Annotated in this window: 50 protein-coding genes, 1 tRNA gene and 1 pseudogene (2 of these 52 only partly in view); 39 read left to right on the forward strand and 13 right to left on the reverse strand. The window is 36.4% G+C overall.

From position 1 onward, the window contains the following. From BUB91_RS05760 to BUB91_RS05855, 20 genes and pseudogenes are all read left to right on the forward strand, one after another. Positions 1 to 1,304, forward strand: partial view of an alpha-L-rhamnosidase gene (locus tag BUB91_RS05760; RefSeq protein ID WP_073098140.1) — the end only. 1,483 nt of this gene lie to the left of the window's left edge; only the last 1,304 of its 2,787 coding nucleotides appear in the window; the start codon falls outside the window, past its left edge; the stop codon is at positions 1,302 to 1,304. A 4-nt stretch (positions 1,305 to 1,308) separates the two neighbouring features. Further along, positions 1,309 to 2,748 (forward strand): alpha/beta hydrolase, encoded by a 1,440-nt coding sequence (locus tag BUB91_RS05765; RefSeq protein WP_073098143.1) that lies wholly within the window; start codon positions 1,309 to 1,311, stop codon positions 2,746 to 2,748. After that, positions 2,732 to 5,209, forward strand: coding sequence for a glycoside hydrolase family 95 protein (locus BUB91_RS05770; protein WP_083557849.1), 2,478 nt, complete (start codon positions 2,732 to 2,734; stop codon positions 5,207 to 5,209). Before BUB91_RS05765 ends, BUB91_RS05770 begins: the two co-directional genes overlap by 17 nt. A gap of 12 nt (positions 5,210 to 5,221) precedes the next feature. Beyond that, a complete protein-coding gene (locus BUB91_RS05775; protein WP_073098145.1) occupies positions 5,222 to 6,784 on the forward strand; it encodes an MGH1-like glycoside hydrolase domain-containing protein in 1,563 nt (520 codons plus the stop codon). Between the two features lie 6 nt (positions 6,785 to 6,790). Continuing rightward, positions 6,791 to 9,541 (forward strand): alpha-L-rhamnosidase, encoded by a 2,751-nt coding sequence (locus BUB91_RS05780; RefSeq protein WP_073098147.1) that lies wholly within the window; start codon positions 6,791 to 6,793, stop codon positions 9,539 to 9,541. A 21-nt stretch (positions 9,542 to 9,562) separates the two neighbouring features. Then, positions 9,563 to 11,497, forward strand: coding sequence for an exo-alpha-sialidase (locus BUB91_RS21250; RefSeq protein ID WP_073098149.1), 1,935 nt, complete (start codon positions 9,563 to 9,565; stop codon positions 11,495 to 11,497). Positions 11,498 to 11,514: 17 nt separating this feature from the next. Further along, on the forward strand, positions 11,515 to 14,187 hold the full coding sequence (locus tag BUB91_RS05790; protein WP_073098151.1) for an alpha-d-galacturonidase: 2,673 nt from the start codon (positions 11,515 to 11,517) through the stop codon (positions 14,185 to 14,187). A gap of 2 nt (positions 14,188 to 14,189) precedes the next feature. Further along, complete coding sequence (locus BUB91_RS05795; protein WP_073098153.1) at positions 14,190 to 17,723, forward strand: malectin domain-containing carbohydrate-binding protein; 3,534 nt, start codon at positions 14,190 to 14,192, stop codon at positions 17,721 to 17,723. A gap of 6 nt (positions 17,724 to 17,729) precedes the next feature. Then, a complete protein-coding gene (locus BUB91_RS05800) occupies positions 17,730 to 20,180 on the forward strand; it encodes a glycoside hydrolase family 2 TIM barrel-domain containing protein (protein WP_073098155.1) in 2,451 nt (816 codons plus the stop codon). A 2-nt stretch (positions 20,181 to 20,182) separates the two neighbouring features. Then, a complete protein-coding gene (locus BUB91_RS05805) occupies positions 20,183 to 21,196 on the forward strand; it encodes a zinc-binding alcohol dehydrogenase family protein (protein ID WP_073098157.1) in 1,014 nt (337 codons plus the stop codon). A gap of 76 nt (positions 21,197 to 21,272) precedes the next feature. Further along, positions 21,273 to 22,046, forward strand: a complete 774-nt coding sequence (locus tag BUB91_RS05810; protein ID WP_073098159.1) for an SDR family NAD(P)-dependent oxidoreductase — start codon at positions 21,273 to 21,275, stop codon at positions 22,044 to 22,046. Positions 22,047 to 22,065: 19 nt separating this feature from the next. Then, positions 22,066 to 22,926, forward strand: a complete 861-nt coding sequence (locus BUB91_RS05815; RefSeq protein WP_073098161.1) for a fumarylacetoacetate hydrolase family protein — start codon at positions 22,066 to 22,068, stop codon at positions 22,924 to 22,926. Continuing rightward, on the forward strand, positions 22,923 to 23,750 hold the full coding sequence (locus tag BUB91_RS05820) for an amidohydrolase family protein (RefSeq protein WP_073098163.1): 828 nt from the start codon (positions 22,923 to 22,925) through the stop codon (positions 23,748 to 23,750). The genes BUB91_RS05815 and BUB91_RS05820 overlap by 4 nt, the downstream gene beginning before the upstream one ends. A 3-nt stretch (positions 23,751 to 23,753) precedes the next feature. Further along, the gene (locus BUB91_RS05825) at positions 23,754 to 24,548 is read left to right on the forward strand and encodes an SDR family oxidoreductase (protein ID WP_073098165.1); all 795 of its coding nucleotides are present in this window, start codon (positions 23,754 to 23,756) and stop codon (positions 24,546 to 24,548) included. A 17-nt stretch (positions 24,549 to 24,565) separates the two neighbouring features. Continuing rightward, a complete protein-coding gene (fucP, locus tag BUB91_RS05830) occupies positions 24,566 to 25,891 on the forward strand; it encodes an L-fucose:H+ symporter permease (protein WP_073098167.1) in 1,326 nt (441 codons plus the stop codon). Continuing rightward, entirely contained in the window at positions 25,891 to 26,235 is a 345-nt protein-coding gene (locus tag BUB91_RS05835) for an L-rhamnose mutarotase (RefSeq protein ID WP_073098169.1), read from the forward strand. The genes fucP and BUB91_RS05835 overlap by 1 nt, the downstream gene beginning before the upstream one ends. A 97-nt stretch (positions 26,236 to 26,332) precedes the next feature. Beyond that, positions 26,333 to 26,464 (forward strand): annotated as a pseudogene (locus BUB91_RS21255) (transcriptional regulator); the annotation flags it as partial. Between the two features lie 382 nt (positions 26,465 to 26,846). Next, the gene (locus BUB91_RS05845; RefSeq protein WP_073098171.1) at positions 26,847 to 27,692 is read left to right on the forward strand and encodes an SDR family oxidoreductase; all 846 of its coding nucleotides are present in this window, start codon (positions 26,847 to 26,849) and stop codon (positions 27,690 to 27,692) included. A gap of 3 nt (positions 27,693 to 27,695) precedes the next feature. Further along, on the forward strand, positions 27,696 to 27,953 hold the full coding sequence (locus BUB91_RS05850; protein ID WP_073098173.1) for an Atu4866 domain-containing protein: 258 nt from the start codon (positions 27,696 to 27,698) through the stop codon (positions 27,951 to 27,953). A gap of 16 nt (positions 27,954 to 27,969) precedes the next feature. After that, positions 27,970 to 28,884, forward strand: a complete 915-nt coding sequence (locus BUB91_RS05855; protein ID WP_073098175.1) for a helix-turn-helix domain-containing protein — start codon at positions 27,970 to 27,972, stop codon at positions 28,882 to 28,884. Positions 28,885 to 29,118: 234 nt separating this feature from the next. On the opposite strand, the gene BUB91_RS05860 is transcribed toward BUB91_RS05855, so the two are convergent. After that, positions 29,119 to 29,193: transfer RNA gene (locus BUB91_RS05860), tRNA-Pro, on the reverse strand. 243 nt (positions 29,194 to 29,436) lie between these two features. Here BUB91_RS05860 and BUB91_RS05865 point away from each other — a divergent pair. Further along, positions 29,437 to 29,883 (forward strand): hypothetical protein, encoded by a 447-nt coding sequence (locus BUB91_RS05865; RefSeq protein ID WP_073098177.1) that lies wholly within the window; start codon positions 29,437 to 29,439, stop codon positions 29,881 to 29,883. On the opposite strand, the gene BUB91_RS21460 is transcribed toward BUB91_RS05865, so the two are convergent. The 3 genes from BUB91_RS21460 to BUB91_RS05875 are packed head-to-tail and all read right to left on the reverse strand — an operon-like array spanning position 29,884 to position 31,434. Continuing rightward, the gene (locus tag BUB91_RS21460; protein ID WP_262490530.1) at positions 29,884 to 30,006 is read right to left on the reverse strand and encodes a hypothetical protein; all 123 of its coding nucleotides are present in this window, start codon (positions 30,004 to 30,006) and stop codon (positions 29,884 to 29,886) included. It lies immediately after the preceding gene. A 47-nt stretch (positions 30,007 to 30,053) separates the two neighbouring features. Continuing rightward, positions 30,054 to 30,287, reverse strand: a complete 234-nt coding sequence (locus BUB91_RS21260) for a hypothetical protein (protein WP_241652567.1) — start codon at positions 30,285 to 30,287, stop codon at positions 30,054 to 30,056. A gap of 19 nt (positions 30,288 to 30,306) precedes the next feature. After that, positions 30,307 to 31,434 (reverse strand): PQQ-dependent sugar dehydrogenase, encoded by a 1,128-nt coding sequence (locus BUB91_RS05875; RefSeq protein WP_073098179.1) that lies wholly within the window; start codon positions 31,432 to 31,434, stop codon positions 30,307 to 30,309. Between the two features lie 235 nt (positions 31,435 to 31,669). Between BUB91_RS05875 and trxB the strand changes: the two genes are divergently transcribed. Then, positions 31,670 to 32,626, forward strand: a complete 957-nt coding sequence (trxB, locus tag BUB91_RS05880; RefSeq protein WP_073098181.1) for a thioredoxin-disulfide reductase — start codon at positions 31,670 to 31,672, stop codon at positions 32,624 to 32,626. Between the two features lie 83 nt (positions 32,627 to 32,709). On the opposite strand, the gene BUB91_RS05885 is transcribed toward trxB, so the two are convergent. Further along, the gene (locus BUB91_RS05885; RefSeq protein ID WP_073098183.1) at positions 32,710 to 33,033 is read right to left on the reverse strand and encodes a hypothetical protein; all 324 of its coding nucleotides are present in this window, start codon (positions 33,031 to 33,033) and stop codon (positions 32,710 to 32,712) included. 75 nt (positions 33,034 to 33,108) lie between these two features. Then, a complete protein-coding gene (gene aroB, locus BUB91_RS05890) occupies positions 33,109 to 34,188 on the reverse strand; it encodes a 3-dehydroquinate synthase (protein WP_073098185.1) in 1,080 nt (359 codons plus the stop codon). Between the two features lie 88 nt (positions 34,189 to 34,276). Here aroB and BUB91_RS05895 point away from each other — a divergent pair, with 88 nt between their 5' ends. Next, positions 34,277 to 35,452 carry a proline dehydrogenase family protein gene (locus tag BUB91_RS05895; protein ID WP_073098188.1) on the forward strand — a complete coding sequence of 392 codons (1,176 nt, stop codon included), beginning with the start codon at positions 34,277 to 34,279 and terminating at the stop codon, positions 35,450 to 35,452. 82 nt (positions 35,453 to 35,534) lie between these two features. Here the strand turns inward: BUB91_RS05895 and BUB91_RS05900 are convergent, their stop codons facing one another. The 5 genes from BUB91_RS05900 to porX all read right to left on the reverse strand — a co-directional run bounded on the left by BUB91_RS05900 (position 35,535) and on the right by porX (position 40,115). After that, complete coding sequence (locus BUB91_RS05900) at positions 35,535 to 35,921, reverse strand: hypothetical protein (protein WP_073098190.1); 387 nt, start codon at positions 35,919 to 35,921, stop codon at positions 35,535 to 35,537. 15 nt (positions 35,922 to 35,936) lie between these two features. Next, positions 35,937 to 37,133 (reverse strand): alanine dehydrogenase, encoded by a 1,197-nt coding sequence (locus tag BUB91_RS05905; RefSeq protein WP_073098192.1) that lies wholly within the window; start codon positions 37,131 to 37,133, stop codon positions 35,937 to 35,939. 86 nt (positions 37,134 to 37,219) lie between these two features. Continuing rightward, positions 37,220 to 37,774 (reverse strand): hypothetical protein, encoded by a 555-nt coding sequence (locus BUB91_RS05910; protein WP_073098194.1) that lies wholly within the window; start codon positions 37,772 to 37,774, stop codon positions 37,220 to 37,222. Positions 37,775 to 38,133: 359 nt separating this feature from the next. After that, on the reverse strand, positions 38,134 to 38,541 hold the full coding sequence (gene tsaE / locus BUB91_RS05920) for a tRNA (adenosine(37)-N6)-threonylcarbamoyltransferase complex ATPase subunit type 1 TsaE (protein ID WP_073098198.1): 408 nt from the start codon (positions 38,539 to 38,541) through the stop codon (positions 38,134 to 38,136). 23 nt (positions 38,542 to 38,564) lie between these two features. Beyond that, positions 38,565 to 40,115, reverse strand: coding sequence for a T9SS response regulator signal transducer PorX (gene porX / locus BUB91_RS05925; protein ID WP_073098300.1), 1,551 nt, complete (start codon positions 40,113 to 40,115; stop codon positions 38,565 to 38,567). Between the two features lie 77 nt (positions 40,116 to 40,192). Here porX and BUB91_RS05930 point away from each other — a divergent pair, with 77 nt between their 5' ends. The 11 genes from BUB91_RS05930 to BUB91_RS05980 all read left to right on the forward strand — a co-directional run bounded on the left by BUB91_RS05930 (position 40,193) and on the right by BUB91_RS05980 (position 51,315). Beyond that, on the forward strand, positions 40,193 to 41,422 hold the full coding sequence (locus tag BUB91_RS05930; protein ID WP_073098201.1) for an HD domain-containing protein: 1,230 nt from the start codon (positions 40,193 to 40,195) through the stop codon (positions 41,420 to 41,422). A gap of 24 nt (positions 41,423 to 41,446) precedes the next feature. Then, on the forward strand, positions 41,447 to 42,475 hold the full coding sequence (gene lpxD / locus BUB91_RS05935) for a UDP-3-O-(3-hydroxymyristoyl)glucosamine N-acyltransferase (RefSeq protein WP_073098203.1): 1,029 nt from the start codon (positions 41,447 to 41,449) through the stop codon (positions 42,473 to 42,475). Continuing rightward, positions 42,465 to 43,874 (forward strand): bifunctional UDP-3-O-[3-hydroxymyristoyl] N-acetylglucosamine deacetylase/3-hydroxyacyl-ACP dehydratase, encoded by a 1,410-nt coding sequence (locus tag BUB91_RS05940; RefSeq protein ID WP_073098205.1) that lies wholly within the window; start codon positions 42,465 to 42,467, stop codon positions 43,872 to 43,874. Before lpxD ends, BUB91_RS05940 begins: the two co-directional genes overlap by 11 nt. A gap of 4 nt (positions 43,875 to 43,878) precedes the next feature. Beyond that, positions 43,879 to 44,664: an acyl-ACP--UDP-N-acetylglucosamine O-acyltransferase gene (lpxA, locus tag BUB91_RS05945; RefSeq protein ID WP_073098207.1), complete on the forward strand. Its 786-nt coding sequence runs from the start codon at positions 43,879 to 43,881 to the stop codon at positions 44,662 to 44,664. Positions 44,665 to 44,707: 43 nt separating this feature from the next. Further along, positions 44,708 to 45,274, forward strand: coding sequence for an elongation factor P (gene efp / locus BUB91_RS05950; protein WP_073098209.1), 567 nt, complete (start codon positions 44,708 to 44,710; stop codon positions 45,272 to 45,274). Positions 45,275 to 45,277: 3 nt separating this feature from the next. Next, positions 45,278 to 46,210 carry a UDP-3-O-(3-hydroxymyristoyl)glucosamine N-acyltransferase gene (locus BUB91_RS05955; RefSeq protein WP_073098211.1) on the forward strand — a complete coding sequence of 311 codons (933 nt, stop codon included), beginning with the start codon at positions 45,278 to 45,280 and terminating at the stop codon, positions 46,208 to 46,210. A 1-nt stretch (position 46,211) separates the two neighbouring features. Further along, positions 46,212 to 46,625: a nuclear transport factor 2 family protein gene (locus BUB91_RS05960; RefSeq protein ID WP_073098213.1), complete on the forward strand. Its 414-nt coding sequence runs from the start codon at positions 46,212 to 46,214 to the stop codon at positions 46,623 to 46,625. Between the two features lie 60 nt (positions 46,626 to 46,685). Further along, the gene (sucD, locus tag BUB91_RS05965) at positions 46,686 to 47,558 is read left to right on the forward strand and encodes a succinate--CoA ligase subunit alpha (protein ID WP_073098216.1); all 873 of its coding nucleotides are present in this window, start codon (positions 46,686 to 46,688) and stop codon (positions 47,556 to 47,558) included. A gap of 119 nt (positions 47,559 to 47,677) precedes the next feature. Next, entirely contained in the window at positions 47,678 to 48,424 is a 747-nt protein-coding gene (gene fabG, locus BUB91_RS05970; RefSeq protein ID WP_073098218.1) for a 3-oxoacyl-[acyl-carrier-protein] reductase, read from the forward strand. Between the two features lie 19 nt (positions 48,425 to 48,443). Beyond that, entirely contained in the window at positions 48,444 to 50,483 is a 2,040-nt protein-coding gene (locus tag BUB91_RS05975; protein WP_073098220.1) for a hypothetical protein, read from the forward strand. Between the two features lie 16 nt (positions 50,484 to 50,499). Next, positions 50,500 to 51,315, forward strand: a complete 816-nt coding sequence (locus tag BUB91_RS05980) for a prohibitin family protein (protein ID WP_073098222.1) — start codon at positions 50,500 to 50,502, stop codon at positions 51,313 to 51,315. A gap of 63 nt (positions 51,316 to 51,378) precedes the next feature. On the opposite strand, the gene BUB91_RS05985 is transcribed toward BUB91_RS05980, so the two are convergent. Together BUB91_RS05985 and BUB91_RS05990 are read right to left on the reverse strand one after the other, a co-directional pair. Beyond that, positions 51,379 to 51,972 (reverse strand): hypothetical protein, encoded by a 594-nt coding sequence (locus BUB91_RS05985; RefSeq protein WP_073098224.1) that lies wholly within the window; start codon positions 51,970 to 51,972, stop codon positions 51,379 to 51,381. After that, the gene (locus tag BUB91_RS05990) at positions 51,972 to 52,550 is read right to left on the reverse strand and encodes an OmpA family protein (RefSeq protein WP_073098226.1); all 579 of its coding nucleotides are present in this window, start codon (positions 52,548 to 52,550) and stop codon (positions 51,972 to 51,974) included. Before BUB91_RS05990 ends, BUB91_RS05985 begins: the two co-directional genes overlap by 1 nt. Before the next feature lie 420 nt (positions 52,551 to 52,970). Between BUB91_RS05990 and hisG the strand changes: the two genes are divergently transcribed. The 5 genes in view from hisG to hisH are tightly spaced (at most 59 nt apart) and all read left to right on the forward strand, a layout consistent with a single transcriptional unit that may run on beyond the window. Beyond that, positions 52,971 to 53,828, forward strand: a complete 858-nt coding sequence (gene hisG / locus BUB91_RS05995) for an ATP phosphoribosyltransferase (protein ID WP_073098302.1) — start codon at positions 52,971 to 52,973, stop codon at positions 53,826 to 53,828. 20 nt (positions 53,829 to 53,848) lie between these two features. Then, a complete protein-coding gene (gene hisD, locus BUB91_RS06000; protein ID WP_073098228.1) occupies positions 53,849 to 55,138 on the forward strand; it encodes a histidinol dehydrogenase in 1,290 nt (429 codons plus the stop codon). A 2-nt stretch (positions 55,139 to 55,140) separates the two neighbouring features. Continuing rightward, positions 55,141 to 56,193 (forward strand): histidinol-phosphate transaminase, encoded by a 1,053-nt coding sequence (hisC, locus tag BUB91_RS06005; protein WP_073098230.1) that lies wholly within the window; start codon positions 55,141 to 55,143, stop codon positions 56,191 to 56,193. Between the two features lie 6 nt (positions 56,194 to 56,199). Next, positions 56,200 to 57,357, forward strand: a complete 1,158-nt coding sequence (hisB, locus tag BUB91_RS06010) for a bifunctional histidinol-phosphatase/imidazoleglycerol-phosphate dehydratase HisB (protein ID WP_073098232.1) — start codon at positions 56,200 to 56,202, stop codon at positions 57,355 to 57,357. 59 nt (positions 57,358 to 57,416) lie between these two features. Continuing rightward, positions 57,417 to 57,671, forward strand: the 5' portion of a protein-coding gene (hisH, locus tag BUB91_RS06015) for an imidazole glycerol phosphate synthase subunit HisH (RefSeq protein WP_083557852.1). The gene runs 384 nt beyond the window's last position; 255 of the gene's 639 nt are visible here — the first part of the coding sequence; the start codon lies at positions 57,417 to 57,419; its stop codon lies off the right edge, out of view.

The raw sequence follows: 57,671 nt of genomic DNA on the forward strand, positions 1-57,671 counted from the left end.
TTTTTAATAAAGCGCATGAACTGATCAATAATGCTATAAAAAGCAATTTTCAAGCAGTTTTAACCGATTGCCCACATCGGGAAAAATTAGGTTGGCTTGAAGAAGCGCATCTCAACGGACCGGGATTGATTTTCAATTACAATATGCAAAAGTACATTCCCGGTATTATGCAAAATATTAAAGATGCCCAGCGGGAAAATGGTTTGATCCCTAATATAGCTCCTGAATATGTGATTTTTGGCGGTGATTTTACAGATTCACCAGAATGGGGTGTTACAGGTATTGTATTGCCTTGGATGTATTATGAATATTATGGAGATTCTTCTCTTTTAGAAAAATACTATCCGGTGATGAAGAAGTATGTAGACTATCTTACTTCTAAGTCTGAAAATCACATACTTTCTTATGGTTTGGGGGATTGGTATGATTATGGAGATCACGCCGCAGGATATTCTAAAAACAGTCCGATAGCTCTGTCTGCTACTAGCCATTATTATTTTGGAGCGGATTTATTGGCTAAAGCTGCAAAACTTTTAAATAAAGAGGAAGATTCACAGACTTATGAAAAGTTGAGCAACACCATAAAAAAGGCATTCAATACTGAATTTTTTAATTCGGAAACAAAACAATATGGTACTTCAAGTCAATTCAGCAATGCGGTACCTGTTTTTATGGACATCGTTGAGCCGGAATACAAAGCTGAAGTGATGCAAAATCTAGTCGATGATATCAAGGCACGAGGTTATAGATTGACCACCGGAGACGTAGGAAACCGGTATCTGTTTCAAGCATTGGCACGTAATGGTGAAAATGAAACGATGTATAAAATGAACAATCATTATGATACGCCGGGTTATGGTTTTCAGATAAAATTTGGCTTGACTACGTTGACTGAACAATGGGATCCCAGGAAAGGAAATAGCTGGAATCATTTTATGATGGGTCAAATAGAAGAATGGTTTTACCGAAGTCTTGCAGGTATTGTACCTGATCCTGAGCATCCCGGGTTTAAGCACTTCTTCATACAACCGGAACTTGTAGGCGATTTGAATTTTGTAAAAGCCAGTTATAATTCTATTTATGGGACTATAATTTCAGAATGGGAAAAGAGTGAGAAAACCACAACATTTAAATTAGAAATCCCTGCAAATACGAGTGCTCGTATTAAGCTACCTATAGATTCAACTAACAAGATTCTTATAAACGGAAAACCATATAAAAGACAGAGCAGGATGGAAAGCAATTCTAAAAGTTTCAACTTTAAACTGGCATCTGGTAAATACATTATCACAACTTCTAATTGAGCATATGATAAACCTAAAATTTACAATACATCAATTCCTCCTAACGGTATCGATATCGTTAGGGTTGGGGTTTACTGTAATTGCTCAACAGACATCAGATACCAAGTTTAAAAAACCGGTTACAGAAACGATTCAGAAGATTGAAAGCCTTTTTGATATTGAAGTTATAGATGACAGAAAGTTGCTAGAAGATAAAGAACTTGATTATGCAGATTGGCGTATAGAACAGGGAAATCTAGAAGTTTCTTTGACAAACGTTTTGCTTCCATTTAATCTCACGTATTTTAAACAGGCAGATGGCACGTATCAAATCAGAAAATTTGAACACCATAAAATCTCAATAGATAAAGCTGAAAACAAGCTTGCTTTTTTAGCAAAAAACTATTCCACATTAGCAGAATGGAAAACCCGAAAAGCTTCGCTTAAAACATGTATGCGTGAAACTTTTGGTTTAAATAATGCTCCAAAAACTCCCGATTCAAAACCTATTCTCACAAAGAAACGAAACTACAAAGGATACAGCGTAGAAAATATAGGGATTGAAATTCTTCCCGGTGTTTACGCTACAGGATCTGTTTATAAACCATATCCATTAAAACAGAAAGCAGCGGTTATCATCACTCCAAATGGTCATTTTCTGGATGGTCGTTATCGCAAAGATGAACAGATACGCTGTGCTATGTTAGCTAAAATGGGAGCTGTCGTAATCAATTACGATTTGTTTGCCTGGGGAGAGTCTGAGTTACAATTTCCTGTGGAAAATCATCAAAACAGTATCGCATCTACTGTTCAGGTTTTAACCGGAATACGTCTTTTAGATTATGCACTGAAGTTAAAATACGCAGATCCAGAGCGAGTTGGTGTCACAGGCGGTTCTGGTGGCGGGTCTCATACGATGTTTTTGGCTGCTATTGATGACCGGGTAAAAGTATCAGTTCCTGTGGTTATGGTTTCTTCACACTTTTCAGGTGGTTGTCCCTGTGAAAGCGGGCGTGGAATTCATCTTTGTGGAAAAGGCACCAATAATGCCGAGATAGCTGCTTTGGCAGCGCCAAAACCCCAATTGATAATTTCTGATGGTGAAGATTGGACGTATACTGTCCCGGAACTGGAATTTCCTTTTATTCAAAATAGTTATGGTTTTTACGGTAAAAGGGAATTGGTAGAAAATGCTCATTTTCCGAAAGAAGGTCATGATTACGGATACTCAAAACGAATGGCGATGTACCCGTTTATGGCTAAATATTTAGATCTGGATTTAAAAGTGGTAAAGGATTTTAACGGAAAGATCGATGAGTCTGAGGTTATAATTGAAGACAAAGAAGCGTTTTTGGTTTTTGGTAAATCTGGAAAGAAATTACCTAACAATGCACTAAAAAATATTGATCGTTTATATGAGATGTTCGGAGAGAAAAACCAAAAAAATAATGATGTTGAAAATTAAGATTAACTACATATATCGAATTGCATTATGCTTTTTTGCGTTTCAAAATCTTTTGGCGCAAGAAAGTACAGGTCTTAAATTATGGTACAACGAGCCTGCTGAGATTTGGAATGAGGCTTTGCCATTGGGCAATGGTAGGTTAGGAGCGATGGTCTTTGGTGATCCTGCTGTAGAACGCTTGCAACTTAATGAAGAGACCATTTGGGCCGGCTCTCCTAACAGCAATTCGCATGATGAAGCGCTACCGGTGCTTCCTAAAGTGCGCCAACTCATTTTTGAAGGCAACTACGCAGAAGCTCAAGAGCTCGCGACAGAAAAAATCATGTCTCAGACTAATAACGGGATGCCGTATCAAACCTTTGGTAGTGTTTATATTTCTTTTCCTGGACATCAGGATTACACCAATTATTATCGTGATTTAGATATCAACGATGCAATAGCTAAAGTTCACTATGATGTAAATGGAATTACTTACACGCGAGAAATTCTTACAGCTTTTAAGGATCAGGTTATTGCCCTAAAACTTTCAGCAAGTCAGCCGGGAGCTATAACCTGTAATGTATTTATGAATAGTCCTTTTGACAAAACCCTTACAGCAACTGAAAAGAACGAGGTTTCCCTGTCAGGAACAACAAGCACCTGGGAAGATCAGAAAGGTCGCGTGAAGTTTATGGGAAGAATGGAAGCAAAGAACGAAGGTGGGAAACTAGCAGTCAAGAATGGAATTATAAGTATTGAAAATGCAGATTCGGCAACACTGTATATTTCAATAGCAACCAATTTTAAAAACTATCAGGAGTTAACCGAAGATCAAGAAGCAAAAAGCAAGTCGTATTTAAACAATGCAACTTTAAAAGATTTTGAAACTATAAAAGCTGATCATACTGCATATTACAAAAGCTTTTTTGACCGGGTATCTTTGGACTTAGGAATCACGGAAGCTGCCAAAGAAACAACAGATGAGCGTATTCAAAAATTTTCTGAACAATATGACCCACAATTGGCTGCTCTTTATTTTCAGTTCGGACGTTATTTATTAATCTCCAGTTCTCAACCCGGTGGGCAACCTGCAAACCTTCAGGGAATTTGGAATGATATGCTTTTTCCGCCTTGGGAGAGTAAATACACGATGAACATTAATGCAGAGATGAATTATTGGCCAGCAGAGCTTACCAACCTTTCTGAAATGCATGAACCATTCATTCAAATGGCAAAAGAATTAAGCATAACCGGCCACGAGACAGCCAAGCAAATGTATGATGCAGCTGGTTGGGTATTGCATCACAATACAGATATTTGGAGAATTACCGGTCCTGTAGATTATGCAGCTTCTGGGATGTGGCCTACAGGGAGTGCTTGGGTTTCTCAGGATTTATGGGAACGTTATTTGTATATTGGAGATCAGGAATATTTAAAAGAAATCTATCCGATTATTAAAGGAGCTGCGACCTTCTTTTTAGACTTTATGATAACCGACCCAGAATCTGGTTATTTAGTAGTTACACCTTCCAGTTCGCCTGAAAATACACATGCTGCAGAAGATGGGAAATCTACAATCGCCGCAGGTACAACAATGGATAATCAGTTGGTTTTTGATTTATTTACCAATACGATTCGTGCGACCCATATTTTAAATGAGGATAAGGCTTTCGCTGAAAAACTTCAAAATACACTGGCTAAAATGTCGCCTATGCGAATAGGAAAACACAGTCAGTTGCAAGAATGGATGCAGGATTGGGATGACCCTGAAGATCATCACAGGCACGTTTCTCATTTATACGGTTTGTTTCCAAGCAATCAGATTTCTCCTTCTAAGACCCCAAAATTATTTGAAGCTGCTAAAAACTCATTGAATTACAGAGGCGATGAATCTACCGGCTGGTCTATGGGCTGGAAGGTTAATCTTTGGGCGCGTTTACAGGATGGCAATCACGCATATAAATTATTACAAGATCAATTGAGTCTGGTTTTACCGGATCAGAGAAAAGGCGGAGGAACGTATCCCAATATGCTAGATGCACACCAACCGTTTCAGATTGATGGTAACTTTGGTTGTACTGCAGGGATCGCAGAAATGTTGATGCAAAGTCACGAAGGAGCCATTCAGCTATTACCCGCATTACCAGATGTATGGAGTGATGGTGCGATTACAGGTCTAATTGCCAGAGGAGGATATGAGATAGACCTAAGCTGGAAAAAGAACAAGATTTCAGAATTAAAGATAAAAGCGAGGTACGATGGTAATTGCAGAATACGATCAAAAACCAGTTTAAAGGCAAGCAATGGTAAAAGTCTGAAACGCGCAAAAGGGTCAAATCCCAATTCATTTTTTTACGACGTGAAGGTGAAAGCGCCTATTATTTCAGCAGAAGCGAATCTTGATAAAGTAAAAAAACCTCGTTATTACGAGTATGATGTACCTGTAAAAGCCGGAGAAACCTATACGTTTTATGGTAACTAAATTATAGTGGTGATGAAATTCAAAATACAATCAATATTAATTATTCTTTGCATCAGTACATTTTTGAGTAGTAGTAAAACAGTTGTTTTAGCTCAAAATCAAAAGAACTCCGCAGTACTGAATGCAACTGATTTTAAGCATTATGTGGACTATTTCAATACCATGGAGGATGAAAATATTGCTAAAGCGATTCCTAATGAAAAGTCCTGGGAATGGATGGAGCAAAATATTCCATTGTTTGAATGTCCACAGCAAAATTTTGAGGAGATCTATTACTACAGGTGGTGGACTGCCCGCAAACACATTACAAATACTCCACAGGGATTTGCGATAACCGAATTTCTGGTAGAGCGTTCGTATGCAGATGAATACAATATGATTAGTTGTGCGTTGGGTCATCATATTAATGAGTTTCGCTGGTTGCACAACCCTGAATATATAGAGCAGGATGTGCATTTATGGTACAGAGGAAATGAAGGCGGGCGTATGAAAAAACTGAGAACCTTTAGTAGCTGGACGGCAGATGCGTTATATAGCAGATATCTGGTGAATAAAGATGAAGACTTTTTATTGGATATGTATCCTGATCTGGTTGATGAATATGCAGCTTGGGAAGGCGACAGAAAGCGCCCCGATGGTCTATTCTGGCAAAACGATGTAAAAGACGGGATGGAAGAATCGTTAAGTGGTGGGAGGAGAGTTCGCAACGCACGCCCCACGATTAACAGCTATATGTACGGTAACGCCCAAGCATTGGCCAAAATGGCAAACCTTAAAAATGACCAGACAAAGGCTAAATATTTTAAAGCTAAAGCAGATACCCTGCAACAACTTGTAGAAGGTAAATTGTGGAATGCAAAAGATGCATTTTTTGAAACTTTTACCGAGAAAGATACTTCTGCACATGTGCGTGAAGCTGTTGGGTTTATCCCGTGGTATTTCAATTTACCGGAAGCGAATAAAGGATTTGAAAAAGCCTGGGAACAATTGAATGATGAAGAAGGATTTTGTGCTCCATTCGGAACAACAACGGCTGAGATGAGAAGTCCGCGATTTAGAAGTCATGGAACAGGAACCTGCGAATGGGACGGTGCAGTTTGGCCTTTTGCTACTTCGCAAACCTTGACAGCACTTGGTAATGTATTGAACAATTACACTCAAAACGTGGTAAATAATGCAGATTATTTTAGAGAACTCAACAAGTATGTAGAATCTCAATATTATAGAGGTAGACCCTATATCGGTGAATACCTTGATGAATCTACAGGTTATTGGTTAATGGGAGATCGCGAGCGTAGCCGGTATTATAACCATTCTACATTTAATGATTTGATCATTACCGGTCTCGTAGGTTTACGCCCTAGGGCTGATGATAAAATTGAAGTAAATCCGCTTATTCCGCAGGAAAAATGGGATTGGTTCTGTTTAGATAATGTCTTGTATCACGGCGATATACTTACGATTCTTTGGGATAAAACCGGTAAAAAGTACAATAGGGGCAAAGGATTTAAAGTTTTTAGAAATGGAAACGAGATTGCTTCCGCAGAACAATTAGAACGCATACTTACAAAGTAACAATCAATGATAAAGAGAACGATTATAAGAGTTATCGCACTGTTTTTTACAAGCTTGATTTTTGCACAAAGCGAAATTGAAGTTGTTGATCTGCAATGCGAAATGCTTAAAAACCCTCTAGGAATTGATGTATTAGATCCAAGATTAAGCTGGAGGTTTAAAACTTCAGCACCCAATATAGAGCAGCAGGCTTATCAGATTCTTGTTGCATCAAGTCCAGCTCAATTAGCTGCTAACGAAGCTGATTTGTGGGATAGTGGTAAAGTGCAAAGCGCTGAATCTTTAAATGTTTTTTACAGCGGAAAAGAGCTGGATAGCAAACAGGAAGCTTACTGGAAAGTAAAGACATGGACCAATGAAGGAGAAACTACCTGGAGTGAACCTGCGTATTGGAGTATGGGAATTCTAACCTATGCCGAATGGAAGTCTACGCGGTGGATTGGTTACAATCAATTGTTTCCGGGAGACAGCTTGAGTCAGTTTTCAAAACTTGCAGCACGGTATATCCGCAAAAATATTGCTTTAGAAAAGCCCATAAAAGACGCCAAAGTTTACATTATGGGAATGGGACTTTACGAGCTTTATATAAATGGTCAAAAGATAGGTGATCAGGTTTTAGCACCAGTTCCTACCGATTATACAAAGAATGTGAAGTACAATGTTTTTAATGTAACTGATGAATTAAGCGTGGGCAGAAATACAATCGGTTCCATTTTAGGAAACGGGAGATTTTTTGCCATGCGCCAGGAATATAAGCCGTATAAAATTAAAAGTTTTGGCTTTCCCAAGATGGCTCTACAATTAGTAATTAGATATACAGATGGAAGTTCAGAAACAATTAAAACAGACGAGAGTTGGAAATTTACAGCAGATGGCCCAATCAGAGCTAATAACGAATACGATGGTGAGATTTATGATGCTCGTAAAGAAATTCCCAATTGGAACGAGGTAGCTTTCGATGATTCTGCGTGGAAAAATCTAACCTGGGTCCAGGAACCCGGTGGTTTTTATGAAGGACAAATGACACCTAATATGAAAGTCAAAGATACAGTGACTCCTATTAGCATAAAAGCTACAAAGTCTGGTTCCTATATTTTAGATATGGGACAAAATATGGTGGGTTGGCTTCAGCTTAGAGTAAAGGGAACTAGAGGAGATGCGATAACAATGAAGTTTGCAGAGTCTCTAAAAGAAGATGGTACTTTATATACCGCAAATCTTAGAGATGCCCGTGCTACAGACACCTATATTTTAAGTGGAAATGGAACTGAAATCTGGGAGCCTAAGTTTGTGTATCACGGTTTCCGTTTTGTTGAAATTACTGGTTTGTCATCTAAACCTAAACTCACCGATTTTATAGGTAAAGTGGTTTATGATGACCTGGAAACTGTTGGTTCTTTTGAATCTTCAGACGAGACGATGAATCAAATATTTGAGAATGCGTATTGGGGAATTCGAGGAAATTATAAAGGCATGCCTATTGATTGTCCGCAGCGTAACGAGCGACAACCTTGGCTTGGAGATAGAACTACGGGTGCTTATGGAGAGAGTTTTTTGTTTGACAACCAGACTTTATACGCTAAATGGTTAGACGATATCAAATATTCACAAACCCAGGATGGTGGTATCCCAGATGTTGCACCTGCTTTTTGGAGGTATTATGGTGACGGCGTAACCTGGCAGGGAACCTACATAACTGTAGCAGATATGTTGTACCAGCAATATGGTGATGTCACTAGTATAAAAAAGCATTATCCCTATATGAAGAAGTGGATATTGTACATGGAATCTAATTACTTAAAGAATGATCTTATAGCAAAAGATAAATACGGAGACTGGTGTGTACCACCAGAGTCGCTTGAAATCATACGGTCACAAGATCCATCGCGCTTGACAGATGGTGAAGTGTTATCAAGCGCTTTCTATTACCATTTATTAAAATTAATGGAAAAATTTTCCGGAGTGATCGATGCGAATCCTGAGGATATCACGTATTATCAAAATCTTTCTGAGAGGGTTAAGGATGCATTTAACACTAAGTTTTTAGATAAAAACAAATTAGTTTATGCTAACAATACAGTAACCGCAAATGTACTTCCGCTTGCTTTTGGGATGGTTCCTAAAGAATTTGAGCAAGACGTTTTTAAGAATATGACTCACGAAATTGAGGTAACAAAAAACAGTCACATCAGTACAGGTGTTGTGGGAACTCAGTTTTTGATGCGCACACTTACCGAATTTGGAAGAGGGGACTTGGCGTATACACTGGCATCCAATAAAACCTATCCCAGTTGGGGATATATGGCAGAAAATGGTGCTACTACAATTTGGGAATTATGGAATGGAAACACAGCAGATCCTGAAATGAATTCTCAGAATCATGTGATGCTTCTAGGGGATTTGATGATTTGGTATTTTGAAAATATGGCAGGCATTAAATCTGATCCAGAGCACCCCGCTTTTAAGAAAGTAATCATGAAGCCTGATTTTAATACCGGATTAAAATTTGTAAATGCTTCTTACAAATCCGGCTACGGGGAGATAAAAAGTAATTGGAAGCGTGACAAGAAAAAGTTAAGCTGGGAAATAAGCATTCCGCCTAATTCTTCAGCTAAGATTTACGTGCCTGCTTCAAAAAATTCCGAAGTGAAAATCAATAAACAACCTCTAGATCATCTGGCAACAACTATTGTAAAGCAAGAAGATTCTCTTGTGTTTGAATTGCCATCAGGAGATTACAGCATCCTTGTAAATTAACGAACCTATTAAAAAATAGATATGAAAACAGTTTGTAAATTTTTGATTTTAGTGTTTGTAGTTGTGCTGAGCGGCTGCAAGAATGATCAAAAAGCACAAGTGCCAAAACCGGAAATCGCTTTAACAGATAAGACCTGGAAAGAGGGGATTGTTACTGAAGAATACATTTATAAAACAGCACCCTATCCTTCTGCTCACGCGGCAACTCTTGCAGAAACGACTTCTGGAGATTTAATAGCTGCTTGGTTTGGTGGCACGAATGAGCGAGATCCAGATGTGGGAATCTGGGTAAGTAAACGGAAAAATGGACAATGGACAGAAGGAGTTGAAGTCGCAAACGGAGTTGTAAATGACACGTTGCGATATCCTAGCTGGAATCCGGTTTTGTATCAAATACCTGACGGAGATTTGATGTTGTTTTATAAAGTTGGTCCGCATCCTTCAACCTGGTGGGGTATGTTGATACGTTCTTCAGATGGCGGGGAAACCTGGTCTGAATCCGAAGAACTTCCGGAAGGTTATCTGGGACCTATTAAAAACAAACCGGTTTTATTAGAAAACGGAAAGCTTGTATTACCCTCAAGCGTCGAAGGTAATGGATGGAATTTAAGAATGGAATCTACATCTGATTTTGGAGAAACTTGGAATACGACAGACACTATTCCGGAAGGAGATCAAGCAATTCAAGCGATTCAACCCAGTGTTTTGATTCATGAAAATGGAAAATTACAAGCCCTAGGTCGCACAAAAAACAGCGCACTATTTTCAACCTGGTCTGAAGATAATGGAGAAACCTGGTCAGAACTTGATTTACTGGATATACCGAATAACAATTCAGGTACAGATGCTGTAACCTTATCAGACGGCAGACATGCATTGATTTATAATCATGTTTTACCTGAAGATGGTGCGTATAAAAGCTATAGATCTCCACTCAATATCGCAATATCAGACGATGGGATCAATTGGGAAGCCGCTTTGGTTTTAGAAGATTCAAGAATAAGTCAGTATTCCTATCCTGCAATTATTCAAGGATCAGACGGAATGTTGCATTGTGTATATACGTGGAGACGGCAACGCATTAAATATGTAAAAATTGATCCTGATAAACTGGTCACATTTCCTATTGAAAACGGGGAATGGCCGGGTCCTACAAAAGAGCGTTACCAAGTGGGCGTTTGTGACTGGATGATTCTAAAAAGACAAAAACTAAGTGCTTTTAAAGTGGCATCAACTATTGATGCAGACGGTATTGAATTAGATATGGGAGGTCTGGGGAATCGCGAAACTTTTGACAGCAAATTAGGAGATCCTGAAGAACTTAAAAAGTTTTTAGACGCCTCAGATTCTACAGGAGTCGGTATAAGTTCCATAGCAATGTCTGGTTTTTATGCACAGTCTTTTGCAGAACGACCAACGTATCAGAAAATGGTGAATGACTGTATTGAGACTATGAAAAATATGAACGTCTCGATCGCGTATTTACCTTTAGGAACCGAAAGTGATTTAATCAAGCATCCTGAATTAAGACCTGCTGTTATAGAACGTTTAAGATGGGCAGGGGAACAAGTCAATAAAATTGATGGGGTCATTGCAATTGAAACTTCTTTGGATGCTTCGGAGGAAAAAAAGCTTCTTAAAGAAATAGGTAATCGAAATATCAAAATCTCTTTCAATTTTGCAAATGCGGTAGATAATGGTAGAGATATTTCGAAAGAATTGAAAATCTTAGGGAGAGATAATATCGCACAAATACACGCTTCTACTACAGATGGCGTATGGCTTGAGAATAATAAAGACCTTGATCTGCCTGAAATAAAACAGACTCTTGACAAGATGCACTGGAAGGGTTGGTTGCTCGTAGAACGTTCTCGAGACACCTCAATGGTGCGTGATGTAAAAGGTAATTATGGCGCTAATGTGGCGTATTTAAAGAACGTCTTTAAAGAAAACTAAATCGAAAAATTCATTTAATGAAATATTTGAGTTTACTACTTGTTGTATTTACACTGTCTTGCAGTTCAAAAAATGAGATTACTATTGTAAGTGATCAGGAATCACCAAGAATCAATTTTGGGATTCAAAAACTTACCGATGCTCTAAATGCTGAAGATTATGAAGTAAGTATTTCTGCGGAAAAACCCGATCAGGAAAACTTTATTTTAATTGCAGAAGAATCTGATTCACTGGAGAAGGAAGGTTTTGAAATTAAAACAGCGGATAAGAATATTACTATTTCGGGAGCAGATGCTTCAGGAACCTTATACGGTATTCTAGAACTAACAGATCAAATTGAAAAAACAGGAACAATCCCTGAATCACTCAATATAACAGACAGTCCGGAAATGGTTTTAAGAGGAACCTGCATCGGACTTCAAAAAACTACGTATTTAGAAGGTCGGGGTGTTTATGAATATCCCTATACACCAGAAAATTTTCCGTGGTTTTATGATAAGGAATTATGGATTGAGTATCTGGATATGATGGTTGATAACCGTTTGAATTCGCTTTATCTCTGGAACGGGCATCCTTTTGCTTCGCTGGTTAAATTAGATGATTATCCTTTTGCTGTCGAGGTGAGCGATGAAGATTTTAAAAAGAATGAAGAAATATTCAGGTTTGTAACTGAAGAAGCAGACAAGCGCGGAATCTGGGTTATACAGATGTTTTACAACATCATTGTTTCTAAACCTTTTGCAGAACATTACGGTATAGAAACTCAAGACAGATCCCGGCCGATCACTCCGGTTATTGCAGATTATACGCGTAAATCAATTGCTGCTTTTGTAGAGAAATATCCTAATGTGGGACTTTTGGTAGCATTAGGAGAAGCTATGAATACTATAGATGATGATGTAGCATGGTTTACCAAAACGATTATTCCGGGAGTTCAAGACGGGTTAAAAGCTATTGGCAGCACCGAAGAACCTCCCATTATTTTAAGGGCTCATGATACCGATGCGCCTTTGGTTATGGAGAAAGCACTTCCGCTTTATAAAAACCTCTATACCACTCATAAATACAATGGCGAGTCGCTTACGACATACCAACCCAGAGGTCCCTGGTCCGAAATTCATAAAAAGCTCAGTTCACTGGGATCAACTCATATTTCAAACGTACATATTCTGGCAAATCTTGAACCGTTTAGATACGGATCGCCAGATTTTATACAGAGGAGTGTACAGGCAATGCACGAGGTTCACGGTGCTAATGCGCTGCATTTATACCCGCAAACTTCGTATTGGGATTGGCCGTATGCACCAGACAAAACAGAACCGCGTTTGCTGGAAATGGATCGGGATTGGATCTGGTATAAGGCGTGGTCGCGTTATGCGTGGGAAAGCAACAGAGATCGAAAGGATGAAATTGATTTCTGGAGTACCCAACTCGCTGATAAATATGGAACAGATCAAGAGTCTGGTTCTCAGATATTGAAAGCCTATGAAGAAGCGGGAGAGATTGCTCCTAAAACCTTACGTCGCTTTGGTATTACTGAAGGGAACCGCCAGACCTTGCTTCTGGGAATGTTTGAAAGCCAGCTGGTAAATCCCTATAAATGGCGGGTATATCCCGGTTTTTATGAATCCTGTGGTCCGGTAGGTGAAATTTTAATTGATTATGCAAAAAAAGAATGGGAAAATCAGCCTCACGTGGGGGAAACTCCCGTTCAGATTATAGATGAAATTGTGGCTCACGGAAAAAAAGCTGTAGAAGCAATAGATAAAGCCCAAAGCGCGGTGTTTGAAGATCAGGAAGAATTTAAAAGGCTTCAGAATGATGTATATTGCTATAATGCCTTTGCTAATTTTTTCTCAGAAAAAGTAAAAGCGGCACTTTTAGTTTTGCGCTACAGTTATTCGAATGAAATTTCAGATTTAGATAACGCACTTCCGCATCTGGAACAAAGTTTAGCGTATTACGAGAAACTTGTAGATCTAACCAAAGATTCGTATTTGTATGCAAACAGTATGCAGACGGCACAACGCAGAATTCCGATAGGAGGCGATGATGGAAATAATAAAACCTGGCAAGAGTTATTGCCACATTACGAGCGGGAACTGGCGAATTTTAAACGAAATATTGAGCGTTTAAAAGCTTCTAAGAATGGAAAAATAGATCGAGTGGAAGGAAAACCATGGCAACCTGCTGAAGTTGAGCTGTTGTCTGATAATCAAGGTTCTTATAACTTAAATTCAGGTACTCAAATTTACAGTACTGAAGGTGCTGTTTTAGAAAAAATAGCTCCGGAATTACGACAATTAAAGGGACTAAAATTTAAAGCAAGTTCTCAGAATACTCAGGGGACTAAAATTCAGTTTAAAAACGATAGACCGGTAAAACTTGTGGTAGGTTATTTTAACACCGATCAGAAACGGTTTTTGTTTCCGCCCAGTTTAGAAACCAATGCAGCTGGAAATATACATGGAGAAGCAGAAGTGATTCTTGCTAATGCTATTACCTTAAAAGATTTACCACGGGTAAATATTCACACCTATCTCTATGAACCCGGGGAACATACACTTTCATTAGGAAAGGGTAGGGTATTGCTCTTAGGTTTTATCGATGCCAACGAGGCAGAAACGTCTCGCGATGTGGGCTATGTTGGTAAAGGTGATAAAGAAGCTGTGGACTGGTTATTTTATTAAAGATGAATAACGTTTGCTCCATTTTTTGTGTCTTGTCTTTAGTTCTATTTTCTTGTAAAAAAGAAAGTGAGGATACTAACGTGCGTAAGCAAATAACATTAGATTCCGGCTGGAATACGGTTATGTTAGATAGCCTTCCGAAAAGTGAAAATGAGTTTGTTAGGAATATTGAAACAGATTCCAGCTGGAAATCCGTTTCTGTGCCACACAATTGGGATCAGTATTACGGATACCGTAGAATGTCTCACGGTAATTTACACGGTACAGCCTGGTATCAGAAAACCCTTGAGTTAGACTCTGAAAATAAAGGGAAGCAGCATTTCCTATTTTTTGAAGGGGTAGGTTCTTATGCCACGGTTTGGGTTAATGGTATAGAAGTAGGTGGTCATAAAGGAGGAAGAACCACGTTCACAATAAATATAACAGATGCGATTGACTTTGATAAAACAAATTCAATTGTTGTAAAAGCAGCTCATCCTTCGTTTATAGCAGATCTGCCCTGGGTTTGCGGTGGCTGTTCCGGAGAATGGGGTTTTTCTGAAGGCTCACAACCCTTGGGTATTTTTAGACCGGTTTCTCTGGTTGTCACTCATGCTATTCGTATTGAACCTTTTGGAGTACATATTTGGAATGCTGCTGAAACAGCTAAAGAAAAAGCCGTATTAAATACAACTACTGAAATTCAGAATTATGGGAACTCTTCAAAAGCAATTACCGTAGTTAATATTCTGAGAGATCAAGAAGGAAAGCAGGTTGCGAAAATTGAGTCGGAACTAGTGTCTTTTACTGGTTCCAAAGAAATTGATCAACAATTTCCGGAATTTAAAAATCCAAAACTTTGGTCTCCTGAAAATCCATATCTGTACGAGTTGCAAACACAAGTTTTTCAAGATGGTAAACTCATAGACGAACTCAAAACACCTTATGGAATACGTTGGATAAGTTGGCCGTTAAACCGTGATAATGATGATAATCGGTTTTATTTGAATGACGCTCCTGTTTTCATTAATGGAACCTGTGAATATGAACATGAAATCGGAAAAAGTCATTCTTTTTCTGATGCTCAAATTAAAACCAGAATCTCTCAGATTAAAGCTGCGGGTTTTAATGCCTTTCGAGAAGCGCATCAACCGCATAATTTAAAATACCAGGAATTATTGGATGAAGAAGGAATTCTTTTTTGGAGTCAGTTTTCTGCGCATATCTGGTACGACACACCAGAGTTCAAAGAAAATTTTAAAACCCTTTTACGCGAATGGATTAAAGAACGCCGAAACAATCCTTCAGTTGTGATGTGGGGATTGCAAAATGAAAGCACCATTCCTAAAGAATTTGCGGAGGAGTGTACCCAAATTATTCGAGAGATGGATCCAACAACCTCCTCTCAACGTATTGTAACAACCTGTAACGGCGGTAAAGGTACAGATTGGAATGTAATCCAAAACTGGTCCGGGACCTATGGTGGTGATCCTTATAACTATTCCGAAGAATTATCAGAACAGCTTTTAAATGGGGAATATGGTGCCTGGAGAACAGCAGACTTACATACGGAAGGCGAATTTGACCAAGATGGAGCATTAAGTGAAGATCGTTTTGCTCAATTGATGGAAATCAAAGTGCGTGAGGCAGAAGCGGTGAATGACAAAGTCGCAGGGCAATTCAATTGGTTATTTGCTTCTCATGAAAATCCCGGAAGGACTCAAAACGGGGAAGGCTATCGAGAAATAGATAAAGTAGGACCCGTTAATTATAAAGGCTTATTTACCATCTGGGGCGAACCTTTAGACGCGTATTATATGTATCGCGCTAATTACGTCTCAAAAGGAACCAGTCCAATGGTCTATATCGTTTCGCATAGCTGGCCCAACAGGTGGGAAAAATCCGATATAAAAGATGGAATAACAGTTTATTCCAATTGTGATGAAGTCGAGTTATTTAATGATGTAAACGACCGTTCACTGGGTAAGCTTAAAAACCCCGGTCGCGGAAAACATTTTCAGTTTGATGACGTAGCTATTCAATACAATGTTTTGTATGCTGTAGGTTATGTAGATGGCAAGCCCGTAGCGAAAGATCATATCGTTTTAAACACGTTACCACAAGCTCCGGGATTACAATCTTTAAAAGAAAAGAATACTGATATCCTCAAAGGAGGTTCAGAATACCATTATGTATATCGGGTAAATAGTGGAGGAGCAGCCTATACCGATTCACATGGTAATATATGGTCTGCTGATATTCATAAAACGAATAAATCTAATTATGGCTCTTATTCGTGGACTGACGATTTTGAACAATTACCTGTATTTTATGCCAGTCAGCGCCGGACATTTGATCCGATAAAAGGGACAATAGACTGGGAGCTTTTTCAAAAATTCAGATATGGGGCTGATAAATTAGAATACGAATTTGAAGTAGAAGACGGCGAGTATCTTGTTGAGCTGTATTTCACCGAGCCCTGGTATGGTACCGGTGGTGGGATGGATTGTGAAGGCTGGCGGGTTTTTGATGTAGCTATAAATGATAAAAAGGTATTGAAAGATCTGGATATCTGGAAAGAAGTTGGTCATGATACAGCATTAAAAAAGACAGTTACTGCTATCAGTAAAAATGGAAAAATCAGCATTTCGTTTCCAAGAGCGACTTCAGGCCAGGCAATAATTTCTGCGATAGCCATTGCGAGTAAAAATAAAAATGTAGAAACAAAGCTTTCAGCAAAGCCAATGTTGCATGTTAAAGCCAACGATACTCTTACGACTTCGACCTGGTTAGATCAAAACAGCAAACAATACTTAGATACTGCTATTCGGTTTACAAAACTTCCTTCAGCTTTATATGGTGCAGATTACATACGTTTCCGGGAAGCTGTGAATACTGATTTTTCCGGAGAATTAATTTTAGATAATTCTGCTACCGTTTATGTTTTTTATGATGCTCAAAGTACTAAAAAACCAGTTTGGTTAAAGGGGTTTGAGAAGCTTGAAGAAGAGGTGAAAAATACTTCCGGAAAGGCTTTCGATGTGTATTCTAAAGAATTTAAAAAAGGTGATTCATTTCATTTTTCAGGAAAAGACATAGATCCGAATACCGCGATGTTTACGCTTGCACATGTTCCGTCTTATAATTTTGAAACTGAAGATAATTCCCGAACGATTATCAAATTAGAAGCAGAGGAGACAACTACAACGGGTGAAGGAATTGAAAAAGCTTTTTTCAAAAAAAGCGATTATATCCAATTTACCAAAGCGACCTCAAACAGCATCACGTTTGAAGTCAATCCCGGCGTTGCGAATAGCTATTTATTGCGCTATCGCTTTATGAATATGAATACAAATCCGGTTAACGCACAGTTGACGATTGAGGATGCAAACGGGATTAAAGTCACGAATCAAACAATCGCATTTCCGCCAGCAGGCGAAAAGTGGAAAATTTTAAATACTACTTCAGGAGGCTTTATTAACGCCGGAACTTACAAAATCACGCTTCAAGGATCTGATTTAAAAGGACTACGCATTGAATCTTTTGAATTTCAATAAAACATTATGATTAAGAGCATTTTTTATCGATTCATACTGAGTAGCTTTTGTTTGCTTTTGCTTGTTTCATGCAACACTTCCGAAGCGGAAAATCGTATTGTTGAAGATTTTAATTTTGAATGGCAATTTCATTTAGGAGATACTGCTAATGCTCAGAATATTGGTTTTAATACTCAAAGTTGGCGGAGTTTAAACCTGCCACACGATTGGAGTATTGAAGGATCTTTTAGCGAAGAACATCCAACAAAACCGGAAGGTGGAGCATTACCGGCAGGAATTGGTTGGTATCGTAAAACGTTTTCTTTACCAAAGGAATGGAAAGACAAGTCTGTCGCTATTGAGTTTGATGGTGTTTACAGAAATAGCGAAGTATGGATTAATGGGGAATACTTGGGTAAACGTCCTAATGGGTACATTTCATTCGCTTATGAATTAACCAAACATTTAAATTATGGAACTGAAACAAATATAATAGCTGTAAGAGTAGATAATTCTGCTCAGCCAAACTCCAGATGGTATACCGGTTCCGGGATCTATAGAAATGTGCGTCTTGTAGCTACCGAAAAATTACATGTTGCGCATTGGGGAACTTTTGTTAAAACACCACAGGTTTCAAAAGAGCAGGCCGAGGTGGAGTTAGCAGTGAAGCTTCAGAATGATTCAGAAGCTGAGAAAGTCTATCGCGTCATCTCCCGTATTTTAAATTCAGAACAACAAGAAGTTGCTACAATTACTTCCGAAGAAAGAAGCATTCAAGCTAAAAGTACAGACAGTATTGCTGGCGTTACCAGAGTTAACCAACCGCAATTATGGAGTATAGAAAATCCACATCTTTATAGCATTGTCACTACAATTTATGAGAATGACAAAGCTGTAGACCAGTATAAAACTCCTTTAGGAATTCGTTTTTTTGATTTTAAAGCAGAAACCGGGTTTACGCTTAACGGCGTTTCTACAAAAATTTTAGGGGTGTGTTTGCATCATGATAATGGTGCTTTAGGCGCGGTGGCTAATAGATACGCGATAAAACGCAAGCTTAGCATTCTAAAGGACATGGGTGTAAATGGAATCAGAACTGCTCACAATCCACCTTCTCTTGAGTTATTGCAATTATGTGATGAAATGGGTTTTATTGTTCAGGATGAAGCCTTTGATGTTTGGAAAAAGAAAAAAGTAGCAGCAGATTATCATACCGATTGGGCAGATTGGTATAAAAAAGATTTACAGGATTTAGTTAAGCGCGACCGCAACCATCCTTCGGTATTTATGTGGAGTATAGGTAATGAGATCAGAGAGCAGTTTGACAGTACCGGTATTGCTATAACAAAAGAGCTTGTGGGGCTTGTGAAAGAGCTTGATAAAACCAGACCGGTAACCTGTGCGTTGACTGAAAATATTCCTGAGAAAAATTTTATTTACCAGTCTGGCGCTTTAGACCTATTAGGTTTTAACTACAAACACGAAGATTATAAATCATTTCCCAATCGTTTTAAAGGTGAAAAAATCATCGCGTCAGAGACTATGTCTGCTCTAGCTACACGAGGTCATTATGATCTTCCGGCAGCTGAGGTAAAAAGATGGCCACCGGCACATCATGCTCCTTTTGACGGAAATGAAGATTATACCGTTTCTGCTTACGACATGGTTTCAGCCTATTGGGGTTCAACACATGAAGAAACCTGGAAAGAGGTTAAAAAGCTTGATTTTATTGCCGGTTTGTTTATCTGGACGGGCTTCGATTATTTGGGTGAACCTATCCCGTATCCCTATCCTGCGCGCAGTTCTTATTTCGGAATTGTAGATTTAGCTGGCTTTCCTAAAGATGTGTATTATATGTATCAAAGTGAATGGACAACTAAACCTGTTCTGCATCTATTTCCGCATTGGAATTGGGATGAGGGACAAGAAGTTGACGTTTGGGCATATTATAATAATGCGGATGAAGTTGAACTTTTTTTAAATGGAAAATCATTAGGCAGCAAATCTAAAAACGGAGATGATTTACATATTTCCTGGAAAGTAGATTATGTCCCCGGAATTCTAAAAGCAGTTTCCAGTAAAAATGGAAAAGTCGTTTTGGAAAAAGAAATAAAAACAGCCGGAGCACCTGCACAAATTAAGTTAACCCCAGATAAAAAAGCAATCTCAGATGATGGCTATGATCTAATTTATGTTACGGTTGAGGTTTTAGATGAAAACGGAAATTTGACACCCAAGTCAAATAATCAAATCAATTTTAGTATCGAAGGAGGTGGAAGTATTGTAGGAGTTGATAATGGATATCAAGCCAACTTAAACTCCTTTAAAGACAAGAGCTGTCAAGTATACAATGGGAAGTGTATTGTAATTATACAATCTAATCGTTTTGAGAATCTAATCACTCTTAAAGCATCCTCTCCAAAGCTTCAAAGTGAATTACTTAATATTGCAGTAGAACCAATAGAAAAAAAGGAATAATCATGAAATATATTGTTTGTGAAGAACCGGGAATTTTTTTGCTTAATGATAAGCAAAAACCAGAGCGAGCGGCTGATGAAGCATTAATTAAAATTCACCGTGTAGGTATATGCGGTACAGATTTGCACGCATATGCCGGCAATCAGGCATTTTTTAAGTATCCTCGTATTTTGGGGCATGAACTTTCAGGAGAAATCATAGATGTTGGTGATAATCCGCAGAATTTAAAGAATGGGGATCGGGTTTTAGTTATGCCTTATGTAAGTTGTGGTGATTGCGTTGCTTGCCGCCAGGCTAAGACCAATTGCTGTACAAACATTGAGGTTTTAGGAGTGCATACAGATGGTGGGATGCAAGAAGTTCTAGCAATACGCACTGAATTGTTAATCTCTTCAGAGAACCTCTCTTATGATGAAATGGCGTTGGTAGAACCTCTTGCTATAGGAGCCCATGCATTACGAAGAGCTGCATTAAAGGCTGGAGAAACAATTGTTGTTGTTGGCTGTGGCCCTATAGGAATAGGTATATTAAAGCTTGCTCAACTTCAAGGAGCTCATACGATTGCTCTTGATGTAGCTGAATCAAGATTAGAATTTGTAAAAGAAAAAATAGGAGTTGATCATATCGTTAACGTGTCTCAAAATGCCGTAGCCGAAGTTGCAAAAATCACAAATGGAGAGCTGGCAACAGCTGTATTTGATGCTACCGGAAATAAAAGAGCTTTAGAAAGTGGCGTAGATTATATGGCACATGGAGGTCGTTATATATTGGTGGGCTTATCTAAAGACGACTTACTATTTAATCACCCGGCAATACATGCAAAAGAGTCAAGCATCTTGTGTAGCAGAAACGCTACTCTTGAAGATTTTCAACTGGTATTAAATAATTTGAAGCACTTTCCTTCAGATGTTTTTATAACGCATAAGGTGAATTTTACCGAAATGATTACACATTTTGATTCGTGGTTATCACCTGAAAACAAAGTAATTAAAGCAATGGTTAGCTTTACAGATTAATTATTAAATTCATTTATGATCAATACTATAACGATTTCATAAAAAGAAAAATTAAATTAATGCATTAATTCAAACTATGAAGTTTAATTTAAAAAACAAAACCGCAATAGTAACTGGAGCGGGTAGTGGTATAGGTAAAGCTATAGCTACAACACTTGGAAGCCATAATGCTCACGTACATATTTTTGAGCTGAATGAAGAATTAGCTACTAACACAGCCCAAGAAATTGAACGTTTTGGAGGTAAAGCTACGGCGCATCTTTGTGATGTCACCAACCAAAAAGAAGTTTTAGAGCTCCTAGAAAGTATTTCAAAAACTTCGACGATAGATATTCTGATTAATAATGCAGGTATCGCTCATATAGGTTCTTTAGAAAAAACTTCTGTAGAAGACTTAGACCGTGTTTATGCCGTTAATATAAAAGGAGTTTACAATTGTATGTATGCAGCAATTCCATTTATGAAAAAAAGTGGAGGAGTCATTCTTAACATGACATCAATAGCCTCATCGGTAGGTATTGCAGATCGGTTTGCTTATTCGATGTCAAAAGGGGCAGCCTTAACGATGACGTATTCAGTAGCAAAAGATTATCTGGAATATGGTATTCGTTGTAATTGTATTTCTCCGGCACGTATTCATACTCCTTTTGTAGATGGTTTTATAAAGAATAATTATCCGGGAGAAGAAGCTGAAATGTTTGATAAACTTTCAAAAACACAACCTATAGGACGTATGGGAAAACCTCAGGAAGTAGCAGATTTAGCTTTGTATCTCTGTTCTGACGAAGCTTCATTTATAACCGGTACAGAGTTTCCTATTGACGGAGGTTTTATAAAATTGAATAATTAAAAACATATAAAAAGGATTCATGAAATTAATACGATTTGGGGAATTAAATAATGAAAAACCCGGAGTTCAACTTGCAGATACTACTAAAATAGATGTTTCAGAATTTGGAGAAGATTATACCGAACAATTTTTTGAAACCGATGGTTTAAACCGATTAGAAAAGTGGTTAAACGAAAACCAGTCTAGTTGTAAGGTTTTACCTGAAAACACACGTTTGGGATCTCCCATTGCCAGACCATCTAAACTGGTTTGTGTAGGTCTAAATTATGCAAAACATGCAGCAGAAAGCGGTATGGATCTACCTAAAGAGCCGGTGTTGTTTTTTAAAGCAACTTCATCAATTGTAGGTCCTTACGACACGGTTGTTATTCCTAAAGGAAGTACCAAAACAGATTGGGAGGTAGAACTTGCGGTTGTTATAGGCAAGAAAGCTTCTTACGTTTCAGAATCAGAGGCACTTGATTATGTCGCCGGTTATGTGCTTCATAATGATGTAAGTGAACGAGCTTTTCAATTAGAACGGGAGGGACAATGGGTAAAAGGAAAAAGCTGCGATACGTTTGCACCATTAGGTCCGTTTTTAGCAACAAAAGATGAGGTTAAGGATCCTAATAATTTGCATTTATGGCTTAAGCTAAATGGAAAAACCATGCAAGATAGTACGACTTCAGATTTAGTGTTCAACATACAAGAGGTGGTTAGTTACATCAGTCAGTTTATGACCTTATTGCCTGGTGATGTTATCTCTACAGGAACGCCTTTTGGAGTAGGTCTGGGTTTAAAACCACCGCTTTATTTAAAACAGGGCGATGTGATGGAATTGGGAGTTGAAGGTTTGGGTATATCAAAGCAAGAAGTTGTAGCCTACGAGAACTTATGATTATTGACAGCCACCAGCATTTTTGGGTTTACAATCCTATAAAGCATTCTTGGATTGCTGATTCTATGGCTGCGATACGAAAGGATTTTTTACCTGCTGATTTAAAAGCAATTTATGCTGATCAGCAGGTTGATGGATGTGTTGCAGTACAGGCAGATCAGACCAATTCAGAAACTGATTTTTTAGTAAAACTGGCTGCTGAAACCAGTTTTATAAGGGGAGTAGTTGGCTGGGTAGATTTGCAAAATTCTAATATTGAAGAACTTCTTGAAAAACGTTCACACGATAAAATCGTTAAAGGATTCAGGCATATAGTTCAAGGAGAATCAGATCCTAATTTTTTACTTCGGAAAGAATTTCTGACAGGGATAACTGCTTTAGGTCATTTTGATTATACCTATGATATTTTAGTGTTTCCACATCAATTGGTTTCCGTGTTAGAGTTTGTAAAGAAGTTTCCACAGCAAAAATTTGTACTGGATCATTTAGCTAAGCCTTACGTAAAAGATGGTTTTTATGAGGGATGGGCTGCGGTGATGCAATTGGTTGCTGAATGTGAAAATGTATCCTGCAAGCTTTCAGGATTAATAACCGAAGCAGATTATAAATACTGGACTTCCCAAGATTTACACCCGTACATGGAACTCGTTCTGGAAGCATTTGGACCTTCCAGATTATTATTTGGTTCAGATTGGCCTGTGTGTCTTGTCGCCGGAACATTTGCGGATGTAAAACGAACAACAGAAGACTTCATCAATAAATTAAGTGAAGATGAACAGCAAAAAATAATGGGTATTAACGCCATTAACTTTTACAATCTCTAAATTATGAATTTAAACTTAGAAGGAAAAGTAGTTTTAGTTACCGGTTCTGCAGGAATGCTAGGTAGCATAGGACACACTGTGGTTTTTGCCTTGGCAGAAGAAGGAGCAATTCCCGTTTTATTAGACCGCAATTCTCGTGGTTTTGAATATGAAAATCAGTTGCAGGAAAAAGGAATTGACAGCACTTTTTATCAAACCGATTTATCTGATACTGAGCAAATCAAAAAATCAATAGAAAAACTTACTGAAAAATACGGTCGTATTGATGCAATCATCAATAATGTGGGAGTTAATGATGGTATATCATTAGAAGGCTCAATAGCCGATTTTATGTACTCTTTAAAACTGAATCTGGTGAGTTTTTTTGCAACAGTTAAATATGCATTACCATTATTGAGAAAGAGCAAAGGTTCTATTTTAAATGTTGGGTCTAAAGTAGCCCTTACCGGTCAGGGAGGTACTTCCGGCTATGCTGCAGCAAAAGGGGGAGTTTTAGGTCTTACTCGAGAATGGGCAGTAGATTTGATACGAGATGGTATCCGTTGTAATGCATTGATTATAGCAGAAAGTTATACGCCTGCTTATGAAAACTGGATAGATACTATGGAGCATGGAGCCGAAAAATTACAAGCTATTCAAAATACAATTCCTTTTGAAACCAGAATGACCACACCACAAGAAATAGCAGATACCATTCTGTTTACTATTTCAGATAAATCTTCACATACCACCGGACAATTTTTATTTGTAGATGGGGGATATGTACATCTTGATCGAGCGCTTTTACCGGCAAAATAATATAGAGACTTAAAATGATGAGTACTAAATCTAAAACGCCTTTGGTAGCAAAATCTGTTTTGTTACCCTTTATATTAATTACCTCATTATTTGCTTTATGGGGTTTCGCAAACGATATAACTAATCCTATGGTCTCTGCCTTTAAAAAGGTTTTAGAACTAGATAACTTTCAAGCCTCATTGGTTCAGCTTGCTTTTTATGGAGGTTATTTTACGATGGCGTTGCCTGCAGCAATATTTGTAAACAAATATTCTTATAAAAAAGGAATTCTTTTAGGTTTAGGTCTATATGCGTTGGGAGCATTACTTTTTTATCCGGCAGCTGCGTATGAAGAATTTGGGTTCTTTCTTGCAGCACTTTACATTTTAACCTTTGGTTTAGCGTTTTTAGAGACTACTGCTAACCCTTATATTCTCTCTATGGGTTCCGAAAAAACTGCTACTCAGAGACTAAATTTAGCTCAAGCTTTTAATCCTATGGGAGCGCTCCTAGGATTGATAATTGCTCAAAAGTTTATTCTTGCCTCACTTCAGTCTGATGATTTATCAGCTGACGGAGTTCCAGTTTTTTCAACTTTAGGAGAAGAAGGAAAAGCGGTTATAAGAACTGCAGATTTAGCTGTAATTAGAGACCCCTATGTGATACTTGGTCTTGTCGTCATTGCTTTTTTTGTAATTATAAATATTGTAAAAATGCCACAAAACAAGGAGCAAGAAGGTAAGGTAGATATCGGAAAGTCAATTAGACGTCTGTTTAAATCCAAGAAGTTTGTAGGAGGAGTGATTGCCCAAGCATTTTATGTGGGAGCTCAGATAATGTGTTGGACCTATTTATATCAATATGCAGAATCCTTTGGGATAGATAATACCAAAGCGGTCAATTATGGGATAGCAGCATTAATTGTTTTTCTCACCGGAAGATGGATAGGCACCGCATTGCTGAAATATATTAACTCCGGCAAATTGCTTTTATTTTTTGCTTTAGGTGCTTCTTGTTGCACACTCATAACAATTTTTATTCCCGGTATGGTAGGTCTTATTGCACTTGTAAGTATTTCTTTTTTTATGTCTATAATGTTTCCTACAATTTATGGGATTGCCCTTGAAGGACAGGGTGAGGATTCAAAATTTGGAGCTGCTTTTTTAGTAATGGCAATTGTAGGAGGAGCCCTCATGCCAGCATTGCAAGGATTAATACTTGATTTAGGAGGTTCTGGTTATACAGACACAACAATACTGGGAATACCTGAAGTTAATTTTTCTTTTATGCTTCCGTTAGTTTGTTTTGTAATCATTGGCATATATGGAAGAGATGTTTATAAAAATTACAAGTTAGAAGATTGATGAAAAATTCAAATCGATTATGCTTTGCTTGTGATCTTAAAGACGATCCTTTTCTTATTGCTGAGTATAAGAAGTATCATAAAGCGGTATGGCCTGAGATTTTAAAGAGTATAAAAGATGCAGGAATTCTCAATATGGAAATTTACTTGTGTGAGAATCGTCTTTTTATGATTATGGAAGTTGCAGATAATTTTAAGCTGGAACAAAAAAAGCACATGGATTTAGAAAATCCTAAAGTTCAGGAATGGGAAAAACTAATGTGGGATTACCAACAAGCCCTTCCAAAAACTAATAAAAATGAAAAGTGGATTCCAATGGAATGTATTTTTAAGCTTGATAGTTAATTTTTTTTATTGATTATTCCAATAGAGTAAATTAAGGTATTGTAAGTTTCCACAATTCGGCATTGGTAATAACTAGAGAATTGGAACTTTTGCTGCTTACAATTGTACTTTCAATCCCATTGATAAACTTGTTGAATCTTACGAGGAAAACAAGAAACTATACGAGCGCTTAGTTCAGGCAGAGCAAGATAAGGTGGCTTATTTGGAAGAGTTGCTTAAAAAGAATTAATTGCTTTAACACAACGATTTACGCGACACTTAGCCACAAAAGTAAGCAATTAGTCTTATTGTTAAGGAAATCTTAATTTTACACTTTTAAAAAGCGGTTTTCATACACTCTTCATACACTATCCTAGGCTTTGCCTAGGGGATGCCTGGGAGTTGACCTACTTTTGGCTTGAATTTGACCTACTTTTGACTTGTTTTTTGACCCGTAATGTGGGAAAGTTTATCGCTTTCTACTGCCTTACTTTCCAAATATTAAACGCCTAAGGGTAATATAAACTCAAGCTTAAAATAAAAGTAGATTTAACTATACTTTTCTTAGATATGGAAAAGTAAATGGTTTGCTATTCACCCAACTTTGTATTCTAATTTAAATCTAAAGAAATATGAATACTAAAAAAGTATGGTTTGTTACTGGAGCATCTAAAGGCTTAGGGTTAACACTTACAAAAAAATTACTTGCTCAAGGCTTTAGTGTAGCTGCCACTTCAAGATCTAAAATGTCCTTGATTGAAGAAATTGGAGAAGAAAATAAAACATTCTTACCCATCGAAATGGATTTGACCGAAAACCAAAAAGTTAAGGACGGCATAGATGCTACAATCAGTCATTTTGGTAGGATTGACGTTCTAGTTAATAATGCCGGGTATAGTCAAATTGGAACTTTAGAAGAACTTTCTGAAAAGGAAGTAGAGACTAATTTTAATGTTAATGTGTTTGGTTCTCTCAATGTCATTAGAAATGCATCTCCATATTTACGTAAGCAACAATCAGGGCATATTTTTAACCTATCGTCTATAGGTGGTTATACCGGAAACTTTGCAGGTTTTGGGATATATTGCTCTACAAAGTTTGCAGTTGCTGGGTTTACAGAGGCTTTAGCAGAAGAAATGAAGCCATTTGGCGTCAACACCACTTTAGTATATCCCGGTTATTTCAGAACAAATTTTTTATCAGAAGGCTCGGTTCAGACTCCAGCTAATCCCATTGAAGATTACAAAGCTGCTCGGGAAATGGAACTAGCGCATATCAATGACATCAATGGCAATCAACCCAACGATCCCGAAAAGGCAGCAGACGTATTTATTGCTTTAAGTCAACAAGAAAATCCACCTGTACATTTTTTTATGGGAGAAGATGCATACCATTACGCAAATTTAAAAATTGAAACAATCCAAAAAGCTATGGAAGAAAACCAAGTTTTAGGAAATTCAACAGGTTTTATCAATTAGATTATGGAACAAGAAACAACAGAAATATCAAAAGATTACATTGGTATGTGGGTCACCAAAGACGGAAATATACGTCACGAGTTATTACCTAATAATCGATATGACGAAGCAAGAGGCAATAGAAAAAGTGCTTATCAAGGAGATTATACAATAATTGGAAATCATATTGACTATAAAGATGACACAGGTTTTACAGCTGATGGAGAATTTAAAAACGGAATTCTTTATCACGCAGGAATGGTTTTTTACAAAGAAAACTAATCACTAATTTTAAAGAATGAAAACACTATTTCGATTTAAAGCTCTAAGTGAATTTCACAATTATAGTAATTTACCCAAACCAGAGCATCCATTAATTAGTCTGGTTGATTATAGTAAAGTGAACTATCCAAAAGATGCAAATGAAATTAAATGGATACAGGATTTTTATTCCATTGGGTTAAAGCGAAATGTAAGCGAAAAATTCAATTACGGACAGCAAAATTATGATTTTGACGAAGGTGTACTGTCTTTTGTGGCACCTCAACAAATCCTGAACATTCAAATAAATCAAAATATAAAAGTAAATGCCTCTGGGTGGTTATTATTGATCCACCCAGATTTTTTATGGAATACAGCCTTAGCAGCATCTATTAAAAAGTATGATTTCTTTGGTTACGCCGTTAATGAGGCCCTCTTTTTATCAGAAAAAGAAGAAGCCAATTTAGTGGAATTATTTAAAAACATTCAAAGAGAATATCAATCTGATATTGATAAATTCAGTCAAAATATAATTATTTCACAGATTGAGCTATTATTGAATTTTGCTGAACGTTATTATGAACGACAATTTATTACAAGGAAAATTACCAATCACCAAATCCTCACCAGATTGGAAGAACGCTTAAATCACTATTTCGATAACCCAGCTATTTTAGCCAATGGAATTCCGACTGTCAATCAAATTGCAAACGATTTAAATCTTTCACCTAATTACTTAAGCAGTGTGCTGAAAGCTAGCAGTGGTCAAAGTACCCAACAACACATACATAATAAACTAATTGAGAAGGCAAAAGAAAAATTATCATCTACAGAATTGAGTATAAGTGAGATTGCTTATCAATTAGGGTTTGAATACCCTGCATCATTCAGTAAATTATTTAAGAATAAAACCAATAGTTCTCCTATTGAATTTCGACATTCTTTTAATTGAACAAAACACTACATCTAACACCATTTATCGTTACAGAAAAGTGAAAAACATTAGTTACAAAAAAAACCTAAACTGTATTGAAAAGCAATTTTAGATATATTTACGATAATTTTACGCACCGAATTGCACACATTTGCCTTGATTTTAGATGATATCAGATGGTATCATAAAAAATGAAAAGCCTGTTAATTCATTGATTAACAGGCTTTTTGATATAAACCAAGATTTGGTTCGTCGGGATGAGAGGATTCGAACCTCCGATCTCGCGCCCCCCAGACGCGCACTTTAACCGGACTAAGCTACATCCCGAATTTTTTAGGCTGCAAATATAAATATTTGAGTTAGATACCAAAGACTTTAAATTAGAATAGGACAATTCTTTTTAACGAGTCTTAAAATTAATATTCAAGACTCGTAGAATACCTTTGTAATATTTTTAATAAATTAAATTAATCGTTTAACTATTTATAAATTATAACGTTATAGTTTGTTAATTGTATATTTTTTGTACCTTAATAAGAGAAAAATGTTCAATTCCTCAATCCTTGTATTATGAAACTTTCACTTATTACGTTACTTTTTTTGATCTGTACTTCTTGGAGTACAAATAATCTTGTCCCTAAGCAGGATAATGATTTATTAATTAGAGGTACTTGGGAACTGCGTGATTTTTATCATTATGATGAAAATCAAATTACAGATACCGTTTCCACAACAGATGGTTACCGCCAAATTAAAATGTATACTAAAGATCGTGTTATGTGGACACGTTATGTGCCTAAAGATTCTGTTGAATGGTTTGGTTACGGAAGCTATGTAGCTTCAGAAGATCAGCTCATAGAAACGCTGGAGTACGGTTCTGAGAGTATGATGAATGTAATAGATACTCTAAGAATCTTTACGTTTGAACTTCAAATTTCAGAAGATGAATACAGTCAAATTACCGTAGATGAAGAGGGTAACCGTATTTTTTCAGAAAATTATAAGCGTATTGAATAATCACTTTTCAATTAGCGCTACTTTCTTTTCAGTAATTCTTTTTGATGATGTATTGCCCCAAGAGTTTAAGATGTAATTCATAACATCTGCTACTTCATCATCATACAAGCCTAACGGAGTCATTATACTATTGGAGATGGCTCCGTTTACTTTAGTTCTCCTTTAAGGCCCTATTTGATTGCTTTTATAGCTTTTATTCTGTTTTCTAATAAGAAGTCAGCTTGTGCCAGAGGAGGAAATGTGCCGGTAGCCATATGGCACTGCATCAAAAGTCTTCCTAGACAACTTGACCACGTTTTATGCTTGCTGTAAGTGAGGTGTCTTGCTGATTGGTAATATATTCTGTATTGAAATTTCTTACCGGTTTGTTTTCGGTATAAATTACGAGAAATACAATACTGCATGTAATGAAAATTAGATTTTTCAATTTTTGATAAGTTTTACAATTCCTACTCCTTCAACACCTACATAAACAAAACCATCAGGACCTTGAATTACATTGCGTACGCGGCCAATACCATCTAATAGTTTCTCTCTTTTCACAACTTTATCAGTGTCTAAATAAAGAGCTTCGAGATAAACAAATTTGAGAGAACCTACTAAAATGTTTCCGCTTAACTCAGGGTATTGATTTCCTGTCACCCAAGCCATTCCGCTAGGTGCGATAGAAGGAACCCAATAATAGAGAGGATCTTCCATTCCCTCTTTTTTAGTTTGATCTGTAATATCGGTACCGCTGTAATTGATACCGTAAGTAATCACAGGCCAGCCATAATTAGCACCTTTTTTAATAATATTAATTTCATCTCCACCACGCGGACCGTGCTCGTGAACCCATATTTCTTGAGTTTTAGGATTGATTATCATTCCTTGCGGATTGCGATGCCCGTAGGACCATATAGCCTCTTTGGCATTTGCTTCTCCTACAAAAGGATTGTCTGTCGGGATGCTTCCATCTCTATTTAAGCGATATACTTTACCGTTATCTCGTGTTATATCTTGTGGATTGACATCTCGTTCTCCTCGTTCACCTGCAGTAAAGTAAACGTGACCAGAATTGTCAAAAACAATTCGGCTTCCCCAGTGTTGTCCCTTTGTAGTATTTGGGGAAGCTTTATAAAGAACTTCCTGATCTGTTAAGCTAGTTTCAGACAGTTTAGCACGCATTAAAGCGGTATTACCACCTTTTTCAGAACCTTGGGTAGAAGAGTAGGTAATGTAAATCCATCCATCGTCTGCGTAATCTGGACTTAAGCATATATCTAGCAAACCTCCCTGCCCACGATTATAAACTTCAGGAACTCCTTCAATTTCAGTTTTGATTCCATCTTTAAAATGAATAAGCTCCCCAGATTTTTCAGTAATTAGCAAACTTCCGTCAGGTAAAAAAGCCATACCCCAAGGATTTATAAGGTCTGGAACAACAACTTCGTGCGAATAAACTTCAGAAACTGTTATAGGAATATCATTTGCTTTAACTTCTTTAGGATTTTGACCACAAGCCAAAAATGTAGTTAATAAGGTAAAGAATACAAGCGTACTAATTTTCATATCAATTTATTTGATTTAAAAATAATCAAAACAAACTTCAATACAATTATTTAACAAAGCTATATCTGTAAATTTGCAATGTTAATAACGACTTATAATTGTGCTTTGTAAGCTCTTATAAAGTGTTTTTAATAAAGTATTTTTGTATGAATATTTAATGCCTTTTGGTGACTTCTTAATTTAGATAGAGGTCTTTTTTATTTAAAATTCCACATTGTGGACTAAAATAACTTATATGTCAGTAGAACGAATTAAATGTCTAATTATAGGATCTGGACCTGCGGGTTATACCGCTGCAATATATGCTTCGCGTGCAGATTTAAAACCTGTAATGTATACCGGAATGGAGCCCGGAGGACAGTTAACTACAACCACAGAGGTTGATAACTTTCCCGGTTATCCGGAAGGAATAGATGGACCTACGATGATGGTACAACTGCAGAAACAAGCAGAACGTTTTGGTACCGAAGTGCGCATAGGAATGATTACTAAAGTTGAATTTTCTTCTGAAATAGGAGGGATTCATAAAGCGGTTGTAGACAATACCACTGAAATTGAAGCGGAAACCGTAATAATCTCAACAGGAGCAACAGCTCGGTATTTAGGCTTACCGAGTGAGCAAAAATTGCGTGGAGGAGGAGTTTCTGCATGTGCGGTTTGTGACGGTTTCTTCTATAAAAAGCAAAATGTTGCAATCGTAGGTGGTGGAGATACTGCTGCAGAAGAAGCTACCTATCTTGCTAATATTTGTGAGCATGTTACCATGTTAGTACGTAAAGATGAGATGCGTGCATCTAAAGCTATGCAACACCGTGTTAACTCTCGTAAGAACATCACAGTTCTATACAATACAGAAGTTGATGAAGTTTTAGGAGAACAGGTGGTAGAAGGTCTTAGAATGATTAATAGTGAGACTAAAGAAACTTCTGAAATTGAAATAACAGGTTTATTCATTGCTATAGGTCATAAACCTAATACTGATATCTTTAAAGGTCAGTTAGAAATGGACGAAACCGGTTATATTTTAACTGAAGCTAAATCTACTAAAACTGCTAAGCCTGGAGTTTTTGCAAGTGGAGATGTGCAAGATAAAGAGTATAGACAAGCGATTACCGCTGCTGGATCTGGTTGTATGGCAGCCTTAGATGCAGAACGTTATTTGGCATCAATAGAACAGGAAGTAGAAGCCTAAAATTCATTTCAAATAGATTAAATAAAAAATGCTCTCGATAATTTGAGAGCATTTTTTATTTATAATGAAGATTGAGCAAAGAATTAATCTTCTTCATCATCATCCGATTCTTCAGGAAGATCATCATCCTCTGCAATTTTTTCAGGGATTTCGCTGATTGGTTCTGTTAGATCTTCATCATCATAGTCGTCTACATCATAATTTTCCATAGAGGTTTCAAGCTTTTTACTCACTTTAACCAGATAAATGGTATCTGCAGTACGAACTTCAACACACTCGATGAGTTCATTTTTTGCATTTTTAAAAGATATGATTTGATCATCATCATATCCGTAGGGGTACTTATCAACCAAGAGTGCTAAAATCTCGGGGGTAAGCTTCTTAAAATCAACAATAACGCGACGCATAAATAATTTTTAATAATTGGTGCAATATGTGGTTAAATGTAAAAAAAAACGATTGGGTTCTGCAATACTAATCTATTATTTATTGCTTAATTTTTTATAATAGTCAAAAGCCTTAAAAATCAGTTCGTTTGAAACCTCTTGATTTAATACCGGTTTGCCTATTGCATCAAGGAGCACAAAATAGATAAGACCGTGACTATTTTTCTTGTCGTATTTAAGCAATGTAATGATCGCTTCAATATCTTTTTCTTCAAAGTTAATGTATGGATAAAAGCTTAAAATAGCTTTAGAAGTCTCATCACAGGTGTCTTTACCTAAAGATCTAAGTTCGGTAGAAAGAAAATTAGCTAACACCATGCCAACAGCAATAGCCTCACCGTGAAGCAAACGGTTTTTTTCATCACTTTCCATAAAGTAAGACTCTATAGCATGGCCTAAAGTATGTCCGTAATTGAGACTTTTTCTAATATTTTGCTCAAATGGATCTTCTAAAACAACCTCATTTTTGATAGCGATAGACTGTCTAATTAACTCACCCAGACTTTCAATATTTGAATATTTTGTATCTTTTACAGTATTCCAATAGCTTTCAGAATTTATAAGTCCGTGTTTAAGCATTTCAGCATAACCGCTGCGCAATTCTTCTATAGGAAGTGTACCTAGAAAAGTAGTGTCAATTAAAACCATCTCAGGATTACTAATGACACCTATTTGATTTTTTAAGGGACCAAGGTCTACACCGGTTTTTCCGCCTACAGAAGCATCTACCATCGCGAGTAGGGTAGTAGGGATATTTATAAAATCTATTCCTCGTTTAAAACAACAAGCCACAAAACCACCCAAATCTGTAACCACGCCACCACCAAGATTTATTAAGGCACTTTTGCGATCGGCATTCAATTCAGATAAAACATTCCAAACTCCTTCACAAGTTTCTAAGTTTTTAAACTCTTCACCGGGATCAACCTCAATAATTTCTATAGTTTGGCTGGTTTCAACATTCTGAAGGAACTGAGCCAAGCAATACTCGTGTGTATTACTATCTACTAAAATAAAAAGTATACTGTAGTTTTTTTCTTTTAATAAGACATTCAGATTTTCGTAGCCGTGATTCCCAAAAGCTATTTTGTAATCCTTTGCTTGAATTGCTTGCATGTTAAAGTTATTTTGGGCTGTGAAATTAATATCTTTTTAGGTAATTCCCTTTGTGATTTAATTATATTTGCCGCCTAAATTTTCGAATATGTTAGAGCAAAGAATATTTGACAATACTAAAAATGCATTCGCTTTAAAATCAGATAGTGAACTAGAGCGTGCATATTTTCTATTTAAGATGATATCGCTACAACCTTTAGTAAAGATAGGTACTGCCGTTACACGTTTTGCATTGAATGCAAGCTTGCCTGTAGAAGGACTGATACGTGCCACTGTTTTTGATCATTTTTGTGGCGGTGTAAGTGAGAAAGATTGTGTGTCAACTATTGATGCAATGTATGATAAAAATGTACATTCAGTTTTAGATTTTTCTGTAGAAGGAAAAGAAACTGAAGCTCTTTTTGATGCGGCTTTAGAACGGGTGATCAGTCTTATAGAATTTGCTAAAAATAGACCAGGAATGCCATTTTCTGTTTTTAAACCTACCGGATTTGGGAGATTTGAAGTTTGGAGAAAAGTTACCGAAAACGAAAAACTAACTCCTACTGAAGAAAAAGAATGGCAACATATTCAAGAACGTTTTCATAAAGTATGTAATAAAGCAAAAGCTTGTGACATAAAACTGCTTATAGATGCCGAAGAAAGCTGGATGCAGGGCGCTGTTGATGATTTGGTACTAGAAATGATGCAGACTTACAATAAAGAGAAACCTATTGTGTTTACAACGCTACAGTGTTATCGTTGGGATCGTTTAGCTTATCTAAAAGAATTGCATCTTGATGGTATTGACAAAGGATATCATTTGGGAATTAAAATCGTTCGTGGCGCTTATATGGAAAAGGAGCGTGCAAGAGCAGATGAAAAAGGCTACGCTTCTCCTATTTGTAAAGATAAACCTGAAACAGATGCACATTTTAATGCGATGCTGGTTTACATCTTTGACAACCTTGATGATATTTGGGCATTTATAGGAACACATAATGAAGAAAGTAATTATCTGGCGATAGAAATAATGGCGCAAAAGGAAATTGCAAATGATGATTCTAGAGTTTGGTTTGGGCAATTGTATGGTATGAGTGATCACATCAGCTATAATCTTGCAGAAGCCGGTTATAATGTTGCTAAGTATGTACCTTTTGGCCCCGTTAAAGATGTGATGCCTTATTTAATAAGACGCGCCGAAGAGAACACATCAGTTGCTGGTCAAACAAACAGAGAGCTAACATTAATTCAAGAAGAACGCAAACGCCGAAAAATTGAATAATTAATTGGATTTTTCAGTTAGCAAAAAAAAGAGTCTTTTAAGTATTTAAAAGACTCTTTTTTTGTGATCATTTTTTTAAATATTATTTCATTTCTGAAATGCTAAGAACTTCAAATTTTTCATCACAAAGTTCGAGAGTTGTAATGATAGGGGTTGGCATTGTTTTTTGAGAATTAATGGTGTAAAATCCACAAGGTTCTTTTTGAGTATCACTATTACTGAAATCTACTTCGCCTTCTAAGAAAACCGTATTGAGGTCAGTTGTATCTAGCTTTAAAGCGCTTAGCTGTTTTTCAGCATTTTCAGAAAGTGAATACCCGTTATTTCTAATGGTTTTTAAAACTCGAGCATTAGGCATATAATCGCAAGAAGGCAATTCAACACCGCTTCCTTTGATAAAAAATGCTAACAAAATAAGACCAATAGCAAAGCCACCTAAGTAAAAACCGAATCTATATAAAAATTTCATGTAACGGATTAAGAATTAAAAAAACAGGAGATTAATATCTCTAAACGGAAGGTCAAACCATTCTGCGACAGATTTACTGGTTAAAATTCCGCGGTAAAAGTACAACCCGTTTTTTAAACCTTTGTTCATACGCAGACTATTTTCTAGTCCGCCATGTTCACCAATTTCAAGAAGGTATGGTGTGAAAATGTTACTGATTGAAAGTGAAGACGTTCGGGCATATCTAGATGGAATATTAGGAACGCCGTAGTGTATCACACCATGTTTTATAAATGTAGGCTTATCGTGTGAAGTAACCTCACTCGTTTCAAAACAACCGCCCATATCTATACTTACATCAATTATAATAGAGCCCGGTTTCATATATTCGATCATTGTTTCGGTAACAATAACCGGTGAGCGATCATTACCTCTTACCGCTCCAATAGCTACATCACAACGTCGTAAAGACTTTAATAAGTTTTTAGGTTGAATTGTAGAAGTATATAAGGGGTGTCCTACATTAACTTGAAGATTACGCAGTTTAGTTAGAGAATTATCAAAAACTTTTACGTTAGCTCCAAGTCCTAGAGCAGATCGTGTAGCGAATTCACCTACTGTTCCGGCACCTATAATCACAACTTCAATAGGAGGTACACCGCTAATATTACCGAACATCAAACCATTTCCTTCATCTTGGCGAGACATAATCTCAGAAGCAATAAGCACTGATGCAGTGCCGGCAATTTCGCTTAAAGCTCTAACAGCAGGATAAGTGCCGTCTGCATCCTTGATAAATTCAAAAGCGAGTGCGGTTATACGTTTTGTGGCAAGAACTTTAAAATATTCTTTCTTTTGTGTTTTTAACTGAAGGGCAGATATAATTACCGTTTGCGGATTAACCAGTTCGAGTTCTTCTAGCGATGGTGGTTCTACTTTAAGAACCATCGGGCAACCAAAAACTTTAGAACGATCTGCGGTGATTTCTGCTCCTGCTTCAGAATAATCATGGTCTGTAAAACGAGCATCTTCACCCGCTTTCGATTCCATTAAAACTCGATGACCGTGAGCAATTAAAGCGCCAACAGCATCTGGTGTGAGGCAAACTCGTTTTTCCTGAAAATGATTTTCTTTAGGAATACCTATAAAAAGAGAACCTTTACGTTGCTCTATTTCAAGTTTTTCTTCCTGTGGAATAAGTTGTTCGCGTGTAAACGGACTGTTTGAAATCATTTTAAAAATTATGGAATACTAGACCTCAAAGTAAGTATAAATATAGAGAATAGAAAAGTTGATTTATAATGAAAGATTTTTATTGATTAACCCATATATAAGGGCTCGTCATCATCATCATCATCATTATCATTTGAAGTATATTTAGAATTGACTTGTTCATCTTTAATATCTCCTTTAATAGAAACCCGTTCCAATTCAGAAAGATCAATATTATGAATACGATCAAAGATTTTCATTCTTATAGTGTAAAGAAATATAAATGCAATTAATATCAATGGAGCTAAATAATAAATTTCAATACTGTCCTTGTAAAATACATCTTCGTTAAACAAACTATATATCTGAAAAAGAAACATACATATAGGAATAATTAGGGCGTGGTACCACCAATGTTTACAAGTAAAAAACCATATTAATAACAGCATAAGTGGAATAAGTTTGCTAAAAAATAACCATCCTGCTACATTCACACTTTGATAAAAACCACTTTCATAGCGAATATCAAATCCAAAAAAAGAGGTTTCCCAAACTTTTACGTCTGGAAAACCTTCATATAAATAAAAAAAGTATGGCGTTGCTGCTATAAAAGCAGCAATAAGACTACCCGTTAGTAGGGACTCTGATCTTAGTTGGGTCAACTTTTTTCGCTGCATAGTCTGCGTTGCTTTCTTGTGCTGTGTATGTAACTGCTGTTGCGCCTGCAATTAAAAGACCTAGGAGTAATGCTTTAATTTTCATAATAATAAAATGTGTTTGAGTATTAATGATTTGTTGATTCAAATATCAAAAACCTTATATACAAATCCGCATTTTATAATAACACTACCTTTGCAACTAGAATAATTTATTTAACGCACTTCAACGATTATATTATTAGTGCCAATTTATGAATAATTAATTTACTCGTACAAATTTTAAGTACAACTTTTAATGAAAGTTCGACGTGTAAGAAATTTCTTCAAAAGGGATAAAACCCCATTAACGTATTTTTAACATTTTATTGAAACTCTATTTTTCGTTTAGTTACATTAATCGAACTAATTTTCGCTGAATGGACATCATTTTCAAGTAAAGTGTTAATTTTTTGAGGCCATTCAATTAATTTTAGACTGTCAGTCTCCAATATTTCTTCAATACCAAGATCAAAGGCTTCATTTTCGTTTTTTAGGCGGTATAAATCTAAATGAAAAATGGTGTGATTATCTGCTGTTCTGTATTCATTAATAAGCGAAAAAGTTGGACTCGAAACCTTATCATTCGAGCCCAACTCTTTAACAATAGCTTTTATAAGTGTTGTTTTACCCGCACCTAAATCACCATAAAATAGAATTGTAGAGTATTTTAAATGATCAATCAACGTTTTTGCGATATTACTCACTTCAGATAAATCATAGTCTATTTCCATACTATTCGTTTTAAATTATTCCATTAGCGGGGGTTTAAAACTACAAAAGGAATGATAACCTCTTCTAATGATACACCACCATGTTGATAGGTATTGCGAAAATAACTAACGTAATGATTATAATTATTGGGGTAAGCGAAGAAAAGGTCTCCTTTGGCAAAAATGAATGAGCTACTCATATTAATAGTAGGCAAGTGGATTGCTTTTGGTTCTTTTGCTTCTAAGACATCTTTCTTTTCGTAAGTTAAACTACGACCAGTCTTGTATCTCAAATTCAAACTGGTGTTTTTGTCACCAATGACCTTTGAAGGGTTTTTTACATTTATGGTTCCGTGGTCTGTTGTGAGAATGATTTTGAAACCGAGTTGTTGCGACTTTTGAATCATTTCTAACAAAGGCGAGTTTTTAAACCAACTTTCTGTAAGTGAACGATAGGACTTATCATTGCTTGCTAACTCTTTTATTACTTCCATTTCTGTTTTAGAATGGCTAAGCATATCAACAAAATTGTAAACCAATACGGTTAAGTCATTATTCTTAAGAGCATTAAAATTCTCTACTAGTTTCTTTCCGCTTTTAAGATTGGTAATCTTATGATATTCCCATTTTAAATTTAAGCCTAAGCGTTTAAGTTGAGCATCTAAGAATTTATCTTCATTCATGTTTTTTCCACCTTCATCGGTATCATTCAGCCATAAATCCGGATGCTTTTTTTCCATATCACTAGGAGTCAATCCAGAGAAAATTGCATTTCTCGCATATTGGGTAGCTGTAGGCAGTATACTATAATATGTGCTTTCGCTTTCTTTTTTATAATAGTTACTTATAATAGGCTCAAAAGATTTCCACTGGTCGTATCTTAAATTATCGATTACTATTAATAAGACTGGATCTTCACTTTTACCTAAATGCGGAACGATTTTGTCTTTAAATAAAGTGTGAGACATCGTAGGTCTATCTTCATCAGTAAACCAATCTTCATAATTGCGTTCTACAAATTTGAAGAATTGATTATTGGCTTCCGTTTTTTGAGATTCAAGAATTTCTTGCATACTTTGATCCTCGATGCTTTCTAACTCTAATTCCCAATAAATAAGCTTCTGATAAAGTTCTGACCACTCTTCGTAAGAGTTGACCTGAGCCATATCCATTGCAATTTTTCTAAACTCCTGCTGGTAATTGAGCGTCGTTTTTTCTGAAACTAAACGGCTTGTGTCTAGATTCTTTTTTAGACTTAAAAGAATTTGGTTAGGATTCACCGGTTTTATTAAATAATCGGCGATTTTAGAACCTATCGCTTCTTCCATAATATATTCTTCCTCACTTTTGGTAATCATAATTACCGGTAGAGTGTCTCTTTTTGACTTTATTTCGCTCAGCGTTTCAAGTCCTGTTAAACCGGGCATATTTTCATCAAGAAACACAACATCAAAGTTCTGTTCTTCAACTAATTCTATGGCTTCCGTACCACTTTGACAGGTGGTAACATCATAATTTTTCTTTTCTAAAAAAAGGATATGTGGTTTAAGTAAATCAATCTCATCATCAACCCACAGTATTTTTATCGTACTCATAATAGTATCTTTGTTATAGAACTGGTTATAAAACCAACTCAAATGCGCTTTAGCGTAAATAATTTAAAGCCTTTCTATTGAAGACTTCTAACAAACTTACAATAATTAACGACCCTATATATGGGTTTATTACGATACCTAAAGGACTTATTTTTGATCTTATTGAGCATAAATACTTTCAGCGGCTGCGCAGAATCTCCCAGATGGGGATGTCATATTTAGTATATCCCGGAGCTCATCACACCCGTTTTCATCATGCGATAGGTTGCTTGCATATTATGAGAAAAGCTTTAGAAAAGCTTGAACAAAAGGGTGTTGAGATTTCTGAAGACGAAAAACAGGCTGCAATGATTGCAATTTTGCTTCACGACATTGGTCACGGTCCCTTCTCTCATGCTATGGAAAATAGTATTGTAGAAGACGTGCATCACGAGCAAATATCGCTTCAATTTATGCAGGCGCTCAATGAGGAGTTTAACGGAAGTTTAACCCTTGCTCTTAATGTTTTTAAGGGAAGCTATCACCGACCGTTTTTACATCAGCTAGTGTCCGGGCAATTAGATATGGATCGTACCGACTATCTAAAACGGGACAGTTTTTATACAGGTATGGCTGAAGGCAACATCAATACAGACCGTATTCTTGCGATGCTCCATGTGAAAAATGACGAGTTGATGGTAGAGGAGAAGGGAATTTACACCATAGAGAAGTTTCTCGTAGCACGTCGCTTGATGTACTGGCAGGTTTATTTACATAAAACCAGTTTGGTCGCAGAGCAAATTTTAGTACGTGTTTTAATGCGTGCTAAAGAGCTGACTCAAATGGGTGTTGACTTACCAGCAAGTAAGCCATTGGCTTTTTTTCTTAAAAAGAAAAACGCAGAAGGTGTTTTTGATCAGTATGCACTTGAAGTTTTTTCGTTGTTAGATGATTATGATATCATTTCAGCAATGAAAGCCTGGTGTGACGAAGAAGATTTTGTTTTAAGCAGGCTTTGTAAAATAATTATAGATCGCCGGCTTCCGCGAATTAAAATAAAGAAAAAGCCTTTTAAAAGTGAGTTTATTAAAACTGAAAAAGAGCGAGTAAAAGAACAATACAATATTTCTGAAGAAGAAGCAGGTTACTTTGTTTTTACAGGAGCAATAACCAATCAAGCCTATACCTTTAAAAAAGAAGCCATTAATATTTTGACAAAAAAAGGAAAGGTCGTTGATGTGATTTCAGCAAGTGATCAATTGAGTCTTAAGGCGCTCTCCAAGGTGATTACAAAAAACTATATCTGTTACCCGAAGCATTTAAATTAACCCTTTTTTTCTATTTTTGCGATGATGAAATTTACAGCTGAACAAATTGCTGGAATTTTAGAAGGTTCTGTAGATGGCAATCCTGAAGTAGAAGTTTCTAAACTTTCAAAAATTGAAGAAGGAAAGCAGGGATCGCTAACGTTTTTAGCGAATCCTAAATATACCTCATATATATATAAGACTAAAGCCTCAATAGCTATAGTAAACAAAGATTTTCAACCCGAACATGAGCTTGATATAACGCTTATACGTGTAGATGACGCTTATAAATCGTTTTCAAAACTCTTGGAATACTACAATCAGGTGAAGCTTAATAAAACCGGAATAGAAGAACCGGTTTTTGTTTCTGATAGTGCATCCTATGGTGAGAATATTTATTTAGGTGCTTTTGCCTACTTGGGGAACAATGTGAGAATTGGTGATAATGTAAAAATTTATCCCAATGTTTACATTGGTGACAATTGTGTTATTGGTAATAACTGTGTCATTTTCCAAGGAGCAAAAATTTATTCAGATAGTATTCTTGGCGATACCGTTTATATTCATAGCGGATCTATAATTGGTGCAGATGGTTTTGGTTTTGCTCCTAATGAGTCTGGTGAATACAGCCGTATTCCGCAAACTGGTAATGTAGTAATTGAAGATAATGTTGATGTAGGTGCAGGTACAACTATAGACCGTGCTACTTTGGGTTCTACAATTATTCGAAAAGGGGTAAAGCTAGATAATCAGATACAGATTGCTCATAATGTTGAGATAGGTGAACACACAGCTATTGCTGCTCAAACAGGGATTGCTGGTTCAACTAAAATCGGTAAAAACTGTCTTATAGGTGGTCAGGTAGGTATTGTGGGTCATATAACTATTGGAGATCGAGTTAAGATACAGGCACAGTCAGGAATTGGTCGTAATTTAAAAGACGACGAGACCGTACAAGGTTCTCCTGCATTATCATATAGTGACTTTAATAAGTCTTATGTACATTTTAAAAATTTACCAGGTTTGGTACAACAAATAAATAATTTGGAAAAACAAAAATCCAATGATAAGTAAAGCTGAAGGAAAGCAAAAAACAATCGCCGGTGAGGTTTCCTTGACCGGCGTTGGTTTACATACGGGTAAAAACGTGACCCTTACATTTAAACCTGCGGAAGAAAATACGGGTATGTTTTTTAAACGTGTTGATCTTGAAGGTCAGCCTATAATAGAAGCTAATGCAGACTATGTAGTGAATACTCAAAGAGGAACAAACCTCGAAAAAATGGGAGTTCATATTCAAACAAGCGAGCACGTTCTCGCTGCTTGTGTAGGGCTAGGTATTTATAATATTTGTATCGAACTAAATGCTTCTGAACCTCCTATAATGGACGGTTCTTCAAAGTTTTTTGTCGAAGCACTTGAAAAGGCAGGAATTGTTGAGCAAGAAGCTTGCATAGAAGAATATGTTGTAACTGAAGTAATCAGTTATGTAGATGAAAACTCAGGTAGTGAGATTATGTTGATGCCTTCTGATGAGTATCAACTTACTACGATGGTAGATTTTGGCACAAAAATCTTAGGCACTCAAAATGCCAGCATAAAAAGTATAACAGAATTTAAAGACCAAATTTCAGACTCAAGAACGTTTAGTTTTCTTCACGAGATAGAAATGCTTCTTGAACATGGTTTGATTAAAGGTGGTGACCTTAATAATGCCATTGTTTATGTAGATAAAGAGTTATCTCCACAAACAATGGACAAACTGAGAGAAGCTTTTAATAAAGATTCTATTTCAGTAAAGCCTAATGGTATATTAGATAACCTTACGCTACATCATCCTAACGAAGCTGCACGTCACAAATTATTAGATGTAATTGGTGACCTTGCACTTGTGGGTATGCCGATAAAAGGTAAGGTAATCGCTAATAAACCCGGGCATTATGTGAACACGCAGTTTGCAAAAAAACTAAAAAAAATCATCAAATTAGAAAAACGTAATAACGTACCTAATTTTGATTTATCTAAGCCGCCAGTAAAAGATGTGAATGCGATTATGGCTATGTTGCCACATCGTTCACCATTTTTACTGGTAGATAAAATATTAGAAATAACAGATACGGGAGTTGTAGGTTTAAAAAACGTTACGATGAACGAGCCTTTTTTTGTTGGGCATTTTCCAGGAGCACCTGTAATGCCAGGAGTACTTCAGGTAGAAGCGATGGCGCAAACTGGGGGTATTCTCGTTCTAAGTACCGTTCCAGACCCTGAGAATTATCTGACTTATTTTATGAAAATAGATAATGTTCGCTTTAAACAACAAGTTGTACCAGGCGATACATTAATTTTTAAATTAGATTTACTTTCACCAATTCGCAGAGGAATCTGTCATATGCAAGGAAGCGCGTATGTTAACGGCAAATTAGTTTCTGAAGCAGAGCTTATGGCTCAAATCGTAAAAGTAAAGAAAGACTAGATTTATGAATCAACCCTTAGCATATGTTCATCCTGGCGCCAAAATCGCTAAAAATGTAGTGATAGAGCCTTTTACCACAATTAATAATAATGTGGTTATTGGTGAAGGCAGCTGGATAGGATCTAACGTAACCATAATGGAAGGTGCACGTATCGGTAAAAACGTGAGTATTTTTCCGGGAGCTGTAATATCTGCTGTTCCGCAGGATAAGAAATTTGAAGATGAAGATACTGTAACTATTATTGGTGACAACACAACCATTAGAGAGTGTGTTACTATAAACCGTGGTACTTCTGATCGTATGAAAACTCAAATAGGAAACAACTGTTGGATTATGGCTTATAGTCATATTGCACATGATTGCATCGTAGGTGATCACTGTATCTTTTCAAATAACAGTACTTTAGCTGGTCATATTCTTGTTGGAGATTACGTTGTTTTGGCTGGTATGGCAGCAGTTCAACAATTTTGCACAATTGGTAGTCACGCATTTGTAACTGGTGGTTCACTAGTGCGAAAAGACGTGCCTCCTTATGTGAAGGCAGGACGCGAACCGCTTTCTTATGTAGGTATCAATTCTATTGGATTGAGAAGGAGAGGTTTCTCTACCGAAAAGATTAGAGAAATTCAGGATATTTACAGGATACTCTATCAGAAAAATTACAACAACACGCAGGCGGTTAATATAATTGAAGCTGAAATGGAAGCAACTCCAGAGCGAGATGAAATCCTTCAATTCATTAGGAATTCGCAGCGCGGTATTATGAAAGGTTATTTTACAACAAACTAATTTTTTTCCGCATTGCGGAATAGCATAGAATTAAAATTTAATTATGGCAAATACATCAGATATTCGTAATGGAATGTGTATTCATTACAACCACGATATTTATAAGATTATTGAATTTTTACACGTAAAACCAGGTAAAGGTCCTGCTTTTGTTCGTACAAAATTAAAAAGTGTTACTAACGGAAAAGTGTTAGATAATACCTTTTCTGCGGGTCATAAGATTGAAGAAGTACGTGTAGAAACTAAAGGATATCAGTTTTTATATGAAGATGGCGAATGGTATCACTTTATGAATACTGATGATTATACGCAGATACGCCTTTTAGAATCTGCTTTAGATCAGCCCGGACTTTTAAAAGAAGGGGAGGTTGTTTCTATCGCGATTAATACGGAAGATGGGTTACCACTTTCAGTAGATATGCCGGCTCACGTGATACTTACTGTAACAGCTACAGAGCCTGGAGTTAAAGGAAATACCGCGACTAATGCAACAAAACCTGCAACTGTAGAAACAGGAGCAGAAGTTTCTGTACCTTTATTTATAAATGAAGGAGATAAGATCAAGGTCGAAACTGAAAAGGGTACTTACAAAGAGCGTATTAAAGAATAGCAATTGAAATTTCCACAAAAACATACCTTAGCTCAGATTGCTACAATTCTTGATGTTGAATTTGTAGGCAATGCTGAATTTCCAGTTTACGGAATTAATGAAATTCACGTTGTTGAACCGGGTGACATTGTTTTTGTTGACCATCCTAAATATTACGACAAAGCTTTAGAGTCTGCTGCTACGATTGTTTTGATCAATAAAAAAGTAGATTGTCCAGAAGGTAAAGCTTTACTTATTTCTGAAGATCCCTTTTCTGATTTTAATAAACTCACCCGTTATTTTAAACCTTTTGAGAAAGCAACAGCTTCAATAGCTGCAACTGCTCAAATAGGAACAGGAACAATAATCCAACCTAATTGCTTCATTGGCAATAATGTCAAAATAGGTAAAGATTGTTTAATTCACGCAAATGTTACCATTTACGACAATGCTGTGATAGGAAATGGCGTTACCATACATTCCGGAGCTGTTTTAGGAGGAGATGCTTTCTATTATAAAAAACGGGATACCGGTTTTGATAAATTGGTTTCTGGCGGTAGAGTTGTTATTCATGACTTTGTTGATATTGGAGCACTTTGCACAATAGATAAGGGGGTTTCTGGAGACACTATAATTGGTGAAGATTCAAAACTAGATAATCAGGTACACATAGGTCACGATACTCAAATAGGAAAACGTGTGCTTATTGCGGCCCAGTCTGGTATTGCAGGATGTGTTATTGTTGAAGATGATGTTGTGATCTGGGGACAAGTTGGGATTGCCAGCGGTATTACTATTAAAGAGAAAGCTACAATATTTGCCCAAAGTGGTGTAGGGAGAACCTTGGAAGGTGGTAAGTCATATTTAGGGACACCTGCCGAAGACAGCAAGAAAAAGTTTAGGGAACTGGCGTCAATTCGTCAAATTCCTTATATTTTAGAACAAATAAAAAAATAAAATGAGTAAATCAGCTAAAGACCTTGTGAGAGGTTTATATGAATCAGACTTTTTTAATGATTCTAGTGTTCTAAAGCAATATTTGCATGAAGATGCAGAATTGTATTGGAATGCATCTACCGGTTTCTCAAAAATGACTTATAGCGATATTGCTGATATGTCTTCAGAAATGGGGAAATCATTTATCTCACTCAGGTCGTCAATCAGTCATTTGATCGCAGAAGATGATAAGGTTAGTGCCCGTCTTACTTACTATATCAAAACTGTAGAAAACCCTGAAGAAGAAGTAGGCATAATCCATTTTATGGCGATTTGGGAATTAAAAGATGGTTTGCTCTATAAAGGCTATCAGATAAGTCAGCCTAGTGATGAAGATCCTCATAATAATGATGCACACATCCGTATAAAGTCATAAAAATCCTTTAGCATTCATCTATAAAAATTTACTTTTGTTACCACAAAATTCAAACAACTCATGAGCGTTTTAGTAAATAAAGATTCCAAAATAATTGTACAAGGTTTTACCGGTAGTGAAGGTACTTTTCACGCGGGTCAAATGATTGAATATGGCACAAATGTAGTGGGTGGTGTAACTCCGGGTAAAGGAGGTCAAAGCCATTTAGACAAGCCTGTCTTCAATACTGTTGAAGAAGCTGTAAAAGAAACCGGAGCAGATGTATCTATCATTTTTGTTCCGCCGGCATTTGCTGCTGATGCGATTATGGAGTCTGCTGATGCAGGAATTAAAGTAATTATTGCAATTACTGAAGGTATTCCTGTTTCAGACATGATTAAAGCCGCTGATTATATTAAAGATAAAGATTGCAGACTTATAGGTCCTAACTGCCCAGGTGTTATTACTCCGGGAGAAGCTAAAGTGGGTATTATGCCAGGTTTTGTTTTCAAAAAAGGAAAAGTAGGTATCGTTTCTAAATCAGGAACACTTACTTATGAAGCTGCAGATCAAGTTGTAAAACAAGGTTTAGGTATCACAACTGCAATAGGTATAGGTGGAGATCCAATCATCGGTACTACTACTAAAGAAGCTGTAGAATTGCTTATTAACGATCCTGAGACTGAAGCTGTAGTTATGATTGGTGAGATAGGGGGGCAGTTAGAAGCTGATGCCGCACGTTGGATTAAAGCTAGCGGTACTACAAAACCGGTAATAGGATTTATCGCTGGTGAAACTGCTCCAGCTGGTAGAACGATGGGGCACGCAGGTGCAATTGTTTCTGGTGAAGGTGAGTCTGCTGCAGACAAGAAAAAAATATTAAGAGAAAACGGAGTTCATGTCGTTGATTCTCCTGCAGAAATAGGTAAAAAAGTAGCTGAGCTTTTAGCTTAATTTTTACCACTTTTATTTTGAAACCGACACCTAATGTGTCGGTTTTTTTATGAGCAAACAGTTCAAGTTTGCTATATTTACCGCTGTTCAAACTAACTAATATTTGATACTCAATTAGAATGAAACTTTTAGAAGGAAAGAATACAATTATAACGGGTGCTAGCCGCGGAATAGGGAATGGTATCGCAAAAATTTTTGCAGAAAATGGTGCTAATATAGCATTTACATACAGTTCTTCTGCTGGACCGGCTGAAGAATTAGAAAAAGAATTAATCGCTTTAGGAGTTAAAGCTAAAGCCTATAAATCTAACGCAGCTTCTTTTGAAGAATGCCAGGAGCTTATTAAGCAGGTTTCAGAAGATTTTAATTCTATTGATGTGTTGGTTAATAATGCCGGGATTACAAAAGACAATTTATTGATGCGTATGAGCGAGGAAGACTTTGATAAAGTTATTGAAGTTAACCTAAAGTCTATTTTTAATATGACTAAAGCCGTACAACGTACGATGCTGAAACAACGCTACGGAAGTATCATCAATATGAGTTCTGTTGTAGGAGTTAAAGGTAATGCTGGTCAGGCAAATTATGCTGCTTCAAAAGCAGGTATAATAGGTTTTTCAAAATCTATGGCTTTAGAATTAGGTTCTCGTAACATACGTACAAACGTAGTTGCTCCTGGTTTTATCGAGACTGAAATGACTGCTAAATTAGATGAAAAAACAATTGCTGGTTGGAGAGATGCAATTCCATTAAAACGTGGCGGAACTCCTGAAGATATTGCTAATGCGTGTGTTTTCTTAGGAAGTGATATGAGTGCCTATATTACTGGTCAAGTGCTTCAGGTAGATGGCGGTATGCTAACCTAAACATTATACAATAAAATCTATGGCAGCATCTACAATTCTATACATTACCCTTTGTGGGCTTATAGCTTTAGCTGCTGCCATTTTTTTTTACTTCTATAAGCCACAACGTTCAAAACAAGTACGCTTCTTACTCAGTACGCTTCGATTTTTCACTTTGCTTTCGGTGCTTATTTTGCTTGTAAATCCCAGTTTTAAGCAAATCACGTATACTACTATAAAGCCCAAACTAGCATTGGCGATTGATGATTCCAGATCAATGAAATATCTGGGAGATACTACTCAAATTCAATCGGTTTTCAATTCTTTTTCCGAAGACAAAGATTTAAACAATCGCTTTGATATTGATTATTATAGCTATGGAAAGAACCTTCAAACTTTTAGAACACTAAATTTTAATGAAGGTCAGACAGATATTTCCAACAGTTTAAAAGATTTAAATCAGATTTATAAAGGGGTTGATTATACTCCCGTTATTATTACTGATGGGAATTCAAATCTAGGCGCTGACTATCGCTATACAGCGCAAGAAAACAATAATACTCTCTATTATTTTTTAGCTGTAGGGGATACTTTGGCTTATGATGATTTGAGCTTAGATCGTATTAATTCTAATAAGTATGCGTATCTAAATAATGAGTTTCCTGTTGAATTAATCACGACTTACACAGGAGGATCTGATGTGAAGGCGACAATTTCAGTTTCTCAAAATGGTAGAATAATTTATAAAAAGGAACAGACCTTTACTTCAGAAAACAGTATACAGCGTAATAATTTCTATCTGAATGCTGCTTCAGTAGGAGTACAGCGGTATCAAGTAACAGTTAGTGGACTCGAAGATGAAAAGAACCTGGAAAACAATACTCAAAATTTTGCTGTTGAAGTTATAGATCAGCGTTCAAACATTTTAATTGTTTACAGTGTTTTGCATCCTGATTTGGGAACGCTAAGAAAAAGTATTGAAAGCAATCAGTTAAGAGCAGTTACATTAAAAGAGGTTTCTGAGGTCAATTTGACAGCGTTGACTGAATACGATTTGGTTATTTTATTTGAACCCAAACGTTCTTTCTCTTCGATTTATTCTGAATTGAATAAACTAAACAAAAATCGTTTTACAATAAGTGGTACTCAAACAGACTTAGGCTTTTTAAACAGCATTCAGCAGACTGTGACTTTACCTGTAAATAATGAGTCAGAATTGGTTCAGCCTTATAAAAATGGAACTTTTAATACTTTTCAAGTTGAAGAACTTACATTTAATAACTACCCTCCATTAACCAGTGTATTTGGAAACATTCAGTTTAGTGGTAATGCTGATGTTCTCTTTTACCAACGTATAAGCGGTGTAACAACTCAAAATCCATTGCTTGGAGTTACTGAAATTTCTGGATTAAGAGAAGTGTTTTTACTTGGAACAGGAATTTATCAATGGCGTAGTCAAAGTTACCTAGACAATCAAAGCTTTGAAGATTTTGATAATTTTATAGATAAGTTGATTCAATATTCAGCTTCTAATCAACGTAGAAAAAGACTTGAAATTGATTATGAACAATTTTATTACAGAGGACATACAATAAATATTCAGGCTCAATATTTTGATAAAAATTATGTATTTGATCCCGGCGCTTCGCTTCAGATTGAATTGAAAAATGAAAATTCAGAAGAAACCTATCAATCTCCCCTCGTGTTTAAAGGATCTGCATACGAAGTAGAATTATCTAATTTAGAACCCGGAGACTATACATTCCGTATAAAAGAAATCAAACAGCATATAAGCTCTGGTGGCAGTTTTACAATTATTCCTTTTGATTTAGAACGGCAGAGCCAAAATGCAGATTTTCAGAAAATGAAAACCTTGGCAGAAGAAACTGGCGGAAATATTTATATACTTAAAAACTACAGACAACTTGTTGACGAACTGCTAAATAGCGAGCAATTTACTCCTGTAGAACGAGCCGTTAAAAAAAACGTACCTTTAATCAACTTCTTTTGGTTATTAGCATTTATCGTTGCTTGTCTAACCACAGAATGGTTCATTAGAAAATATAACGGACTTATATAAATAAAAATTACATTTCATGGAAAGACTGCCCAAAGTAGGAATACCCATTATTCTTGGTATAATAATTTTAATTGTAATAATTGCAAAATCAGTAGTTACAATAGATTCAGGTGAAGCCGGAGTGCTTTACAAGCCTTTTGATGATGGTGTTGTTACTGACGAACCTCCTTTAGGTGAAGGTTTCCAAATTGTAGCTCCCTGGAATAAAGTATTTATTTACGAAGTCCGGAGACAAGAATTAAAAGAGATAATGAATGTACTTTCATCCAATGGACTTGATATTAAATTGGAAGCTTCAGTATGGTATAAGCCTCAAGCTACAAATCTTGGTAAATTGCATCAGGAGATAGGTGAAGACTACTTAAACCGAATTCTTTTGCCTACCATAAGATCTGCGGCAAGATCTGTTGTGGGGCGTTATACTCCAGAGCAGCTCTATTCATCAAAAAGAGATGCTATACAAGCTGAAATATTTGATGAAACTCAAAAGATTATCAAAGATCAATATATTGAATTGGATGAAGTTTTGGTACGCGATGTTACTTTACCGGCTACTATAAAAGAAGCTATAGAGCGTAAACTGAAACAAGAACAAGAGTCTCTTGAATATGAGTTTAGATTGATTTCGGCTCAAAAAGAAGCAGAACGACAGGTTATAGAAGCGCAAGGTAAATCTGACGCAAACCGTATTTTAAGTCAATCTCTAAATGATCAGATTTTAAAAGACAAAGGTATAGAAGCTACTTTAAAACTTTCTGAATCTCCTAATTCTAAAGTTATTGTAATTGGGTCTGGGGATAGTGGCTTACCAATTATTTTAGGGAATAACTAAAATAATCTATTAGTTATTCTTCGATCTTTGCATAAAAAAGCGAATCTTGATTGATTCGGTTTTTTATGCTTTTTTCATTTGCGCCGAACGGTCTCTCCGGAGCTTCATGCGTTGCTTAGCTTGTTCAAGCATTTGGGCTTTAGAAACCCAATTATCATTTACAATACGATCTGGGAAAAATTGAATGAGTTCGGTTACAATTTCAATATCATGAGCATTGAACTTACTAATTTGATCATATGTAAAAATCCCTATAGTATTTAGTTTTTCTTCAGTGTAGGGACCAATACCTATTATTTTTTGCAGATCATCTGCATCTTCGCTATCTGCAAATCCTATTCTAGAAAAATCAAGTTCTCCTGTATTTGCTTCGGGAATATCATAAACTTTAGGTTCTGTGGAGCTTTTTTGATTTTTAGCAGCAATATCATCTGACTCATCAAAATTATTTTCATCAGAATCCAGTTCAACATCCGTAGATTTTGAGGATAATTTTTGACGTAGAAGGCTTATTTTTTTTATGAATTTACTTTTTTGGTGATAGAATGCAAAAAAGTATCCTATAAGAAAAGATATAAGCATTAATACCGCTACTTCAATAAAGATGAAGGGTATTGAGATATTATCGTTGGTCTGTGTATATAGAAAACTAAGCATTAATTAAATATCAATTCATATCTGTTATTCAACTTAATTTTATCTTCCATATCTCTTGTATAGAGTGGATCGTCTTCACCTTTAGAATACGCAAAAACCTGATTTTCAGGTAAATTAAGGCTTTTTATTAGAAATAACCTAATCTTTTCTGCCTGATCAAGAGCGAGTTCATAATTATCTCTATCATCTCCTATATGGTCAGTATATCCTATAATATCAATTCGGGCTTGTGGTTTTGCTTTTAATTTAAGTTTTACTTTAGCTAAAAATTCTACTGCATTCTGGTCTCTTACCAGTCTCGCCATTTTAAATACAGGTCTAAATGTTATATCAACATTGCGAGCAACTGACTCAGTTTTTACTTCAGCTTGTTTTAATTTTGCTAACCTGAGGCGTTCTTGATCTTCCTCCATAGCTAGTTTATTACGTTTTAGCCTTTTCTGTAACTCTTCTATAAACTTGTCATTCGTTCTGGAGTTGTTAATACTGCTATCTGAAAACTTATTTTTATCATTTATTTCAGAATCTCTGTTTGCAATAGAATTATTTGATTGAGAAGATTCTAGAGAATCAATCATCAGTTTTTGAGTGTTAATCTCAACTGTTGTATGCTTAATAAAAAGACTATTTCTATTTATTGAATTGCTAGAATTCAGAAAATATAGACCTACTACGCACCAACATACGAATACGGAAAAGGCTATTAAGAAATTTCTCATTATTTCTGAATTTACTCAAAAATAACACATTGTGATAAAATGATCATCAGTTGGTTAAATCTATTCGATATAATGAAGGTTAATCGTATTTTTTTTTTAAATTCGTCTCAGATTTATGAAAAGAACAGCATTACATCATCATCATTTTTATTCACGCACTCAAGCGAGGTAAAGATGTTGTATTTGTAATTCACGTATAAAAATAACAATAACCCGTTTGAGTCATTCAAACGGGTTTTCTGTTTAGGATGGCTCAAGCTAACAAACCAAACTAAAATGATTAAAAAAATTAGAATTGCTATTCAAAAGTCGGGAAGACTCAATGAAGACTCCCTGCAAATTTTAAAAGATTGTGGTGTTTCTATAGATAACGGTCGCGATCAACTCAAGGCTAACGCTGCAAACTTTCCGCTTGAAGTGTTTTATTTGCGCAATGGTGATATTCCACAATATTTGAGAGACGGTGTTGTAGATATTGCTATTCTTGGCGAGAATGTTTTAATTGAAAAAGGTGACGATATTGCCATTGCACAAAAGCTTGGCTTTTCAAAATGTCGTGTTTCGCTTGCGTTACCTAAAGGAACCAAATATGATTCTGTAAAGGACTTTGAAGGTAAAAAGATTGCAACGTCTTACCCTAATACTGTATTAGGTTATCTTTCTCAATTTGGTGTAAAAGCTGATTTACACATTATAAATGGTTCTGTTGAAATTGCACCAAACATTGGTCTTGCAGATGCTATTTGTGATATTGTTTCCAGCGGAAGCACGCTGTTTAAAAACGGACTCAAAGAGGTTGAAGTAATGCTTAAATCTGAAGCCGTACTTGCTGTTTCTTCTAAAATAGATGCTGAACGTCAAGAGATCTTAGATAAGCTCCTTTTTAGAATTCAATCTGTTTTAAAAGGTCGCGATTATAAGTATGTATTGCTTAATGCACCAAATGAACGTTTAGATGAAATTATTAAAATGCTTCCGGGGATGAAAAGTCCTACGGTTTTACCACTTGCTGAGGAAGGTTGGAGTAGTGTACACTCGGTAATTGATAAAAATGAATTTTGGGAGGTTATAGATAAATTGAAAGATTCTGGAGCTCAGGGAATTCTGGTTAGTGATATCGAAAAAATGGTCTTGTAATTTCGCTAAAGCTAAAAGCTATGAATAAAATAGAAAATCCAGACCGTTCTACTTGGGCTGACATTCTTAAACGCCCAACACAGACTTACGATCAGATTGAAAGTACTGTTCTTGAAATCTTTGATAATATTAAATCTTATGGTGATTCTGCTGTCAAACAGTATACAGAGAAGTTTGATGGGGTTCTAATTAATAGTCTCGAAGTACAGCAAGAAGAAATAAATTTTGCTGTAAAAGAACTTTCACTAGAATTAAAGGAAGCGATTGAGCTTGCAAAAAAAAATATAGAAGTATTTCATAAAGCTCAAAAAACAGAACCAGTGCGTGTTGAGACTGCTCCTGGTGTAAAATGCTGGCAAGAGAAACGACCTATTCAAAAAGTGGGTCTTTATATTCCCGGTGGTACAGCTCCGCTTTTTTCGACAATTTTAATGCTTGCAACCCCAGCTAAAATTGCAGGATGCAAAGAAGTTGTTTTGTGCACTCCGCCAGATAAACAAGGAAATATCAATCCGGCGATTTTGTTTACTGCTCAACTTTGTGGTATAGATAAAATTTACAAAGTAGGAGGTATTCAGGCCATTGGCGCAATGACTTTCGGTACTGAAAGTATTTCTAAAGTTTATAAGATTTTTGGTCCCGGTAATCAGTTTGTAACAGTTGCTAAGCAAATGGCTACAAAATACAATGTGAGTATAGATATGCCGGCTGGACCTTCAGAATTATTGGTTGTTGCAGATGATACTGCAGATGCTTCTTTTGTTGCTTCAGACTTATTGAGTCAGGCAGAGCACGGCGTGGACAGTCAGGTGATTTTAGTTTCGACCTCAAAAGGACTTATTGTTTCTGTTGAAGATGAAATCAATACCCAATTGGTTCAACTTCCGCGTAAATCTATTGCAGAGAAAGCTATAGCAAACAGCAAGCTTATTTATGTTGAAAACCATAAAACAGCACTTGAATTGATAGATGAATACGGCCCGGAACACTTTATCGTTGCTACAAATGACAATGCATTTTACGTAGATAATATCGCTAATGCCGGTTCGGTTTTTATTGGAAATTACACACCGGAAAGTGCCGGTGATTATGCCTCAGGTACCAATCACACGTTACCAACAAATGGGTATGCAAAACAATACAGCGGTGTAAATCTGGATAGTTTTATGAAGAGTATGACCTTTCAGGAGTTATCTCAAGAAGGTATAAAGAATATAGGAAACGCTATCGAGTTAATGGCTGAAGCAGAAGGCTTACAGGCACACAAAAATGCGATTACTTTGCGTTTAAACAAATTGGCTAAAGAATAATTATGAGCACTTCAACATTCAATTTAGACAGGCTGGTGCGTGAAAATGTTTCAAAACTAAAGCCGTATTCTTCAGCACGTGATGAGTTTAAAGATTTTAATGAGGATATGGTTTTTCTGGATGCCAATGAGAATCCGTATAATAACGGAGTGAACAGGTACCCCGATCCGCAGCAGATTACTTTAAAGCAGCATTTATCATCTGTTAAGCGTGTTCCGACAGATCAGATTCTATTAGGAAATGGTAGCGATGAAGTTCTTGATTTATTATTTAGAGCTTTCTGCGAGCCTAAAAAAGACAACGTTATTACTTTACCGCCAACGTATGGTATGTATAGTGTGCTGGCAGCTACAAATGATATTGCCAATAGGGAAGTATTGCTTACGGAAGACTTTCAACCTGATGTAGCGCAAATTTTAGAGCAGGTAGATCACCAGACTAAAATGCTCTTTTTATGTTCTCCTAATAATCCTACTGCAAATAGTTTTGAAGCGGAAACGATAACTGAATTATTGGAATCATTCAAAGGAATAGTCGTAATTGATGAAGCTTATGTAGATTTTATGGAAGGCGAAAGTTGGTCTACAAAACTTCAGGAATATCCCAATCTGGTTATTATTCAAACCCTTTCAAAAGCCTATGGTTTAGCGGGAATCAGATTAGGAATTTGTTATGCTTCCGCAGCAATTATAGCGGTGCTTAACAAAATTAAACCGCCATATAATGTAAACGAACTCACTCAGAAAAAAGCTTTAGAACGCATTTTGGATTTTGAATCGGTTGCAACGGAGATTAACTCAATTTTAAAGGAAAGAGACATCTTATCTAAAGTATTACTTGAGGTGAGTTTTGTTGAAAAAATATTCCCTAGTGAGGCTAATTTTATTTTAGCTCGTGTAGATGATGCTGATAAAAGATATAATGAATTAATCAAAAAAGGAATTGTGGTGCGCAATAGAAGTACGCAGGCGCTTTGTGAAAATACATTGCGTTTTACAGTGGGGACTTCGACTGAAAACAAGAAATTAATTGCTGCATTAAAAGAACTAGTTTAAAAAATTATGACCACCGAAACTACCACCAAAAAACAAAAAGTGCTGTTTATAGATCGTGACGGGACGATTATAAAAGAACCACTCGGTTATCAGGTTGATGCCTTTGATAAAGTGACTTTTTATCCCAAGGTTTTTAGCTACTTGAGCAAAATTGCAAATGAGCTCGATTATAAACTCGTGATGATAACCAATCAAGATGGTTTAGGGACTGATATTTTTCCTGAAGACACCTTCTGGCCGGTACATAATTTCATTTTAAAATCCTTTGCAAATGAAGGTGTGATTTTTGACAAGGTTTTTATAGACAAGACCTTCCCGGAAGAAAATGCCAATACGCGTAAACCGGGAACCGGTATGCTTACCGAATTTTTCTCTGAAGAGTATGATCTGGAAAACAGCTTTGTTTTTGGAGATCGTCTTACAGATATTGAACTGGCAAAAAATCTGGGAGCAAAGGGTATTTTTATAAATGATCATACTGATTTAGGTTCTGAAGAGATTACTATTAAACGTGAAGAATTAGAGAAATTCATTGCTCTTGAAACTAACGATTGGCAGGAGATTTATGAGTTTTTAAAGTTGGAAGAACGCACCGCATCCATCTCAAGAAAAACAAATGAAACTGATATTGAAATCGAACTCAATCTGGACGGGACCGGAAAAAGTGATATCAAAACAGGTTTGGCCTTTTTTGATCATATGTTAGATCAGCTGGCACGTCACGGCTCAATGGATTTAAAAATTCATGTAAATGGCGATTTGGAAGTTGATGAACATCACACCATAGAAGATACAGCGATTGCTCTAGGTGAAGTGTTTGCCAAAGCTTTAGGGAACAAACTTGGTATAGAGCGCTACGGTTTTTGTTTGCCTATGGACGACTGTTTGGCGCAGGTAGCAATTGATTTTGGAGGCCGAAACTGGTTGGTTTGGGAAGCAGATTTTAATAGAGAAAAAATAGGAGAGATGCCTACCGAAATGTTTTATCATTTCTTTAAATCCTTTACCGATGGGGCAAGAGCGAATCTGAATGTAAAAGCCGAAGGAACTAACGAACATCATAAAATAGAAGCGATTTTCAAGGCCTTTGCAAAAGCAATAAAAGTAGCTGTAAAACGTGATCCTGATAAAATGGTATTGCCTAGTACAAAGGGAATGCTTTAAGGTCCCCCTAGGAACTGTTAATTACAACTTTGCTTAGGCAAAGTTTGAGAGTTTAATTTATGATTGAAACAAAAAATACACAGAAAGAATCACAGTCAACTCCCCCTTCGGGGGCTGGGGGGCTCGTAATTATAAACTACGGCGCCGGAAACATACAAAGCATCAAATTCGCGTTTCAACGTCTGGGAATTGATGCAGTGCTTTCTGACGATGCTGAAAAAATAAAAGCTGCAGATAAGGTTATTTTCCCTGGTGTGGGTGAGGCGAGTAGTGCTATGGCAAAATTAAGAGTTACGGGTTTAGATAAGATTATC

This window comes from Leeuwenhoekiella marinoflava DSM 3653, from assembly GCF_900129005.1.
GTDB lineage: Bacteria > Bacteroidota > Bacteroidia > Flavobacteriales > Flavobacteriaceae > Leeuwenhoekiella > Leeuwenhoekiella marinoflava.

Bases quoted from the DNA above. Each gene is read 5' to 3' on its own strand.
- BUB91_RS05770 (WP_083557849.1), top strand. From the start codon at position 2,732: ATGATGTTGAAAATTAAGATTAACTACATATATCGAATTGCATTATGC.
- BUB91_RS05990 (WP_073098226.1), bottom strand. From the start codon at position 52,550: ATGATTGATTCTCTAGAATCTTCTCAATCAAATAATTCTATTGCAAAC.
- BUB91_RS05850 (WP_073098173.1), top strand. From the start codon at position 27,696: ATGGAACAAGAAACAACAGAAATATCAAAAGATTACATTGGTATGTGG.
- BUB91_RS05765 (WP_073098143.1), top strand. From the start codon at position 1,309: ATGATAAACCTAAAATTTACAATACATCAATTCCTCCTAACGGTATCG.
- BUB91_RS21250 (WP_073098149.1), top strand. From the start codon at position 9,563: ATGAAAACAGTTTGTAAATTTTTGATTTTAGTGTTTGTAGTTGTGCTG.
- BUB91_RS05865 (WP_073098177.1), top strand. From the start codon at position 29,437: ATGAAACTTTCACTTATTACGTTACTTTTTTTGATCTGTACTTCTTGG.
- sucD (WP_073098216.1), top strand. From the start codon at position 46,686: ATGAGCGTTTTAGTAAATAAAGATTCCAAAATAATTGTACAAGGTTTT.
- lpxA (WP_073098207.1), top strand. From the start codon at position 43,879: ATGAATCAACCCTTAGCATATGTTCATCCTGGCGCCAAAATCGCTAAA.
- BUB91_RS05895 (WP_073098188.1), top strand. From the start codon at position 34,277: ATGTTAGAGCAAAGAATATTTGACAATACTAAAAATGCATTCGCTTTA.
- BUB91_RS05885 (WP_073098183.1), bottom strand. From the start codon at position 33,033: ATGCGTCGCGTTATTGTTGATTTTAAGAAGCTTACCCCCGAGATTTTA.
- BUB91_RS05875 (WP_073098179.1), bottom strand. From the start codon at position 31,434: ATGAAAATTAGTACGCTTGTATTCTTTACCTTATTAACTACATTTTTG.
- BUB91_RS05815 (WP_073098161.1), top strand. From the start codon at position 22,066: ATGAAATTAATACGATTTGGGGAATTAAATAATGAAAAACCCGGAGTT.
- BUB91_RS05905 (WP_073098192.1), bottom strand. From the start codon at position 37,133: ATGATTTCAAACAGTCCGTTTACACGCGAACAACTTATTCCACAGGAA.
- BUB91_RS21460 (WP_262490530.1), bottom strand. From the start codon at position 30,006: ATGACTCCGTTAGGCTTGTATGATGATGAAGTAGCAGATGTTATGAAT.
- aroB (WP_073098185.1), bottom strand. From the start codon at position 34,188: ATGCAAGCAATTCAAGCAAAGGATTACAAAATAGCTTTTGGGAATCAC.
- BUB91_RS05790 (WP_073098151.1), top strand. From the start codon at position 11,515: ATGAAATATTTGAGTTTACTACTTGTTGTATTTACACTGTCTTGCAGT.
- fabG (WP_073098218.1), top strand. From the start codon at position 47,678: ATGAAACTTTTAGAAGGAAAGAATACAATTATAACGGGTGCTAGCCGC.
- hisB (WP_073098232.1), top strand. From the start codon at position 56,200: ATGACCACCGAAACTACCACCAAAAAACAAAAAGTGCTGTTTATAGAT.
- BUB91_RS05800 (WP_073098155.1), top strand. From the start codon at position 17,730: ATGATTAAGAGCATTTTTTATCGATTCATACTGAGTAGCTTTTGTTTG.
- fucP (WP_073098167.1), top strand. From the start codon at position 24,566: ATGAGTACTAAATCTAAAACGCCTTTGGTAGCAAAATCTGTTTTGTTA.
- tsaE (WP_073098198.1), bottom strand. From the start codon at position 38,541: ATGGAAATAGACTATGATTTATCTGAAGTGAGTAATATCGCAAAAACG.
- BUB91_RS21260 (WP_241652567.1), bottom strand. From the start codon at position 30,287: ATGCAGTATTGTATTTCTCGTAATTTATACCGAAAACAAACCGGTAAG.
- lpxD (WP_073098203.1), top strand. From the start codon at position 41,447: ATGAAATTTACAGCTGAACAAATTGCTGGAATTTTAGAAGGTTCTGTA.
- BUB91_RS05900 (WP_073098190.1), bottom strand. From the start codon at position 35,921: ATGAAATTTTTATATAGATTCGGTTTTTACTTAGGTGGCTTTGCTATT.
- BUB91_RS05780 (WP_073098147.1), top strand. From the start codon at position 6,791: ATGATAAAGAGAACGATTATAAGAGTTATCGCACTGTTTTTTACAAGC.
- BUB91_RS05845 (WP_073098171.1), top strand. From the start codon at position 26,847: ATGAATACTAAAAAAGTATGGTTTGTTACTGGAGCATCTAAAGGCTTA.
- hisD (WP_073098228.1), top strand. From the start codon at position 53,849: ATGAATAAAATAGAAAATCCAGACCGTTCTACTTGGGCTGACATTCTT.
- trxB (WP_073098181.1), top strand. From the start codon at position 31,670: ATGTCAGTAGAACGAATTAAATGTCTAATTATAGGATCTGGACCTGCG.
- BUB91_RS05960 (WP_073098213.1), top strand. From the start codon at position 46,212: ATGAGTAAATCAGCTAAAGACCTTGTGAGAGGTTTATATGAATCAGAC.
- BUB91_RS05985 (WP_073098224.1), bottom strand. From the start codon at position 51,972: ATGCTTAGTTTTCTATATACACAGACCAACGATAATATCTCAATACCC.
- BUB91_RS05775 (WP_073098145.1), top strand. From the start codon at position 5,222: ATGAAATTCAAAATACAATCAATATTAATTATTCTTTGCATCAGTACA.
- BUB91_RS05855 (WP_073098175.1), top strand. From the start codon at position 27,970: ATGAAAACACTATTTCGATTTAAAGCTCTAAGTGAATTTCACAATTAT.
- BUB91_RS05975 (WP_073098220.1), top strand. From the start codon at position 48,444: ATGGCAGCATCTACAATTCTATACATTACCCTTTGTGGGCTTATAGCT.
- BUB91_RS05795 (WP_073098153.1), top strand. From the start codon at position 14,190: ATGAATAACGTTTGCTCCATTTTTTGTGTCTTGTCTTTAGTTCTATTT.
- BUB91_RS05835 (WP_073098169.1), top strand. From the start codon at position 25,891: ATGAAAAATTCAAATCGATTATGCTTTGCTTGTGATCTTAAAGACGAT.
- BUB91_RS05940 (WP_073098205.1), top strand. From the start codon at position 42,465: ATGATAAGTAAAGCTGAAGGAAAGCAAAAAACAATCGCCGGTGAGGTT.
- BUB91_RS05980 (WP_073098222.1), top strand. From the start codon at position 50,500: ATGGAAAGACTGCCCAAAGTAGGAATACCCATTATTCTTGGTATAATA.
- BUB91_RS05820 (WP_073098163.1), top strand. From the start codon at position 22,923: ATGATTATTGACAGCCACCAGCATTTTTGGGTTTACAATCCTATAAAG.
- hisC (WP_073098230.1), top strand. From the start codon at position 55,141: ATGAGCACTTCAACATTCAATTTAGACAGGCTGGTGCGTGAAAATGTT.
- efp (WP_073098209.1), top strand. From the start codon at position 44,708: ATGGCAAATACATCAGATATTCGTAATGGAATGTGTATTCATTACAAC.
- BUB91_RS05825 (WP_073098165.1), top strand. From the start codon at position 23,754: ATGAATTTAAACTTAGAAGGAAAAGTAGTTTTAGTTACCGGTTCTGCA.
- BUB91_RS05810 (WP_073098159.1), top strand. From the start codon at position 21,273: ATGAAGTTTAATTTAAAAAACAAAACCGCAATAGTAACTGGAGCGGGT.
- BUB91_RS05805 (WP_073098157.1), top strand. From the start codon at position 20,183: ATGAAATATATTGTTTGTGAAGAACCGGGAATTTTTTTGCTTAATGAT.
- porX (WP_073098300.1), bottom strand. From the start codon at position 40,115: ATGAGTACGATAAAAATACTGTGGGTTGATGATGAGATTGATTTACTT.